Consider the following 57,466-nt stretch of genomic DNA (forward strand, 5'->3'; position numbering starts at 1 on the left):
GTACAGGCTTTTCAATAATTCCTACTGCACGATGACCGTCAGTCTCGACTACACCATAAGGAACTTGATAATCAAATTCTCTAACGCAAATTGTAGCTATTCCACCCTCCCTTTCATGAAACTCTAATAAAGACAGATAATTGAGATTAGTTAATAAATCTCCATTCATCATAAACATCGGTAGATCAATTTGACTATGCGGCAACAACCCGAGGGCTCCACCTGTTCCTAATGGATCTTCTTCATGAATATATTCAATGCTTGCATCCCATCGCTTACCGTCCTCAAAATAATTTCGAATCATTTCCGGCATATAGTGAGTAGAAATGAAAAAGCGATGAAAACCGGCTGCTGCAAATCCCTCTAAAATCAATTCTAAAATTGGTTTATTTCCTATCTTCAGCATTGGCTTAGGACAATTATTAGTTAAAGGATATAATCTAGTTCCAAATCCCCCTGCCATCAGAAAAACAGGGTTATCAAGCTTTGGTTTCTCCAAAAGCCCGTGTACGGTTTCTAAACCGAACACAATACCTTGCTGATCTATAATCGGTAAATGTAAAAGTTCGTATTTCTCCATTTCCAAAAGCATGCGCTCTTTGGTCCAGTTAATATAAGCAACTTTCGGCTTCGAGGTCATAACCTCAGTTACTAAAATGGAAAGTTTTTTGTTTTTTAACAAAGCACGCCGAATGTCACCGTCAGTTAACGTTCCTAAAAGCTTATTGCTATCGTCTACGATTAGGACAATACGCAGCGCGCCTTTGTCTAAAACATGAATCGCCTCTTGGAGATTTAAATTCGGATGAATAAGAACATTTTTCCAATTTTTCATATCAGATTTTTAATTTAAAAAGACCGCAAAATTGTAAAGAATAGGTTAACATATTTTTGTATGGAGAGACAATAAAGAAAACACTTTACGTTTTTTAAAGAGAGGTAGCCCATAAAATTAAAATAAAAGGATACGCACTTCTTTTATCCGCTGTGATTATAATTTCCCCGCTTCGCTACCTTCTCAAATATTCGCATTTTTTTATTTAATTATTTTTTAAATCAACTTGATCAATAACGCAAAATAAAATTAGAAATTCCTAATAAGAATATCTGTTGTCATTGCAACTTCAGAAAAAATCTAATCAATTAATGACTCTGATTATTTTAATTCCGAATACTTCGCGAATTTTCGGTGCGCAGATTTGAAAACTAACAAACCTCTATCATTTTTAGATTACATTGGAAGATCAAAGAATCTCTTTTTTAACATTCCTTCAACTTCCGCCGTTTCCAATATCTGAACGATCTTTTCACTTGCCCCACCCTCTCCGTACGGATTTACTGTTTTAGCCAGCTTATTTTGAAAATCAGTAGAATAAAGTTTTTCGAGCGCATTCAGAATACTATTTCTATCGGGGGCACAATCGATGATGCTACTTGCTTTTAATCTTCCTTTCTGTCTATCACCGATATTGATCGTTCCAATTTTAAAACTCGGTGCTTCGAGAATTCCACTGGAAGAATTTCCAACAACAGCATCCACAAATTGCAAACAAGATAAATAGCGTGTCTGCCCAAGGGAAGTAAAATAGCGCACATTCGGATGTGCTGTGGTAAATTCTTTAACCAATTCAAAAATTGCTCTACCATCTGTATCGGCATTTGGCATTGTAAATATCAGACCAGTATCCTTAGTTAAAACTTCTAAAGCCAAAAGCAACTCTCTCATCTGGCTACTTGCAATTGATTTTTCAAGGGTAACAGGATGGAATGTAATTAAAAGGTTCTTCTGATTTAGTTTAAAATCGAGAGACGATTCTAACTCTTTTTTATTTAAAAGATTCGATCTTTTAATTCCGTCAATCCCCAAGCCACCTACTAAAAAAACATGAGAAGGATCTTCGCCCAACTGAATCACTCGATTTCTATATTCTTTTGCTGCAACAAAGTGTAGATGTGACATTTTTGTAATTGAATGTCGAATACTTTCATCAAAAGCCCCTTCTGTTGTCTCTCCACCGTGTAGATGCGCTACCGGAATTTTAGAAATTAATGCAGATGAAACTGCTGAAAGAATTTCGAATCGATCGCCTAAGACCAATACAAGATCGGGTTTCAAATCAGCAAAGACTTCCGAAAAACTAATCAAACCCAAGCCCATGGATTTAGAAATTCCGATCGATGTATCCGAGCTTAAAAGAATTTCTATTTTTTTATCAATAATAAAGCCGTCATTCTCGATCTCTTTATATGTGAGGCCGAATTCAGGGGCAAGATGCATACCTGTCGCTATGATTTGTAACTCCAAGCTCGCCGACTCGGTAATCCCCCGCATCAACCATCGCAACAATCCGTAATCGGCACGAGTACCGGTCACTACGCAAATTTTTCTTTTCATAGTTCGATCAATTCGTCGGAGTTGAAATCTCTTTTAGCAACTTTACCGATCACTAAATTCCAACTCATGGGAGATAGACCATCACCAGGTCTCTTCGTTGTTAAATTCGATTCAGAGAAAATTTCGTCTTTTTTAATATTCCTAGATGCTACGATTGATTTTCTCGCGATTGGAATGTTCTTCTGCTCACTCTTACTCGGTCTTTTAATTCCGTCACCCATCGCTTGTTCGATATTTCGAATAGAGGACACCATGCGCTTTAATTCACTGGGTTCAAGAGAAGCTTTATGATCAGGGCCGGACATATTTCTATCAAGAGTAAAGTGCTTTTCAATTACGGTGGCGCCGAGCGCAACGGCAGCAATCGCAACCTCTATACCCGAAGTATGATCCGAATAGCCCACCTTTGTATGAAATGCAGAACGAATGGTATTCATTGCATTTAAATTCACGTCCTCAAAGGGCGTAGGGTATTCAGTATTGCAATGAAGAACGGTCATTTTTTCCCTCTTAGTTCCGTTCTTCTCCAAAGTATCAATGGCGTTTTCGATATCAGAAAGATTGGCCATTCCAGAAGACAGAATGATATCTTGATTAAAACTTCCTATTTTTTTTAAATATGGAAAATTTGTGATCTCTCCAGAAGGAATTTTCCAAAGAGATAACCCGAGAGATCTCAAAAATTCCAAACTCTCCAAGTCGAATGCTGTTGATAAAAATTGAATATTCTTTTTTTTTGAAATAGACATCAATTCTTCGTAGGAAACAGAACTCAACTCGAGTTTCTGGAGCATCGAAAGTTGAGAGTTTTCTTCTCCAATATTTACTTTTTGATACTCAGCCATCCTTGCTTTTTTCGAAACAAGAAGTTCGGATCGAAACGTTTGAAATTTAACAAAATCTGCTCCCGATTCGCTAGCTGCATAAATCAATTCTTTCGCAAGATTGAGATCTCCATTATGATTTACCCCGGCTTCGGCGATGATGATTGTTTTCATATTACAGCTACTGCTTAATCAACGTCTCATTATTTGAAAGATTTTTCAATACTTTCGAATTCATTCCGATAAAACATTCTTTACCGATATGAATACCTTCCCGAATAATACTTCCACTTCCCACAAAAGATTCGTCGCCAAGTTCAACTCCTCCATTTAAAACAGAAGCAGTGGCAACGTGACAATGATCTCCGACTTTGCAATCATGTTCTACGAGTGCTTTCGTATTTATAATTGAATTTACGCCTATCTTTACTCCGGAATTTACGATGGAGTGATGCATAAGAATTGTCCCTTCTCCGATACTTGCATGTTTTGAAAGATAAGCAAGTGGAGATTGAATAACGGGAAGATTATAATCTAATGATTTAAGAGTATTGTAAATTTCCTTTCGAATTTTAGAAGTTCTGATTTGACCCACAACTATCATAGCGTTTTCAACTATCTTTCGAATCTTAGACAGACGCGAATCGTCACCGAGAATTTCATAACCAAAAATAGACTTACCATTTTCTTCCAATGTACCAATGAGTCCTATAATGCGAAATTTATCCTCCAATTCAACTACATCGATACAAGCTTTCGAATGACCACCCGCTCCGATAAGAATGATATCCTTCTTATTCATTGTTAAGATTTGCGCTACTCGGAATATTGATGAGTCTTCTTTCCAACGATTCAGCTACAGGAAGTTCCATTCGAAAACAATCTTGATAAGGCTTCAGCTTATGAAGTAAAGTCCATGCTGGTCTTGTCATAAGACCGGAAGCATTCGTATCTGTAAGAACCGAGTCTTTCGCATCCATCACCGACGGATCCAATACCAGAGTCTGGAGCCAGTAGTTGCTTTTACAACCGCTCGGCTCAGATTGAATTTTCACTTCTTTCAAAATAGAAAAAGCATTTTTGTAACGATTATAAAGTCTTCTCTTGGAACTTAGAAACTCCGGAAGCAATTCCAGCTGCGCACAACCTAACGCAGCATTGATATTCGGTAGTCTAAAATTATAGCCGATCATATCGTGTGTGTATTCCCAAGGATGAGGAATTTTAGCCGTCGTCGTAATGTGTTTTGCCAGAGTCGCTAAATTCTTATCATTCGTGAGAATCGCGCCTCCCCCTCCGGTCGTAATCGTTTTATTTCCATTAAAACTGAGAGTCCCCAATAGGCCGAAAGTTCCGGTATGTTTTCCATGATAATAACTTCCGAGAGATTCTGCCGCATCTTCGATGACTATAAGATGAAAATCCTTCGCTACGCTTAATATTCCGTCCAAATCTACCGGATGTCCAAAAGTATGCATCGGAACGATAGCGCCGATTCTATTCCCCGTTTTTTTATTAATACAATTTCCAGATCTAATCTCAGCAATCGAATTTAGATGGTCTCGAAGAGCAAGAGGCGACATTCCCAAAGTATACTCTTCGCTATCCACAAAATGCGGAAGCGCTCCTAAATAGCTCACCGAATTAGCGGTAGCGATAAAAGTCAACGCAGGAATCAGAACTTCATCATTCGTTTTTATTCCCGCAAGCTTCAAGGCGATTTGTAAAGCGGCAGTTCCATTCACAACTGCGATCGCATATTCGGCTCCGGTAAATTGTGCAAGATCCTTTTCAAAACGATCTACAAACTTACCGACGGAAGATACAAAAGTCGTGTCCAAACAATCCTTTACATAGAGCCATTCATTTCCTCGAAAGATAGGCTCATGCAAAGGAACAAATTCTTTTTTGTCTGTAAGGACCGATTTTAAAACTGATACGATTTGTTCGCTTAACATTAAATGTTATATATATCTGATTTATAGAGGGAAAGATTGGCGGCATTACTAAACCAAACGATCGTCTCAGAAAGACCTTTTTTAAAACCTTCTTTTCCGCCGTATTCTGGAGACCAACCGACCAAATCTTTCGCTTTCTGATTGGAGGCCCATAATCTTTCGACTTCACTTCCTGCGGGGCGAATTCTTACGTCTTCGGATTCGATCGTTACTTCCGTCTTCATGATTTCAGCAATGAGCTGAACGGTCTCTCCGATCGACACTTCAAAATTACTTCCTATATTGATCACTTCTCCGATACTTTTTTCGGATTCCAAAACTTTTATAAATCCGTGGACGGTATCATCAACATAGTTAAAATCCCTCGTCGGATGTATGGAACCGAGTTTGATTTTTTTCATTCCCTTTGCAATCTGAGTGATGATGGTTGGAATGATCGCTCTCGCTGATTGTCTTGGACCATATGTATTGAACGGACGAATAATGGTTACCGGAGTTTTAAAGGATTGATAGAACGAAATCGCGAGCTGATCCGCTCCAATCTTACTCGCGGAATACGGAGACTGTCCTTGCAAAGGATGATCCTCTGTTATAGGAACAAATTTCGCAGTTCCATAAACCTCGCTCGTGGAAGTGACAACCACATGAGATATGTTTAATTCCTTAGCCGCTTGTAAGACATTCAGGGTTCCCTTGATATTTGTATCGATGTATGTGTCCGGTGAATGATAAGAATAAGGAATCGCAATCAATGCCGCAAGATGGAGAACTTCATTGCAGCCTTTCATCGCCGCACGAACTCCGTTCGGATCTCGAATGTCTCCGGAAAAAATTTCAAATTTACCTTTGACGTCTTCCGAGCATTGATCCAACCAACCCCAAGAATTAAAAGAATTATAAAGTACGAATGCTCTTACTTTTTTACCGTTCCTAACGAGAGCTTCTACAAGATGTGAACCGATAAAACCATCCGCGCCAGTCACTAAAATCATATTTATATTTTATCCAAAAGTAAAATCTCAGCTAATTTCCAATCCATCATATCATCAATATCCACTGAACTTTCTTTGCTCATAATAAAAGCGAGCGTGTCTTCGGTTATGAATTTTTTTCTCTCTCGAAAGTAGTCCACTTGGGATAAATACATCGAGCCGTTCAACGAATAAGTTTTGGGGCTATCCTGTCTACGGGATATGTCCTCTACGTTTAATAATTTGGACATTTTCAAAGAATCATCCAAGCGAAACATCCAGAATGGGTTCTCTTGAGATTCGCAAACCGAAACGACGCTATTCATTTTTTTTTGAATCGCAAATTCGATACAGTCGTCGATATCCAAGCTTGTTCGGAGCGGTGATGTAGGTTGCAAGAGCATTACATAATCGAATTCAGGTAAATTATCTAACGCGTGTAAGACGGGATCGATTCCGGAGGATTGATCCGTGGCGAGTTCCGGAGGCCTAAGAAATGGAACAGAAGCGCCTGCTTTTTTGGCAACTTCCGCGATCTCAGAATCATCCGTCGAGACGATAACCGAGGCCAAATACTTTGATTTCAAGGCGGCTTCGATCGTCCAAACGATTAAAGGTTTTCCCGCAATGGGTATTATATTCTTTCTAGGTATCCCTTTTGAGCCGCCGCGCGCCGGAATTAAGCCAAGGATTTTTTTGTCTGCGATCAAATTCAGTCGATAACGAATTGTATGAGCCAAATACAATTATTTCTTTTCAACTACACATCGAATCATCGGATCACGATCAGATTTCCAAAGAAACGTCTCTAATGTAACAATATTAAATCCCAAAAATGTCATCATCTTTTGAATTTTATTTTTAGAATAGCAATTTCTATGATACTGCCCCTCGCCATTTTGGCTGCCATAAATGGTTGCAATGATGTATCCCCAACGATTTTTATATTCGTAGGTATAAGTCCCAAACCAATGATTGTTTTTTATGTCCTTTTCAGAATCGCTGAAAAAATCCTTCCAATCGTCTTCCAGGCTCAACCAAATCTTACAAACTTCTTCAAAATCGGGAACGCTAAATTCAAAAATACCGCCCTTTTTCAATATTCTTTTAATTTCATATAAAAACCTAGGTTCATCCTTAAAAGAAAGATGCTCTAATAAGCCATCGGCCCTTACCTCATCAATGGAATTATCAGAATAAGGCAAATTAAATATATCGTGATTTTCAATAACCAAATTATCTTCAAAAATTTTATCGGGATATCTAAGCCGCATATCGTCCATCGAATCTTGGTCGATATTTATATAATCCTTTAATGGCCTACCCCCGCACCCTATATTGATTTTTTTCATCATTTACCTCTTAGAATTCCTTGAAATTTTAAAAACTTTTATAATTGAAATTCGTTTTGAGTTTCTACAAAATTAACATTCAATTTGAAAATAAGACAAATTAGATTCTTCAAAAAGAAAGATCCCAGATGCGTCCTACCTGGGATCTTTTTTAACCCATGCCCAAACTTTGAGATAAATTGAAAATAGAATTTGATCCCTTGTAATAAACATTCATATTGCATTCAGCAACTCCAACTCTGATTTGATACTTTGTTCTAAATCTTTAGCCAAAGGAATATTTATTTTGCTCAATACTTTTTGATTACTTACTTCATAACTCAACTGATTCATAATTGGATTATCTACGAATTCTACTTTCAATTTGGGGACATACTTCTGGATATTTTCGACTATTTGTCGAACGGTTGCATTGGTAGTAAGAACGTTATAAATCTCACCGTCAAAAATATCTTTCTTGATAAACTCTACGATCGTCCTACAAGCGTCATGGATTTCTAAATAAGGACGCATCTGATCATAAGCCGTTTTCCAAACGGTAATCGGCTTTCCAAAAGCCGCTTGCCAACAAAATTTATTTACCGCGGTATGAAAACGGATCCCCGGAGAAACTCCTACGATCGTTCCAAAACGAAACGTAACAACTTTTAGATTCTTCTCTAAAAACAAGGATCGAACCAACTTTTCTTCCTTTAGTTTTGTAGTTGCATAAGGACTTTGCGGTTTCAATTCAGACTCGGAACAATTCTCGTCCACTAAGTCGTTTTGAGTTCCATAAACGCTCGTTGAAGAAAGAGTCATCAACCTTGCGCCCGTTTTCAGACAAGCTTCCGCTACCTTTTGAGTCGAATTAAAATTATTGTTCTCAACGACGTCGGCTTTATCAAAACTTCCCGCCGCATCCGTGATAGCCGCAAGATGAATCACTACGTCAGCGCCGGAAAAAATTTCTTCCAAATTGATTTTTGTTATATCTCCTTCCACGAATTTATATCGAATATTCGAATTCAAATTAAAAAGAGAACAATATCTCTGTGTCATCAGATTATCGATCATTACAATTTCCGCATCCGGAAAGGAGTCGGGTAAACTTCTGACAACTAAGGAGCCGATATGCCCCAACGCACCGGTAACAACTATTTTCATTTTTGATTCTTCACCCATTCTAAGAATTTATCATAATTACGAATATAATCTTCCGCTTCATATCCTCTATCGCATAACACAAGCAAAACGGAATTAATGTTTAAATATTGTTGTGTGGACCAAATACCCGGCGGGATTAGAAGACCATCGCTCATATCTTCAAGTAAGTGTTCAGTAATTGCAGTTCCATTATCACAAGTAACCTTAATCTTTCCGTGTACACAAACTAACAATTGAGAACATTGCCGATGTGAATGTTCACCACGAATATCATTCACATTTGCGGTGACGGAAAATACCCTTTGGATTAAAAAAGGAACCTGTTTATTGGATTCAAAAACACTTAGAGAACCGTTATCATCTGTAAAAAAAGGAAATCGAATAAAATTAGGTTCGATCATGTATTTGTCTCTCTTTTGATATGTAAGAATGACGAAGACCCGATTCTAATGAAAATCGAGGGCACCACATTGCCGCGCTCTTAAAAGAACTTACGTCGTAAATGACACTTCTGTTATCGATCGGTGGACTATTTTTCGGAGGATCAACGTATTCGATATTCGATCGGATTCCGCCCATTTCGAAAGCAATGTTCACAGCGGTCTCAAAGGCTTCTTTGATGGAATGAGATTTTCCAGTACCGATCAGGAAGTGTTTGCCATTTGTTTTATCTATACGATCCGCTGCATTCACGAAGGCGGAAACCACATCGTCAATATGGATATAGTCTCTTAGAAACGAACCATCGCCGTAAATTTGGATCGTCTCCCCTCTTAACGCTCGATGAAAAACTTTATCTAAAATTCCGCGATCCTGTTCCTGACCGGGTTTAGTTCCGCCGTATACATTTGCTAAACGTAATATGCAACCAGAAACCCAACCTTCACGAACACATTGCTTTAGATAAAATTCTGCGGAAAGCTTGCTAATGTCGTAAAAAGTCAGCGGTTCGTCTCGGAAAGTCTCATCAATGAGGGCTGTATCGTGCAATCCAGTTTGAGTGGTAGTACCTGCTAAAATTACAACCGGTCTTTTTTTTTGTTTTTTTAAACATAGAAGTAGATTTAAAAAACCAAGCAAATTGATTTGGAGATCCGATATAGGATCTGATTTAGCGCGCGGAACACTTGTTTGTCCGGCCAAATGATAAACGACATCGAATTCAGGTAAATCCAGATTTGATAAACCAGGATTATTCAAATCAAATTGAATCCAATTTACTTGTTTATCTTTTTCTGCTTTATCACGACTTTGACAATAAACACTCACCTTCTCTCCGAGTAATTGTTCTTTTAGAGAATTACCGATAAAACCTTTAGCTCCCGTAATTAGTACATTCATAAAATATCCGTATTTACATTCTTATAGATAACATGATGGTAATAAGAAAAAATATCCATAGGACAATCGTGTAGAACAACAAAAAATTTCGAAGGTTTAAAGGATTCTATATGCTGCTTGCGAGCTTGTCTAAGTTCTCTTTCATTGAAAATATCAATTAACTGTGTGGACAAACCGAGTGAAAAAACCTCCGGCATTGGTTTCGAAATATCTGACTTAAGACCAATACTTTCCGGAGAATATTTACCAATCGGATTTTTAGAGTAAAAATATTTCGCCTTAGATACTATTTGTTCCATGTAACATTCAATCGTTTTCCTTGGCATTTCTTGAAAGGAATCAATATTAATCACTAGATCCTTATTTTTTATTGAGCCAATATTTTCTGCCGAAATAAATTCTACTTTTTTAAACTCTTCATCGGATAAAACTTTTTTTAAATAAGCGGAACTTAAATTCAACATTTCAGGCAAATCAATGATAGTATAAGATTTTATAGAGTTAGATAATTTAATTAAACCCTGACAAGTTCTTCCGAAACCAGCCCCTATTTCAAGAATATTTTGACAGGATTCTAAAGGTAGACTGGCCTCAAGAAATTCAAATTCTCCAACAGAAAAAAAATGATCCATATTTATTTCTGATACTACACCGAGATCCTCTCTCTCTATAGTAATAAAAATGGGACTACCCAAATTCACATCGCCTAATTTATTGTACTTTATGAAAAAGGAATTCGATTTGCTATTACATCCATTTAATAATAGAAATTTAAAAAATCGCATTGTTGGATCAAACGGATCCCAAACTGCTAAACAATTATTTGCGCTACCGGGCATCCTAAACGAATCTAAGAAATCATTATTGATATTCTGAAATTTTGACTCCACTAAGTTTTTCCAGAGATTTGAAATTTCCATAAATGGGTTTCCTTATTAGCAATTTGTATTTTTAGAAAAATAATAAACCTGATACAAATCCAATGAACGAGATCGCTTGTATCACACAGTAGATAATAGTAAAGATTAAGAAAGTAAACTTTTGAAATTATCTCTCAAAGTATTTACACTATTAAAGACGTTGATAAAATGAAAATCATTTGACTTCATTCCAGCTAAAAGGTGATCCGATAAAGTCGGAAGATTCTGTTCTTAAAATAAACATAGAAATAATTTAAACGAAATCTTTTAAATAAGGAAGGTTCTGATCTTTTTTGGAAACAATAGGATTTTGAATTGGCCAGGAAATTCCAACGATCGGATCGGCATAATTCAAACCTGCGTCGTCGCTAGGATCGTATTTTTCGCTAACTTTATAGTGTAGATCGACAAAATCCGACAGTGTACAAAATCCGTGAGCTAATCCAGGTGACATGTACACTTGGCGAATTCCATCATCGCTTAATTCTATGCCGAACCATTTTCCAAAGGTTGAAGAGTTTTTTCGAATATCAACAACAACGTCAAAAATTTTTCCGCTCATTACTGTCAAAATCTGCGCCTGGGGGGTTTTCTTTGTAAAGTGCATTCCTCGAATTACATTCTTAACTGAATGTGAATGATTGTCCTGTACGAATTCTTCCTTAATTCCAATCGATTTATATCGTTTCGTTTCATATGTTTCTAAAAAGAATCCTCTTTCGTCTTTGTGGATGCTTGGATAAAGAATTAACAGACCTTCTAAAGGAGTCTTTTCAAATTTCATTGATTACATGTAACCTAAGATAGAACTAATTTATTTTTTGAAAAACAACAGATAGAGAATATCTCAATCTATATTCTTTCGGAAAATGATCCATCGGTTTGGGCTGATACTGACCTAAAATAGGAGTATTGAAAGGCTGTTTCAAAATTAAGCGATATCCTTTTTTACTAACTTCCTTTCTAAACTTTTCAAAATTTAGAAATCGATGTGGAATTCTTTTTTCATAGCGAATTTGATTGGAAAAAAATTCTTCGTTGTTTCCAGCGTATAAATCATCTACCAAAATAAATTTCGGCTTAACTTGTCCTATTATTTCCAGAAGATATTCATTCGTGGGAAAGTATTGAATGACACTGTTCGTATAGAACAAATCACACGAACGAATTTTTTTATAATTTGTAAAGTATTGAACCTTACCTGAATGACCAAATCGTTTTGATCTGGATACAATATCAGGAACTTCTAAAATAGAATATTTCTTAATCTTACTAAAAAGAGTAATGGAATTCAAATAATCATAAATCCAGCCCGAAGAGCCGCCCAGGTCCACAATGGATTTCGAATTTGTCAAAGAAATAACCGTCGGTAAATTTGTCGGCCTTGGTGGAACCGCAATTCCGAATTCTTTGATTTCGGATCGAAATGAGTTCAATTGATCCAGGATTCTTTCGAACCATCTTTCGTTTGAGAAACCTTTTTCTCCATCTGTACCGCCCGCAGAACGAACGGCTTCTTCCCAAGATAAAAAAACACCATCCCAGATTAAGAGCGGTTTTGAAGTTTGAGACATTTTTTTATAAAGAACAATTCTTAAATTATTTAGGAAAGAAAAGTAGAGATCGAGGAAATGACTTTCTCCACGTCTTCCAGCGGTAATTCCGGATACATTGGAAGGGAAAGTACAGTTCTCGATAATTCCTCCGTCACTTTCATCGAAGACGCCGTTTTAATCTTTCCGACATAAGCGGGCTGCAAATGAATTGGGCTCGGATAATGCACTCCGGGAAAAATATTCTCCGATTTTAGACGAGCGATCAGCGCTTCCCTACTTTTCACTTGAAGAACGTAAAGATGATATACGTGCTCAGCATTCGGATTCTTCGCCGGAATTCGAACCGCACTCCCTTGCAGAGCTTGATCGTATTTCTTAGCAATGATTCTACGTTTTCCATTATCAGAATCTAAATTACGAAGTTTTACTCTCAAAATGGCCGCTTGCAATTCGTCCAACCTGGAATTACGGCCTGCAAATTCGCTAATATATCGATCTTTCCATCCGTATTCTCGAAGCATCTTCATCTTAGAGGCAAAGTGAAGATCATTGGTTGTTATAAGACCTGCGTCTCCAATGGCTCCTAAATTCTTAGTCGGATAACAACTAAAACAAGCGATGTCGCCTATACTACCCAATCGTTTTCCCTTCCACTTCGCCCCATGAGCTTGAGAAGTATCTTCAATTAAATAGATTCCTTTTTGCTTACAGAAAACTTGTATCGCATCCAAATCAATGGACTGACCGTAGAGATGAACGGCAATCAGAGCTTTCGTATTTTTCGTAAAAACCTCTTCCAATTGGGAAGGGTCCAATGTAAAAAAATTAGGATCAACATCGACTAAGACTACCTTTGCGCCTACCGCTTCGATTGCAGCTACTGTCGCGACCGCAGTATGGGAAACCGTAATTACCTCGGAACCCGGCCCAATTTCCAAAGCACGTAACGCAATTTCCAAAGCGTCTGTGCCATTGGCGACCCCAACAGAATGTTTTGTGCCTATGTAGGATGCAAACTCCGCTTCCAAAGCTTCCACTTCCGGTCCTAGGATATATCGATTGCTATCTAAAACGGATGAAATCGCCTTTTGGATTTCATCTTTATAAGAATTATTTTGAGCTAGGGGATTTGCGCAAAGAATCATTTTACCACTACTCTTACAGAAGGAACATGAGTGATCCACTTACCGCCGGATTGCATGAACGCCTGCTCGTTCGTCATAATTTCTTCCGAATGATTCCAAGCTAAAAGAAATGCATATTCCGGATAAGCGGATTTAAATTCAGAATATGCTTTTACCGGAATATGAACCCCTGGCGAATACTTTCCTTGTTTGATCGGAGTCGTATCAGATATGAAATCTATCAAATCGGGACCGATTCCACAATAATTGAATATAGTCGTGCTCTTCGAAGTTGCAGCATAACCGACGACTCGTTTCCCTTGCGATTTGATTTCCTTTAAAAGAGAAACCAGATCGGTTTTCGATTTTTCTACGTTCTTTCGAAATTGAGTGAATGTTTCCAGTTTATCAAGTCCTTGCTGCTTTTCTTTTTCTAAAATTCTATGAACCGCTTCATTAATCGGATAAACACCTTTGTGAGCCAAAACATATCTCATCGAACCGCCGTGCGTTTTTTGAGGCAATAAATCGATCAACTCGAGGCCATAAAGATTGAACAGATATTGAATGGAAAGGGCGGAAAATAAAAATACGTGCTCGTCATAAATCTGATCATAGGAAATTTTTTCAACGACGTCTCCTAAATAAGGGTCTTCAAACATCACTACGCCGGTCGGTTTTATAAGGGTCGCAATTCCTTTCACTACACTTTTAATATCGGGGATATGACACATAACGTTTGCAGCCAAAAACGCGTCCGCTTGCCCGTGTTTGTCTACAATTTTTTTCGCTACGTCAGCATCAAAGAATTCCGAAATCGTTCTTACTCCGTTCTGATTTGCGATCGCGGCCACATTTCGGGAAGGTTCTATGCCTAAGTGATCGATGTTCTTTTGTGCGAAATTCTTAAGCATGATTCCGTCATTACAACCCAATTCGACGACAAAGGGTTTCTCTTTTGATAGAAACTTTGATCCGAGTATCAAATCGGCGAATTCTTTAAAATGTTTTTCCATGTATTTTGAGGTACTGGAGAAGAAAGCGTATTCTTGATGAAACATCTTCTCTGGTTCCGGTTGCTCAAGCAATTGCAGCATTTTGCTTGTTTCCGAAAATCCTACTTCCATTTGAAAAAAGTATTCATTTTTAAATTTATCTTCCGATAAAAAGCCGTTTCCCAGGGGCTGACGACCCAAATCTAATATCTTTTGCAACGGTTCATTGCAAACTCTACAGTTTTTTTCTTTCATCTATAAACTCTTTAATTTTAAAGTTATTTAGTTTTCCATAATATTCATCTAATTGAATTCTAAAAATGCTTTCATTCTTAATAAAAAATCAGAAGTTATCTTACCTCGAATTTCTACTTTTTCTATAGAAATTGAAACAAAATTACTCCATTAAAAATTTTCAAATTTAACTTTAGCAAAACTTAAAACGATCATTTAACAAAAGCAAAGTTAGTCGTACTCTTTGAAGAGCAAAATATTTGCGTACAAATTCGAATGTTTTAAAGTTTGACGAACTTCATTTAATTCAGCCTTTACCCGCTCTATCTCTAAGTAATTTAAGCCTTTTGAAGTTAAAGTATTTAAAAGTTTTTTTTGCTTATATGTTCCGAACAAACGGCGAACGATAGAAAAATTTTTCGCCTTCATAATGATTCTTTTTAACCAAGAAGGCCGAGAAATACTTGTCATTGTTAGATAATTTTGAATAATATTTGGCATTGCGTCTACGTAAAGTTGCCGGAGCATTTTATTCAAATCAGAAGCAACCGGAGAAGTAGAAACTTTCTCAGCGCGACGTATTATTGCAGAAACCATAGATTGAAAGTCATTCATCCAGTCGGAAAAGAAAAGCCGATTGATCCAAGGAGAGACAAGCGCGTGAGCCTCTGAACTCCCCAATTGACGTAGATAAGATGGTTGAGGGGAAAATATAATTTTACCTTTGATAATAAGAGATAAGTAAATAAATCTTTCCCAAACATCAAAATTTTTAAAATTTATCTCTTTGACTTCTTTAAAAATATCAATCCAAGCCTCGGTACGAGTAACTGAGTAAAGAAAATAATATGACCGATTTAGAAATTGTTTGACTCGCGTCATCGTATCAATCGCATCGTAATTAATCCCGTATTGATAAGAAAAATTATACATATCTCCCATAATGGAATCGAAATCAGCACTTTTATCTCTAAGAGCAAAATTTAAAGAAGTAGAACAAACACTAATACAATCTGAATGAGTTTCAAAAAGCTTTTCCGCAGTATGTACGGCAGCAGGAAGTACAAAATCATCATTATCGGAAAACATCACATACGGGGTATCTATTTTTGTAATTATATCCGCCAACTTAAACCAATAGTCTTCTAATAAATTATCCTGATAACGAAAGTATTTATAGTTTAAATTTGGAAAGTTCTTAGGTTCAGAGAGTAAACGTTCAACTTTTAGATCAGTCCCTCCATCGGCAATTACTATCTTAAAAGGCAATCGAATCCGATTGTGATGCCACATCCAACGGAAGGTATGCAATGGCCTTCCCTTTAAAGTAAGTAAAATTGTAATATTCATACAGTTAAATTTTCTTTGATATACATAGGATTTGATAACAATTATAAAATAAAATAATTAATCATTTTTTTCAATGTCTTTCGAAGGGTTTTGTGTATTCAACATAGTATTTAGTAAGCCGCCAGCTTTGCGACTCAACGTTTTAAATGAGCCTTCTTCCACTAAATTTCCTTTTTGGAGAACATAAACTTGATCAGCCTTCGCAATTGTAGATAACCTATGCGCGATAACTACAATAGTCGTCTGATGAGCGACTCTTTCAATGGATTGTTGAATTAACTTTTCGGATTCCGAATCTAAAGCACTCGTTGCTTCATCCAAAATCAGTAACTCAGGCTTTCGCAACAACGCTCGCGCCAACGCAATCCTCTGCCTTTGTCCACCGGAAAGTTTTACACCACGATCCCCGACTATTGTTTCAAGTCCAAGCGGAAGTTCTTTAACAAAATTTTCGGCATTGGCAAGAGAGAGAATATCCCAAAGATCTTTATCCTTAGCATTTTCAAATGACCATAGCAAATTTTCTCGAATTGTAGCATTAAATAAAAACGGATCCTGCGGAACATAGCCGATTTTTTCTCGAAAGCTGTTTTGTTTCCATTGATCTAATGGCATACCATCCAACAAAACTTGCCCCTGATCAGGAATCTGTAGACCCAAAATGAGATCTATCACAGTAGACTTACCTGCGCCTGATTCACCGACGAAAGCTGTCATTTTACTTTTACTTACAAAAAGGTTAATATCGTTAAGGGTATCAATACGACCGGGATAAGAAAAACTGACATTCTTGAATTCTATCCCATTTTGTAATATACTAAAATACTTGTTTCCTTCTTTTTCTTCAAATTTAGCCGCTCTATTTTTTAATAGAATAAGCTGTTCGTAACTTGGAAGAAAATTGCTAATAGTAATATTACTTTGCAGTAAAGAAGAAAGAATGGGAAGTGAAGAGAGAAGACTCCACATAACAGCTGCCAGTTCTGATATTAAAACGCCTTTAGATAAAGCCAAGCCCATCGCAACAACCGCAGAAAGCATCGCAAAAGGTTGGTACAATTTCGGAATCGCCGTAGTAAGAATCTGGGAACGTAAGGTGGTGCTAACGTGTTCATCAAATCTATTTAGATAGAGGTCACGAGCGTGATTCTGTTTTCCAAAACCTAAGATTAACCTTGCTGCGCCTAAAATTTCACTTAAAGTACCCATAACTACATTGGCTGTTTCCGTATTTTGTTTTCCTAAGCTATAACTCAACCTATGAAAAAGCAAGAAAGGTAAACCAAAAAGAACGGATAAACCAATTGCGGAGACCGTTAGTTGAGCATTCAACCATAAAGGCACACTCAAATAAATAGCAAGTTGAATTATCTGAGCAAGCAAAGAAGCTAAATGACCTAAAGAATCTCCGATAGTATTTAACTCTTTATTCATAGTGTTAAGCAATAAGCCGTTCTCGGAGCTACTAAAAAACTCCCACCTGGCTCTAAAAAAAATATGTAAGGTTTCACTTATTAAACTACGAACGACGGAATATTTAATACGCAAGATTGCGTATCTGAGAACAACATCTAATATACCTTTAATTAGATTTGAAGAAAAGAATAGTAACCCGAAAGACCAAAATCCAATAGGAAGATTAGAATATCCGAATATAGAAGTGACAATTTTGGTAATTTGACTCGGTTTTTGCAAGGATTGATCTAATAAAAAATCCGCTAAGGGGACCAACGAAAATACTGACGCCGCCGCCATCGAACCTTCAATAATCAGAACGAAGAATAGCCATAAAAATTGTTTAAAATTTTTAATGATAAAGTCAGAGAAAATAAATATAATAGATTTTTTTTTCATTTTTCAATATAGTTTAATCAGATTAGGCGTCGGAAAAAGGCTTTTGAAGAATTTCATATTTCGTAAATATTTTCTTTTAAATTAAACATTATAATATCTTTTAGAAACCTCTGTAAATTGAATTTTAAAGAGTATTAACTGAACCGTTTCGTGATTAAAAATTTGGTATTCAATAGTGATTCTTTAATCAAAAAAAGCATCTCCCATTTTTCTTAAAAAATGAGCGCCTACTCTTGCTTCAGGATGTATCCAATTATGATAAGTAGAAAATTCTGGAAATGTTTTCAATATCTCCCAAAAACGTCTTTGCCTGTTTCGATCATCTTCAGTATCTATCCAAGATCCTGAAAGTCTCTGCTCTTGTTCCCAAGTAGCGTCTAAAATGTCCTGAGAAGTCAAATCTACAACTTGTATTCCTGCGTCTTCGTAAAATTGTGTTTCTAAATGATGATTGGATAAATGTTCTCTTAAAGTTAAATACTTTCCGGTGGATTTCCAGATCAAATATTTTGGAACCCAAGTCATATGATGTGAAGAGGACAAGTTAATCAAAGGTAATGCGTTTAAATAAAGTGAAACAGGTGTTTTATATACATTTGGTAATACATCAATTCCAGTCCCTGTACTTATAAAAAGTTTAGCGTTGAGAGACAACCAAATATCCATAAGATCTTCTTGATCATCTAAAAAAGGATAATCAATGAATTTTGAATTACGAATAGGGACAGGTTTTGCACAAATCTTTCCCATTCGAATCACCCAATAACCGCGCGCCAAAAAATATTCAATCCCTTCAATATAAGTTTCCACATCCGAATCTCGATAACTATGATAAGTCCAATTTTCCCTTGACTCGGCAAAACCTCTATTATTTGGGTCAGAAATAAGATATTCGGAGTCTCTCACTAATAAACAGACAAACGGCTCGTTATCAGTCCAACCGAACTTCCGCATCCAAGATTTTGCCGAATCATTTTCATACTTAGAAATAGAAAACCTTTCTATTTCTCCTTGAAATAATCCATCTTTATCTCTTGATGCAGATAACGAAGGAACAATATGAGATTCCCCACCCGGAAGTTTATTATTTATATAATCTAAATACTTTACCCAAGGACGAACAAATAGACTCCTTTGAACTAAAGAACTCCAATAAAAATTAGAAATACCTGGGCTGAACCAAAACCAATGATATATTTTAGGAAATCCCGAAGATTTTGGTAAAGTCGCTAAGTAAAAACTTGAATCAATCGTAAAATGGCCGATTCTAGAAGTTAGTATAGTAGTAAACTTAACCAAAATCAGTGGTTTTAAAATTCGTAAAATTAATAAAAAAGGAAAAGCCCAAATAAGATTAATACAAGTTATAAAAATTTGAAATGCTCGTTTTAAAATTTGAATCAATTTAACAACCAAATAAAAGGCTAAATACTCGCTCAAAATTGTTTGGCACAAATACATTCTTTAGCGAGAATCGTTCTTTATACAAAACCCAAAAAATATGTAAAAAAGAAAGCGATTCACAATTTTCAGTCAATTTTCATAAGACTTAAATATTGTTGTCCCCTTCCCCACCAATAAGGAAAATTAAGTAACGGCTTATCTACATCTCCTTCTTTTAACCATATGATAATCTCATTCAGTGCTTTCGCAGTTTCGGGCGCAGGTTCTAAAAGTAAGTTAAGAATGTCGGAAAGATTTGTATATAACCTACCCCAATCTCCATCTTCGTTCCTTTCTATTTCACACATAATATTCCATGTATCATTACACAATTCCTCTAACTTCATACCAAATTCCTTAGAATGCTCAACGAACGTGAAACGATAATCTAAGAAATTCAGATTTTTTCTAAAATAAGAATCCAATGCAATTTGGTTGTAACCTTTTACTTTAGAATTTATATCTTTATACCATCTCCAATCATCAATAAATTTCGGAGATGAAGAGAGAACCTCAAATCTGCCATCAACATGATTAATTACTTCTGGAATTGATAATAATCGAACCTCTTGCAAAGGTTGAATAATGCTGTCAAGTATCCAATCCTCAATCGGTCTACTCATATTAATCAAAGTTTTTAAATGCGATTCATAAATGGGCATTAATAGCCTTAACTGTTTTTCTGTAGGTTCATTTGTGGATAAAAATTTATCCCTAATTAATCTGCGAAGTGTTTCAGTCAGATATGAAATGCCATTTGCAGTTGTGATCAACAAAAGACCTCCTTCATCAACAGCATTACATATATGATCTAGCAAAAATAAAGGTTCTTTTTGATGAGGGAGGCATCCTTCAGCTATTACTAAATCATACTTTATTTCAGAATGAAAATCCTGAAATAAAGTATGAACAACTTCAATCTTATCTTGATGAATGAATCTTTGCTTAGTCGCCTCAAAGCCAACCTTGCTGCCATCTACAAGAGTATATATCTTTGGATTCAGACTCGCAGTATAGACTGCATTATGCCCGCTACCTGGTCCAAACTCTATAACTTTTCTATTAGCTATATATCCGGGTAAAATTCCTAAAGAAATATATAAGGATTCTCGTCTATAATAATGCATTTCCAAATCCGCTATGTTCTGACGAACTGGAGATATATTATTTTTATTATAAAAATCAACGAACGGTATTTCCATAAATTATTGATTTAATGAAGTTAATCTTCGCGCCAAAGATTCTTGACCTTCCAAAAATCGCCCTCCGTCTATATAGATTGATTGCCCTGTGATATAGCGTGACTTTTCACTAGAAAAAAAATCAACGGCATTTACAACGTCAGATGTCTCTCCTAATATTTGAAGCGGCGTAATTTGCTTTAATAAATTAACCACTTCTTCATTAGTCTGATAAAATTCCTTATTCGATTCCTTGATAATAGTACCTGGCATAATACAATTAAATGTTATACTTAATTTTCCAAAATTTACCGCATAATATTTTGTTAATTGTTCTAATGCTGCCTTACTTAAATGATATGAGAGTGGTTGCTCTTTTACAACAAATCTGCCGGCAGGCGAACCGATAAAAACAAAGCTTCCACTTTTCATCAAAGGAACAATCCCTTCTACAAGAATCTTAACCGACTTTAGCTGAATCATAAATTCGTAATCTAAGTCTATTGGATTAGATCTATTCTTTTGAGAAAACACTATATATTTAAACTGAATTTTTTTTTCCTGAATTAAACGAATCACTTTATTCAGATTTTCTTCATTCGACAAATCTGCTTCAATGTGTTTGCCGTCCCAGGCGCCTTTATTGCGAGATAAAACATAGGTATCGTCTCCGCGTTTAGCAAATGATCTAGCGATTTCTAAGCCGATTCCCTTTGAACCACCTACGATTAAAGACGAATCACTCATTATTTTGAACTTTGCTTTTTAAACTCTGGAAGTGGACATATCAAGGTTAGTTTATGATTTTTTAATTTAGATTGAATCAAATCAAAGTAGCGCCAAGCCAAGACAACCAAAATCGCATCCTCCTCGAAATTAAGAGCCTCCGGATGTTTTACCGGAATGTGCAGACCTGGACTATAAGTATCAATTTTTCCCGGGTTGTCATCAACGAGATAATCCAAATATTTATCCAATTCAAAATGATAGATCAATGTAGTCGAGGTAGCGGACGCGCCGTATCCGATGATCCTCTTTTTTCCCTTTGATCTTTCGAGTTCTTGTATCAACTCAGCTTTAACCTTGTCGATCCTATCTGCGTATTCTTTGAAATACAACTCGGTCATGTTCTTTTCTTTTTCAATCTCTATAAACTTAGAAACTTCCTCGGATACCGAGTGTATTGAATTTTTTCGCGCCCAATAATATCGAAACGATCCCCCTTTTGTATCCACGTGCTGCAAGTGAATCAACCTTAGACCAAAGGAATCGAAAAATCTTATCAGAGGTAATATTGAAAAATAAGACAAATGTTCGTGATAGATAAAATCAAAAACCATATTGTCCACCATATCACCTAGATAAGAAGATTCGATCACAACTACGCCGTTCGGCGATAAAAGATATTCCAAACCTTCGGTGAATGAATGCAGATCATCGATATTCGCATACAAATTATTAATGGTAATCAAATCTGCGGATCCGGCTTTCTCTTTTATCTTTCTTGCAAGATCGGGATCGAAAAATTCGGGCAGAGTTTCGATTCCGCGACTTGTTGCGTCTGCAGCAGTCTTCGTAGAAGGTTCAACTCCGAGTACTTTTGCGTTTCTTGCCTTAAAGTGACTCAACAAAGTGCCATCGTTACTCCCTATATCCACCACAAAACTGCCGGCAGCTAAATTCAGTTTTTCTAAAACGTCTTTCGCGTAATTTCCAAAGTGATTGCTCAGTCCAGAAGAACTAGTCGTCACATAGATATAATCCCTATATATAATTTCCGGATCAACCACACATTCGATTTGCACAAAAGCGCAGTTTTTACATTGAAAAAGATCCAGCGGATAGACTTCCTGATCTTTTTTCTCTTTTAAATACGCATCGCATAACGCAGTAGGAGTTAACGGTAAGACCTTGACCAAATCGGTGGATTTACAAAGTCTACAATCTTTTCTTAAGTAAAAATTATTCATTTTTTAATCTCTGATCTATCTTATTCATAAATTCTCGGACACTTTCCGTATCGTGATCTTCGGGACTCCAAGGGGCAAAGATCGTATCCTCTTTTCTAAACGGTCCTTTCGTTATTTCCAAAAAAACCAGCCATTCGGATCGAATCAGTAAAGTATGATAAGCGGAAGAACGCATACTGTCATAAAAAATTTTACCGGTATGATATGCTCCCATACTCATCCTATCTCCCACATTCCCATTTTCGTCGAACGTTATCAAATCGACTTCACCCTCTAGAATCATCATAGATTCAGGCTTATCGATATGTTTATGAGGTCTTACATATGTGCCTCTAGGATGAACGATAAACATCTCCTGAAGAAGTTCGCTACTATTCAAATGCGAACAAATTCTTGCTCTCTGACGTTTTGTTCCTTTTGCTATCTCGATTAAGTTATCAATGTCTTTTTTTTGAATTCCCAAAAGTCGATGTATAGAGTGAAATACTTCTTCGGAAACTTTGGTTTGTTGATTGTAGTCAATCATAGATCATTCGCTTCCAAAATTCCGGCAATAATTTACTAGGTGGCAGGATAGAGTGGAAGGTTAATGAACTTTTATCTAAACACTTTTTTCTGAGAACCTTAAACTCATTTTCAGTATTCACGCCGAGAAGAATATGTTTAGCTTTCTCAAAGAGATTTTCCGAGTTTAAAATTTCTAATTCGCAGCCCGGTACAAATGCATCCTGTTTTTCTCTTTGATCATCAATAAAAAATTTAATATTATTCTTTATCCCGAGGAAATTTACGAAGTTACAAGATCTGGCACCACAACCATAAATTGCTATATCTTGATAGGAATTTAAATATTTTTGTAGAGAGGATTTAAATTTTGGATAAATTTTACCGTAATTTATTATTTTATAATTATAAGAATTTTTTACTTTCATCACATTTCCAACGGATTTCTCGCAATACACAATAAGAGCTTTTCCCGAAAATAAAGTAGTTTCGCTATGTATGATTTGAAATCCATTCAAAGCTAATAAATTCTTAAGCGATTCAATCGTAAAATAATTCACATGTTCTTCCCAAAGAGCATAATCGAGATAATCGAGATTCCATTCGCTGTCAGGTATTTCAATGATGAGCCCTCCATCGTCTTTTAATGAAAAATGAATTGCCTGCATGAAGTCTTCTAAATCAGAAATATGCTCCAACACCTGACGAGTTACTATTATATCAAACTTTCCTTCCGCAGATGTAAAATCTTTAGCATATTCATGATTCCAAAATTTATGAAATACTTTGTGTCCCTTTTCCTTAGCAATCTTCGAAGAATCAAGTGTGGGCTCGATTCCTGTAAGATTTAAATATCCCTTCCCCTTTAAATAATCTAAAAAACTACCATCATTACAGCCGATTTCCAGAATTTTATCCGATTCATTTAAGTTAAAAATCGAACTCATGACTTCTACCAATCTAGGGACGTGCGGCTGGCTTTTCCAACCACTAACTGTGAAATAGTTTTCATACAGCACATTTGGATCAATCGGATTCTCAATTTGAACAAATCCACAATCAACACAATGAATCAAATGAAATGGATATAGATCATGCTCCTTTTTCTGGTCTCGAATCAGATTATGAACAATTGGTTGATTCCCGAAATCTATAAGAGAAAGCAAATCTTTACTTTTACAAAGTCGACATTGCATTTAAGCACCTCATCATTGATATCATTTGTTATTTTGTTTTACTGGCATCAATTTAATAAGAAACCAGTTTATTGAATAATCTTTATTGAATACTTCTATTTCTAATAAAAATAATTATAGATTAGATCTATATATCAGCGCAACATTAGGAATTACAATATATTCCTATCTACGTTATCAATACTAACACTTAGCACTTCCATTGCATTGGCTCATTCGACATGTTTAGAAAGATAAATATTCAATTTAGGAAAAATTTTTCTGATAAAAAACTCAGTGCCGACTTGGGTCAAATGTCCATGATCGAACGCGATCAAACTATCGGTCGTATCGCCAACACGGGTGATACAACCTTCCACATTGCAAAGATAGTCGATCGGAGAAATATAAACAATATCTAATTCTTTTGATAACTTTCTAAATTCTTTGTCAAGTTCCACTACTTTCTCGAATTTCTGAGGAATCATCCTTTCCGGAATGTCCGACTTTTTATCAAATACAATTCTTTTGATTAAAACATTCGGCAATCCACCTTCCCATTCCGGCAATGGTCCGATCAAAACAAGGTTTTCGGCCTGATCCCGTTTCAAAGAGATTATGGATTCTTTAAATCGACTTAAGTCCTTGGCAAAGGTAACCTCTCGCGGAAAAAAATACGCCGGCCAATAAGCTGAAAGAACGATCAAAGAAGGATTTAATTTCGGAATTAACTCCTTCCCAATATACTGATTTGTCGATCTGCAAAGCGGATGTCTGCTCGTCTCGAATTCGAAAATCGGAGGACAGGCTGCACTCGAATACTGTGCGATTCTAAATTTCTTTTCAGTTTTTAGAATTTTAAGCCCATGAATCAGTTGAGCAGCATAAGAGTCGCCCCATACAAAAAGAATCGAAGAATTTTGTTCTTCAGGATCCAAACAATCCTTAGAAAAAGAATTCTTATCCTGATCTTGAAGCAAACATGTCCCCGATCTAAATATCTCTTTAGTCTCATAGTGCTTATATTGATCCAACTCGAATACGATTTTCGGATAATTGTCGATGAACCCATTTTTATAATATATGAAGGTAGATATGGATAAAAACGAGATCATCAGCAGAACCAAAGATCGCACGATTAAGACGTTCTTTTCTTTTAGTCTTACGTTTCGGATTGGAATTTCAATCCATCTATACGTTATGAAAGAAAATATAAAACTGATTAGCACGGCAGAGACGCGGATCAGTTTTGCCTCATTAGAATTCTCATAATCCATCAAACCGGCTATAGTGAGCAAAGGCCAATGCCATAAATACAATGGATAGCTGATTAGTCCCATAATTACAAACAAGCGATTGCTCAATAAATATTTATTAACAATAGCCTGTTTTCCGGCTGAAATCAGCAAAAAGGAACCTGTAGTTGGCAACAAGGCCCACCAGCCCGGGAAGGACTGGTCCTGGTTGATCCAATAGAAGGCCAAACCGATCAAGACAAGACCAACGAAAGAATTTATATGATTCAACAAGCTGCTGAACTTATAATTTAAATATTCCTTTTTGAAGACGGTGACATAAGCGAGAATGCTGCCCGTCATCAACTCCCAAAACCTTCCTTGAGGAAGAAAAAACGCAGAGGTTAAGTCCTTGCCTGTCAATAGAAGATTCGTCAAAAAGGAAAACACCCAAAGAACACAAAGGACAGTTAGAGAGTTTATTCTATACTTATAGATAACAAATAGAATGACGGGCCATAAAATGTAAAACTGCTCCTCAATGCCCAAAGACCACAGATGCAGTAAATATTTAATTCCTGAATTGAAATATCCGGTTTCAGACCAATAAATAATATTCGATAAAAATAATACACCAGCAATGATGTGTTTACTTAAGGTTTTTAGATCGTTTGCTAAAAGATAGAAGTAACCGTAAGTCAAAATAAAAGCGAATAAAACGAGCAAAGCCGGAAAAATTCTTTTGATTCTTTTTAAATAAAAGTCCTTAAAACTAAAAGTATCCGATTCGAGACTCTTAAAAACAATATTCGAAATGAGATAACCCGAGATGACGAAAAATATATCAACTCCGATAAAACCTCCTTTAAACTTATAAGGGACTGTGTGGTAGGCTACAACCAGCAATATTGCGACTGCACGCAATCCGTCGATATCCGGTCGATACTCTTTGTTAGTCGGAATTTTAAAAAGGTTTTGTAAAAACTGGTTCATGAATTCAACGTTCACTCAAAAAAGATAAACTCATAATCTCCGCTATATCCAAATTCTTTATACAACCAAATCCATTCTGAAACTTCCAAAAGAGATTCTGCCGTTAGAGCCCAACATTCCAAATTGAAAAATTCTTGTTCATTTCTATAACTTTCAAGCATAAGATATCCGCTCTTTCCGACTCTTTCCATTTCTTTCAAGGCGGACTTCAACTCGAACAATTTCAAATTATGAAATGTAGTAAGCGATATCACTAAATCGAATTCTTTATCGCCGAACGGATAAGGATCCTGGGCTTTGTAGTTGAATAGATAAGGTTTTACTTCCTCTTTCGCGTTCTCAAGTCCGTAAACAGAAGAATCAAATCCCACGACATTCAATCCGGGTTCTATGAGTAACATTTCATGCAGTAGATAGCCTTTACCACAACCGATATCCAATACCTTCGATCCGGATTTTAAATTGTAGTCTTGAATCAATGCTTCCGCAACCGGCTTCCATCTACCTGGAATATATTTGTACCCACCATATCCGAATCGACGATCTCCGTCCCAATAATCAAAGCCGTATTCCTTTGCCTTGATCATACATCCGATTTTGTTATCCTGCATGCGTGCAAGATAGTCCCTCTGCGTGGCTTGGTGCAGAGGAGTTACTATATTTTTTAATTTTCCCATACTTTACTTTCTGATAAAAAAGGCTTTATCTAAAAATTCTTTAATTTGATTGAGATTAGCGACAACACCCGGTACCAAAGGAAGCCTTTCATGCAATTCTTCCAATAAAAACCAATTCATGGCCAGACCTTCATTTAGAACGAGAACGTCTTCCTTTACTTCTAGAAATACCGGCAAACAATGATTGCAAGTCGGAGATTCTCCCTTCCATTCCCATTGAAATAATTCCTCTCCAATGCTGCCCGGAACACATCCGAGTTCTTCTTGCAACTCGCGCGTTAACGCTTCTTTTAAATTTTCACCGGATTCCACCTGTCCGCCAAAAAAAGTCCAATAGCCTTGAAAGATAATTCCCGGAGTAAAATCGCGTTGTTGTAATAAAATACGACCGTCGTTTCTATATATTAAAGCCTTAACGGCATGACCGATCGAGTTGTCCATATTCTAATAATGTAAACAATAAGGTAAGATCAATTTGATTTTCCAGAGATCCTCAATACGCTCTGCGTCTTCTCTATCGTTTAGTTTCAGACCTTCCACCGCGAAATAACAGGTTTTCCGAGAGGAAAGAATCCGATCGTAAAAACGATTCCTACTTTCAAAATCCATCGGCAACTGAAATAAGCTGTATAAAATCATTCCATCTAGGTTAGCCAATTCATCCAAGACTTGTTGTAAAATCAAATGACAGTCTTCCATTGCGTATTCAGTCGCGCTGAGTAAATAGTGAAGACCGTTTTTCTGACAATAATCTCTGATTACAATATTCTGAACGTGCTGCGGCACCCTTTCACCGAGAAAGGGTCTGCTAAAGATATAACCTCTTACACCCTTCATTTCACTTTTGGAAACTGATATTCCATCCCAACTTTCGAAGTTGCGCGAAGTGTGATCGGCTCGAAAAATTCTCCAAGCTTCTTATCGCCATAGGGAGTAAAAACGGATTTAAATCTACAGTTCATGGACCACCTTGTATCGGATTCTTCATTTACGCGGTTTCCATGCGGATAACCTTGATCAAACAAAAGAACTTCTCCGTATTTAATTTCCAACCATTGAACTTCTTTAGAAATCGATTGAAATAAATCTTCGCTGCTCACTCCGGATTGATTTTTAAAATCTGTAATCAGCTTTTTGGAAGAATCGGGCGGAAGTAAATACATGGATTTTGTTTTATAACAATCCACGATCGGTAGCCAAACTACGATCTCATACGGAGAATCTCCCGACCACGTATCCGAATGAACCGGAAGAAGTGAACTGTAGTCGTTCGGAAATTGAATGCTAAGATTTACCCTTAGCTGCATGGACAACTCGTTTCCGACTAACGTTTCCAAATAAGGCTTGGCTACTTTATAATAATGATATCTAAAATCTTTTAGAGAATTCATGGATTGAATTACTTTCAAACGAAAAGAATTCAATTCGTTAATGGAGACTTTTTTATGAACTTGGTTCAAAAGAATATCGGAAGGTTCCTCTTTCGTAAGGCTCAAAATCTCCCTGACGATATTTGCGATGCTTTCTCTGATCCAATGTAAAGAATCAATGTCAGCCGCCTTTTGAATGGTATATCCGTTCTCAATATACTCATCTGTCATTTGTTTTTCATATTCAGATAAATACATATTCTTCTAGACTATTCTAATACTATTTTCGGGGCCTTGAGTCAAACATATGCAATATTTATAAAACTCTAAATATCATTTCACTTGTTTGATTTGATTCGGCCATGAATCGGTAGAGCAGGACCCATCTCACTTCTTTCAATTAAAAATCTAATTTTCCTTGGAAGTGGGACATCTTTGATTTTGAATATAAAGCTTCTATTTTACTTTCTTGTTTGAATAACTTCTTTCATTGTTTTCACCAAAGATTCTTGAGTGATTCCAAAATGATTCAACAAGGATTCTTGACTTCCGTATTTATCCGAGAAACGGTCCGGTAATCCGATCCTTCTAATTTTTCCGGACTCGTTCGGAATCTCTTCGTTACAAAATTCAAGCACGGCGCTGCCGAGGCCGCCAATTCGAGTGTGTTCTTCTACCGTAACAATCCCCGCAACTTTCGGGATCCATTTTTTTAGAATCTCTCCGTCCAGAGGTTTTATCGTATGCATGTGAATTACCCCACAACTTGTTCCTTCCGATTCCAGTTGTTGAACGGCCTCTAAAGCAAGCTGCGTCATAACTCCCGTAGTAATAAACATACCGTCTTTACCTTCTTTCAAAACGATCGCTTTTCCGATTTCAAAACCAAGCTCGGACTTACTGACTACCTTATCTCCACCTTTTGCGAGTCGGATGTAAATTGGATGAGGCCAGTCCACCGTGAGAGGCATCAGTCTTTTCATTTCTTCCGCATCACAGGGAGCGATGATCGTCATATTCGGTAGAGCGCGAAGAATAGCGATGTCTTCAACCGCTAAGTGAGTAGGACCGAGAGGCGCATAGACAACTCCCCCGCCGCTCGCAATCAATCGAACCGGAAGATTGTGCAAACATAAATCCAAAGCAACTTGTTCGTAACATCTTCTCGTAAGAAAAGTAGCGATGGTATTTATATAGGGAATGTATCCTTCCATCGCCATTCCAGCAGCCATTCCGATGATATGCTGTTCGCTTACCCCTTCCATAAAGAAACGATCGGGAAAGTTTTGTTTCATTTCTTCCAATACGCCCGGACCAAGATCGGATCCGATGAAAACAACTCTTTCGTCTTTCTCTGCTAATTGATTTACGATTTTTAAACTAGTATTGCGCATTTTGTTACCTATTATTGTAAGCAAGCATACATTGCTTCGATTTCTTCTTTTGAAAGTTTTGATTTATGATGCCAATGAGCATTCCCTTCCGCAAAAGGAAATCCCTTGCCTTTGATCGTATGACAAATGATTGCAGAAGGTTTATCCGGATGAAACGGAAGCTTATTTAAAACCGTTTTAATTTCTTCTATATTATGACCGTCGATTTCCACGGTTGCAAATCCGAAACTTTTCCATTTATCAACAAGAGGTTCTAAGTCCAAAACTTCTTTAGTCAGACCGTAAGATTGGAGTTTATTATAGTCAACCATCACGGTTAAATTGGAAAGTTTATGTTTGGCTGCGGACATCGCAGCTTCCCAAACGGAACCTTCATTGATTTCGCCGTCTCCGGTTAGAACTACAACTTTGTAATTTTTCTTTCTGATTTTTCCAGCGACTGCCATTCCTACTCCAATGGGAAGTCCATGGCCCAACGCTCCGGTCGAAGCTTCAACTCCCGGAATTTTTCCTCGTTCCGGATGTCCTCCTAAACGAGAATCGGACTTACAAAAAGTTTTTAATTCCTCGGTTGGAATAAAACCTTTATCGGCGAGGACCGCATACAGTGCAAGACAGCCGTGTCCTTTGCTCAAAATAAATCTGTCTCTATCGGGAGAAGAATAGTTATCTTTAGAAATATTTAAATAACCGTCATACAAGACGTGTAAAATTTCGATCATGGACATAGAAGAACCCAAATGACCTCGTCCTCCCCCCTCCAATGCTTCTACTACAAGCTTTCTCAAACGTTTCGAAACTAGTTCCATGAATATTTTCCTTTACGCGATCAATTTAATTTTATCTAACAATACTTTAGATTTTTCTAATTGAGTATTTTGTATGGAAGAAAGCCGCCCTCTTCTTTCCGGATTCGCATTGACTCTATTTTCTAATTTTATTTTAAGAAATTCGTTTAGAAGAATCAAACACCACCGAATGCCATATAAAGGGTGATAAAAGGAAAATCTCTTTTCGATTCCCTTGTCCTGATCAAAAATTTTTATGGATTTGTCGAGCCAGAGCGCCTTTTGTTTTTCGGTCAAATTCATGCCTGGATGCCAGAGAAAATCCGAAATCAATTTCACCGGATCGTCCCAACCAAAATATTCCAAATCGTAAACGTATAAGTTTCCGTTCTGATCCAGTTTAGAATTGTGAAATCCAAAGTCGGAAGGACTTAGGATCCTAAATTGGCCTTCCAATTCTTTAAAATAGTTTTCTTGATAGAATGACTTCGCCTTATCTAAAAAAGCGACGAACGCAGGTGCGAGATCGTTCGACAAAAATCGATTCAATTCAAAATTGTTTAAGGATTGCAGAGAGTCCAAACGCCTTCTGATCTGAGCCTCTAATTCCACACCCGAAAGGCAGGCTTCCGACGCCAAATCGAAATCTTCTTCCGAAAAACGAGGTTGGATTTCTTTTAATTTAGAAACGAATCGTAGAAGTTGAAGAATTAAATCTTCATTGTATTCTTTGATTTCATTTCCGTCGATCCAGCTATACAACCCCCAGTTCAAGTCATCGTCTTTTCGAACGGGTTTGGGAACCAAGAGTTTATATTCGAATAACTGAAAACAACTGTCATATTCCGTTTTCAACCTTTCTCTGGGATCCAACTGTAAATCGGGATAGACCTTTAGAATATAGGATTTTTTGTCCGAGTCGACCCTATAAACCCTACTGTTGCCGTTTGCTTTTATCGTTTGTATATTAAAAAAGCTTAAATCCTTCCATTTTTTGTTTAAAATAAAAAATATATTTTCGGACGTAAATTCGGGAAGAATGAAATCTGAGATTTTTTTCCAACTATTAAAACAAATTAACTTTTCGATCGTGTGATCCGAAAGCTCCGAATTTCCAAACAAAACCTTCTGCGTGTTTGAGGAAAAATCCTTCTCTTCAAATACTTCGATCAAATCATCTATAAAAAAAGAAAGTTTGAGTTCGTTTATTTTTTTTACTTTTTCAGCTCTAGTCTCTGCGAAAAAAACGTTCTCGGAAGGAATATTAAATTCTTCTAAATCAAAAAATCTCTTTTCATCCATCCAATCCAAGGCGGCGGACCTAAGATTTATTTTTTCTTCGTCAAAATGACCGTAAGACGTCTTATGACTTACAATGAAAACTTCCGCCTCATTGAATTTGCACTTCCATAAGAATTCTGCCACACCGGGAAAAAGCGTAGCCTGCCTCATGAACTTACCGTAGACTTTTCCTTGGATTTTTTGCCAAATCAGCTCTCCGTCATTTAAAGTTCGAATATAGTCTCTTAACTCTTTTTTGGAACCCGCCCAGTCTTCCGATATGAGCTTTTGCGCCTTTGCGGCCGAGGCAAAAACCTTATCATAACAAGCAAGAGTATTATCGAAATCTAATCCGATTCTCAGAGTCATTTCAAGCTTACGGACTGCATACGCTTTATATTAAAATATTTTTCATCGGTTAGAGAATCCGGAAGAAGTCCGGAATCAAAAGCTTTCTTTAGATCTTCTGCCGCCAACTTAATAGAGCGATTGGCTCTAAATCCCAGCTTATTGAATATTTTATCGGAAGAGATATGATAGGATCGATTGTCATTGGTCGGAGTTGTAACCAACTTTACGTCTTCTCCGATTACTTCCTTTACCATGTTTGCGATTTCAGAAACCGTAAAATTGAGATAGCCCGCGTTAAAAACGTCTCCTGCGATCTTTTCTTTCGGAGCGCGTAAAAGAACCAAATACGCGTCCACCATATCGTCGATATGGATGTTCGGACGAAGTTGCCCTCCTCCGAACACACTGATCTCTCGCTTATGATAAGCCAGATTGGTCAAAATATTTACTACGACATCCAGCCTTTGCCTAGGTGAATATCCGCAAACGGTAGCCGGACGAATCGTAACCGTTGTATAATCGTCAGACAAATATTGATTTAATATTTTCTCACAATCGGCTTTGAATTTAGAATAATCGGTAAGGGGCTCTAAAGTAAAATCTTCCGTAACATTCGGTTCTTCCTTAATTCCGTAAACGGAAGAAGAGGAAGCGTAAATGAATCGTTTCACTCCGTTCTTTTTGCTAATCTCTACGAGAGGTCTGAACGCGTCTAAGTTGATGGATTTTCCCAAATTAGGATTCAGCTCAAAGCTAGGATCGTTCGAGATACAAGCGAGGTGAATTACGGAGTCGTGACCCGGAATCGTTTTGTTCAATACATCCTGATCTCTGATATCTCCTTTAATCTTTGTTAGGTTATGATGATCCTTGAGTACGTCTTCTCCGTAAATCATAAGGTCCAGAACCGTAACCTTATATCCTTCTTCTAAAAGACGAGGAACGAGCATAGCTCCGACGTACCCGGCTCCTCCCGTTATATAAATACTTTTAATATTTTGAGCCATTCTTTACTCCAAATTTCTAATATAATTTTCTAATTTTTGATGAGAGATGGGTATATTGCCAACAGTTTGTACCGCCAATGCCGCCATACAAGTACCAATTACCGACGCTTCCATTAAGGTGGCTCCGGAGCACATGCTTGTGGCGATGGCTGCTAAGAGAGAATCTCCGGCGCCCGCAACGTCGACTGGATTCGAAACCAACGCAGGAAAATGTTCCTTCTTATTAAAACCGCCAGGAGTTTCGTTAGAGTATGCAATAAATCCGTCTGCACCTAACTTGACTAGAAGATTTTTTGAACGTGTTTTCTCCAAAAGAGTATTCGCAATCCACTCTACTCCATCTTCGTGATTGCTCAACGCAATCCTTGCTTCTCGTTCTGTCGGACATAACAAATCAAAATCTTCGAACTTTGCAACATTACCGACCTGACTGCTGCATTGCAAATCGCCGAAAAGTAGAATATCATTCTCCCGAGCTATCGATTGGATCTCCGTAAGAATCCTCTGAGTAATAACTCCATACACAAAATCACAAATGAGAATCCCGTCATAGTCTTTTGCAATCTTTCTCAGTTTCTCAATGAATTGATCTTCAATCCCTTTCGAAAGCGAATGTTCCTTCAAACGACTGACTCGAAAAAGTTTTTGATTCTCAACCATATAACGAATTTTGAAAGTAGTTGGACGACTGCTGTCGCCGATCAACTGCACGTCGATCCCTTGTTCTTGTAAGTTTTTTCTTATTAAATTCGCGTTCTCATCCTCGCCGACTACGGATAAGAACGTGCAGTCTGCTCCCAAGGCTTTGACGTGAGCCGCAACAACGCCGGCGCCGCCTACAAATTCTTTGGTTTCCAATTCTCGAACCACAAGTACAGGAGCTTCCGCGCTCATTCCGATCGCATCGCAGGCAACGTATTGATCCACGATAGTATCGCCTATCACGAGAATTTTAGAATCTGAAAATTTACCGATGCGATCTAAAAGTTTTGGAAGATCAATTCCTTGTCGTTTACAAGTTTGAAGAAATAAATGTTTTCTTTCGGATTCAAGATCCTGCTGACTGCCATGAAGCAAATCCGCGCTTGCATAATGAACTTCACCGGCGTGAAAAACCACCTTTCCATTCTGTTTTTCAATGGCAGAGATCGCTTCTTTGATGTTTTCACGATCTGTATTCTCAAATTCTTTTCCTAAAACTAAAACAGAGGGTTTAATTCGAATCGATAAATCCTCCAGAGAAATTTTATCCAAAACGTAAACCAAATCCACAAAATGTAAAGACGCGACACCTTCCGCTCTCTCCATCTGATGAAAGTATTTATTTCTTTGAAGTTCCGGAATACTTTGATCCCCGAGAACGGCTACTTTTAGTTTTTTTCCAAGACTTTTAGCATATTGTAAAAATCGAATATGTCCCGGATGAATCACATTAAAATGTCCGTAACAAAGTATAAGCGAATCCTCAGATTGAGTTCCGTTTAACTGAGATACGTCCGTTATGGAAATAATTTTATGTGAATTTGGAATCATAGGATGGAATGAATCGATTGATGAATCGGGTTTTTTAAAAATTCAACTTGCCACTCGTCCAAATCGGACTCAACGGAAAACAAAACTTCTCTCTGAGCTTTTGCTAAAGAATCTGCATTTCCAATATCACGCATAATATCTTTGTTTTCCCAAGTTGCAATTTTTCCGAGAAACTCGGGTAGAACCTGATTGCTAAAGTCGTCGATATCTTTTCTCTCTTGAATCCAATCCAGCACTTCAGGTTCGATCAAGTAAATCGCCGCATTCGCAAGATTTCCAGGCGGGTTTTCCACTTTCTCATGGAATTTCTGAACGACTCCACTTTTGTCTAACTCCACAATTCCACAGGTTTTAGGAGAATCAGTTTGAAATGTCATCATCGTTATAAGAGAAAATTTCGGTCTTGTCGAAAAATGAAATTCGACGAAAGACTTAAAATCGCAAAGACAAAGATTATCGCCATGAATCAGAAGAGTGGTTTTACCTTTAAAAAAATCATAATTTTTCCGAAAAGTTCCCGCCGTGCCCAATAACTCAGACTCGTAAACGGATTCTACCCAATCCTTATATTTCGGTCTTTTTAAAAAGGAAACGACTACGTCGCTTAGGTAATGGAGGTTAACCAATACTTTAGAAATTTCTAATTTAGAAATCTGTTCCAGCCAAATTTCAAGCAAAGGTTTCCCTCCGATCGGCATAAGGCATTTTGGCCAGACATCCGTAAGAGGTTTCAGCCTAGTTCCAAGTCCCGCCGCAAGAATTAAGACGTTGATTTCGTTTTTAAGAATTGGATCCGCCAAGATACTTAAACCAATCGGAAGTCGCAGTTGCAATTTTGTCGGGCGTCCATACCGGAGCGTCTTTCCAATAATCTATGTTCTTTAACAATTCACCGATCCCGGTTTCGATGGAAATCTTAGGAGACCAGCCCAGGTCTTTTTTGATCTTTGCAATATCTGCAAAGGTACAGTCCGGTTCTCCGGGGCGTTTCGGAATGTAAGTGACTTCTCCTTTTAAAAGTTCTACGATTCGATTGACTGAAATTGTCGCACCGCTTCCTACGTTATAAATTTCTCCGACCTTCTCACTCTTAGCCGCCGCAAATATTGCTTCTGCAACGTCTCTCACATACGTGAAATCTCTGGTTTGTTTTCCGTCACCGACGACCGTATACGGTTTACTTGCTAATTTTTGCGCGAGGAAAACTCCAAAGACCGCTCCATAAGTTCCGGAAGTTCTCGATCTCGGTCCGTAAACATTAAAAAATCGTAATGATAGAGCGGGAAATTTATAAACCTGAGCCCAGTGCAGCACCAGCTCTTCTCCCATTCTTTTCGTAAGAGCGTAAGGATATTGAGGGAGAATCGGAGAAGTTTCGGGAGTTGGATAAACTTCCGGAATTCCGTAACAGGAAGAAGAGGCAGCGTAAACAAATCGTTTTACGTTCTGATGTCTGCTTGCTTGTAGAACGTTCAAAGTTCCGGTCACATTCGATTGAAAATATCCTTCCGGGTTCTGAATACTCGGAACAATATCCGCGAGCGCAGCAAGATGAAACACGTAATCGACGGATTTGAATTTTTGAATCCAATCTCCTTGAACTGACAAATCACATTCAACTAAATTGATTTTGCTTTTTACGTGATCTAAATTTAAAGCCCTGCCTGTACTGAAATTGTCCAATACGACGACTTCGAATTGATTCTCTAATAGAACGTCAACAAGGTGACTTCCGATAAATCCGGCGCCGCCGGTAACCAATGCTTTCATTTGATTTACTTAGCCTCGCACAACCATTGCATACACATATGACCGACGATCACTTGTAAATCTTCCGATATCTGCATATCATTGATCGGAAAGTGAATCGGATGTTTTGCCAACTCTTTACATTTACCGCCGGAAAATCCTAAAATCGCATAGGTAATCATACCGATACGATTTCCGACTTCGAGAGCCTTTACTACGTTAGGCGAATTACCGCTTCCGGAAAGAACGATCAATACGTCGCCCGGATTCGCTTTTACTTCCAACTGCTGAGAATAAATAGAGTCATATCCTTCGTCGTTCGCAAGACAAGTGATTACCGCCGCATTTGCGGGCAAGGCTTCGATCCTGAGTCCAAGTCCGTTTTTTTTATCGATACCATAATTGAAATCGTTGGCCAAGTGAATCGCATTTCCGGCGCTTCCGCCATTGCCACAGATAAAAACTTGTTTTTTATTTTCCCAAGCATCCTTTAAGGAAAGCGCAAGACGTTCAATCTCCGGTGCTCTCTCCGGAACAAGCGCCGATTGAAGACGAGCAATGTAAGCGTTATAATGATCCAGCATTTTTGATTCTCCTTTCAATAATAAAAACGAATCGGTGCAAATCCAATTAAATTAGAGATTGAACCAAACGAGAAACTTCTTCTCCAATGGACGGGGAAGAAGTAAGCCCCGGACTTTCGATTCCGAGTAAATGAATCCACGGCTTGTCTTCAGGATACTTTTTTATAACGAAATCCGTAACGGGATTATTATCAAAAAACAATCTCGGCCTCAGTCCCACGTAACCTTGTGTCAAATCGTCTTCCGTATAATAATTTGTAATATTTTTTAAGGAGTTAAAAAATACGTTTTTTGAAGTTTGAAACGTATAATCCGATTTGGAACTCGCCCAATTGGAATTCGGGCCGGCATAGGATTCCCCATTGAGATGAAATGTATAATGAACTCCTAACGCAGTACTCGAGTAAGAAGGAAGTGGATATACCAATTTTTTAAACGGAAGTTCTCTTTTCAAACGATAGTATTCGCCTTTATTGGGACGAATCTCGTATTTCAATTCCCCCAGTTGTTGAATCAGCTCGTCTGAATGGAGACCAGCCGCATTGACGATACAATCAGCATCGATTTTTTCCATAACACCGGTTTGAATATCACAAAGAAAAGAAACTTCCTCTTGAAAAACGAAACGTTTTCCTTTGATAAAAGTAACGCCGGAATTCTCGCATTCTCTCCAGAGCGTTTTTAGATAAAGTGGAACATCCACAACACCCGTTTTTCCGAGATGAATCGCATTTTCTCCCAAAAGAAAAGGATACTCTGAAGAAAGATTTTTTACAAAACTCGTATCCGTGATTCCGTATTTTACGGATTTATTATAGAGCTCTTCTAATTTTTCCTTCTTCTTCAATTCAAGGGAAACATCTTCCTTTATTCCGGTAGTGATGATCTTTCCGCAAATGCTATGAGGAACGTTGAATTGATCGAAAAACTCTAAAGATAATTCATAACCTCTGAGACAATGTTTTAATTTTTGAGAACCTTCCGAGTAATAAATTCCGGAATGCAAAACACCCGAGTTTCTTCCGCTGATACCGTCTCCTCGATTTTCCGAGGAATCGCACAGATAAATATCCGAACGAGTATTTTTGGAAAGTTGATAAGCGACCCAACTTCCAACGACACCTGAACCTATTACTAAAATCAAATGTTTACTTGATCCTTCGTAATATGATTTTTAAAATCCCCATACGCCAACCGAATCCCTTCCTTCAATTCCACCTGATGTTTCCAACCCATCTTGTGAAGTTTGGAAACGTCCAAAAGTTTGCGAGGGGTTCCGTCGGGTTTCGTAAGGTCGAAAGTCAAAAGCCCTTGGTAGCCGACGACTTCTTTCACGGTTTCGGCAAGTTCTCGAATGCTCACCTCGATCCCGCTTCCGACGTTGACGTGTTCTCCGCCTTTCGCATCTCCGGAAGCGTCGTAGTTTTTCATTAAAAAAACGCAGGCACGAGCCATATCGTCGGAATATAAGAATTCTCTTAAGGGCTTTCCGGTTCCCCAGACGACCACCTCGGGAAAGTTTTTCATTTTGGCTTCGTGAAAACGACGAATCAAAGCCGGAAGGACGTGGGAGTTTTCCGGATGGTAGTTATCTCCGGGACCGTAAAGATTCGTGGGCATCACGGAAATAAAATTCGTGCCGTACTGACGATTGTAACTCTGACACATTACAATTCCTGCAATCTTTGCGACCGCATAAGGTTCGTTCGTCGGTTCGAGTTTACCGTCCAACAACTGGCCTTCATCCATAGGTTGTTGCGCGAACTTCGGATAAATGCAAGAAGAACCCAAAAAGACGAGTTTCTTAACTTTAAAACGATAACAAGCATCTATGATATTATTTTGAATCTGTAAATTAGAAAAAATGAATTCAGCCGGATAGGTATTGTTCGCGTGAATTCCGCCGACTTTGGCCGCAGCCAGGAAAACATACTCGGGACGATTTGCCTCGAAGAACTGGTTCACTTTCGTTTGTTCCGTGAGATCCAATTCGGCGTGGGACTTTCCCAAAATATTATCGTAACCTTCCTTTCTTAGAACGCGCTCGATAGCGGAACCGACGAGACCTTTGTGACCGGCGATATAAATCTTAGCGTTCGTTTCCATCGCCTTACTTATTCTTCCCCGACTTCTTTCTTCAACTCTTCGATCTCTTTCCGAATCTGTTCGTATTCCTGCATTTTGATCTTCAGATAACGAACCGTAATGAGAGCCTTCTCTTCGATTCCCATAGGAGTTAAAAAATACGCGTATGCGAGTTTGTTCTTACTATTTTTAAAGTTCTTGGCTTTGATCCAGCCCTTGTCCATCAAAGCCTTTAAACAATAGTTCACCTTGCCTAAACTAATCCCTAAAATCTCGGAGAGTTCTCTCTGATTCACTTCCGGGTTCTCTTCCAAAATTCTCAGAAGTTTATGTCTTAAAGCGTCATCCATGGGTTTTAGGTTTTAAATGTCAGGGTTTTAAGAATCAGGAATCAGAGGCAAGATTACGATTCATACCAGGACCCAGCAAAGAAGGAAATTCAAAGAAAAACGGAATCGGACCGAAGTTTTGGCATAGCTTCGCCGGGTCAGTCCCAGAGTTGGAAAATCTGGATTCATAAAAAAATCGCAAAGATATCCTGTCAATAAAATTTGTTCAATCGTTGAACAGACATAGGACTTTTGAATCTTTACGGACATTGGAACAAACCTAGAGGGAATCTCTTTTAAAAAAAATGTCGGAGGAACAGGAGCCACTTTAGTTACTCGGGTCCGTTCGATTCACTAAAGCGCAGAGTTTTTCGGAACTCGAGTGCAACGACTCCTAAGAGGCGCGTTGTGGATCACAAATAACAATCGCTTTCGCATTGGTTACGCCGAACTTACGTTAGTTAACGTGAGTTCGACGGTTGAAATCTTGGGCGAATAAGAAACTCGAGTGCAACGACTCCGTAAACTCAATCTCACTCCCTCCTATGGGTCGTTCGATGGGGCGCGTTTCAAGGAGTTAGGAGTTAGTGTAGCGTCTAAACAAAACTGTGTCTTTAGTGAATAGAAAGTTTGTATGGAAAGAACTTCGATGAAACTCGAAGGCGAACGAAAAAATTCATCCTTGAAAATAAAAGACGGATATTATTGATCTCTATAAAATCGAGTGCCGTTGATTTTTATCGCAAAATACTATTTTACTGCAAAATATTGGTACTTTATTATATAGTTATGGAGTAAGATCCATTGTTGTTAGAGACCGAAAATAACGGGGAACCGCTTTACGGATATTGAAAGGTTTTAGTTGTAAATCTGAATATTTGAAAAATTTCCGAAACAAAATTCGAATCGGATCCAAGAGAAAAGTTCCAGGAACGAGATGATTGCAAAACGGAAATTTCCAATAAACCCGCGGACAAAAACATAAAGAGCGAAGTTGTCGAATTGTGAATGTGTTGGAACGAATTCGAAATGAAAACTTGTTTTAAAAATTTTCACCGAGTTTATCTCAAAATCGGACCTTCCTTTTTACGGGAACCGGTTTTACACCAAATCGGTGTTTTACGAAACTCGCTCGATTCGTATACGCGTTCCGTTCTTTATAAAAATGCGTCGAATTAAAAATCCGATCTTGAAGATCCCGTCTAAAACCTTCGCTTAAGGGATGAAACTATCTAAAACCTGGATCCGGGTTTTTTTAGTTTTTTCTTGCAGAAAGACTTCTTCCGGCAAACTATATCCAATTTCTGTCACATAATTTCAGGAGATTCTAACAATATGGCCGACTCTGTCATTGTCCAAAAATTGGACACAAGGCTTATCGAAGAAGGTGTTCTCGATAATACTTTCGAAAAAGATTATTCTTTAGTTCACCAAATGCTTAACGAAGAGATTCGTAAAACGGGAAAATTCACCAATTTCGAACTCGGAGAAAAGATTCTCAGAGATTGGTTAAACGGACTCGCCCGTCAAGGAGCCTCTCAAGACAAGCTAACGAATTATCTGCGTTGCGGGCTGGCCCATCTTTCTTACGAGTACATCGAGTCCGATAACGAGGGAACCGACGTAGAGACTCTGATCTTACGTGCTCTCGTTTCTTTTAGGGAACGCGATTTTGAAAAATCAATCTTTCGTTCGAATGACGGAGACAAAGCAGTTGCTCAAAAAGCCGTAGCGAAAGAGAAGGTTGCCGTTAAGAAAGCTGCGAAAAAAGCTGCAAAGAAAAAGGCTGCTAAAAAGAAAGTAGCAAAGAAGAAATCGGCTCCTAAGAAGAAAAAGGCCGCCAAAAAGAAAGTAGCAAAGAAAAAAACACCTAAGAAAACCGCAAAAAAGAAAACGACTAAAAAGAAAACTTCCAAGAAAAAAACGAAAAAAAGATAATTCTTTCACCGAAAACTCGATCCCAATTTCAAAAATCTTGGAGCCTGCAATTGTAATGTAGCTCCAAGATCGTAACTCCGATTTCGCCTTTCCTCTTAAAATGTAAGTCTCTTTTCCATCCTTTTTATCTTTCGGATGTATAAAACCCTCTCGGAAATTTTGATCGTAAAAATCTCCGTTAGATAGTACAGGGCCCATCTTAAGAAGTGTTTTTCTTTCTCATTCCTCTCTTCTTTCCTATAGGCTGAAACACCCTATCCTTACAAAAATTTCTATCTCTACAATTCCGAATGTTTTGAGTCGGATGTATCAGGAAAAAAATACGATGAATCGCTTCTACATTTTTCTTTTTATTTTCTTTCCGGTTTGTACCCCGGCGAAGATACTCAACGTGGCCGGTCCGGGGGCAAACGACTTTTGGATTCAATTTTTACTTCGAGGTAAATTCGAAACGATCGAGCCCGTCTTCCCCGAAACCGTTCGTGAAGATACAAAATCCTTGGAATTAGAATGGACTTTGTTAATCGGAGCGCCTAACGCCAATACTACGGGTAAAAATCTCGCAGTAGACAGGAACGGTTTTATCTATGTCGCCGGAGATACCAACCGCGGCGTTTACAGGGCGGCGGAGATCGGAACCAGGGATCTCATCCTAGGAAAGTATGATTCCTTGAAAAATACGATCTGGACGAAACAAGTCGGAGTCGCGGGCGTACGTTTGCAGGTTGCGGATATCGCAGTCGATCCGGACGGAAACGTGTATGTAACCGGTCAAACAAACGGTAATTATGCAAACCCTCTTGTCGGCGCAGACGATATGTTCTTAATCAAATTTAACTCCGCCGACGGAACCGAAGCCTGGGTCAGACAGATAGGTGTACCCGGAGTCAGGATTGGAGGCGGTGGATTTTCAATTTTACCCGAAAAAATCTCCGTGGATACATTCGGAAATTCTTATATTGTTGGAAACTCGACCGGTCCCTTCGGAGGCCCCGAAGCGGGAGCCAACGGATTTATGATTAAGTTTGATACAAACGGAAACCAGGAATGGGTTACACAACTTTCGATCCCAAGGGGTCAAAGTTTCCCAAAAGGAGTCGCTTTTGACAGGATTACGGGTGATATTTATATGACCGGCTCGGGAAACGCAAACTTTGAGACCGATACGACTCCCAGTATAGGCAACTCCGATCTTTTTATCCTTAGATACGACGGCAACAACGGCAATAAACAATTTTTCGCCCAACTCGGTTCCGCCTTAAGATCGTCCGAGGGCCGTTCCTTATCCGTGGATCCGTCCGGAAACGTCTTTGTGGGCGGAAACAGTAACGGTGATTTCGGATCGGGCGCCGACGGAACGAGTTGGCTCGGAACCTTAGTCAAATACGATTCGTTCGGCAATCAACAATGGATCCGACAATTCGGTCCGATCAGCGGTCGTCGAAAACAGACAGCCATCGAGGCAATCGTAACCGATGCGGATGGAAACGTTTTTACGACGGGCCATAGCAACGGAAATGTTCCGGATGGAACCGGTATTTCTATAGGTACGCTGGATGTTTTTCTGACAAAACACGATTCATCCGGACAAAACCGATGGATCCGACAAGTCGGAACTCCCGGAGCCACAATTTCCGGAAGCGGAATCGGGCGCGACCGAAATGGAAATCTTTATGGTATCGGAAATACAAACCACACCGTGAATGGGATTCCCATTCGAGGATTAAACGAGATATTCATCGTAAAATACAAATAACGCCTCGCCACTGGAAACGTGGGAACTCCCGCAGATTCGTAGGAATCAAGGGATTCGGACGTTACGTAGGTCCCTCAAATCCGCCCTGGCACTCTTAAAAAAAGACTGCTAATTTTTTAAAAAAATGCTGGAACTTTTTTAACATTTTGGCACTCTAAACTTTAGATTGCTAAAAAGGAAATAAGAACCATGAATGAATTTAGAATCTTTGAAGATCTTTATAAACTCCAGAATCAGTTTTCGGGCCTTTGGGACCCGTTTTCACTCAATGGCGGGAGCGCTTATCCGGCCTTGAACATCCATAAAGGAACCGATGTCGTGACGATCACGGCTCTGATTCCGGGAATCGGACCGGAAAATCTGGAAATCACCGTAAGCGGAAATCAGCTTCATCTGAGCGGGGAAACACCGGCAAACGTTCCCAAGCCGAACCAAGGAACCAATCGTGTGGAAAGATTTCATGGAAAGTTCCACAGAGCTTTGGAACTTCCCACGGAAGTGGACCCGGATAAAACCGTAGCGGAATTTAAAAACGGAGTTTTGGTTCTGACTCTCCCCATCCGGGAAAGTGTAAAACCGCGTAAGATCCAAATTCAAACCCATTAATATACTTTTAGGAGAAAAACCATGACAAGCGCAGTTCTGAACAAAGAAAATCATACCGCCGAAGACAAACAGACTTCTCGGGAAACAAAAAGGGAAAGAGTGAGAATTCTCACTCCCAGAGTCGATGTCTACTCCGACGAGGAAAATATCTATCTTCTTGCGGATCTTCCGGGTGTGGAAGAAAAGGACGTTCAAGTAAAATTAGAAAAGGATCAACTGACTATCTCCGGTAAAACTTCAGAGAAAGATATTTCCGGAGAACTCAGATATTCCGAGTTCCGCACCGGCGAATACAAAAGGGCGTTCACACTCGTCGAGTCCATAGAAGAGGATCGTATCTCTGCGGTTTATAAGAACGGGGTTTTGAATCTCACTCTCCCCAAAAGAAAACCTCTCACGAAAAAAATCGAGGTTCGTTCCGAATAATCGTTTCCTCCGTCGGCTCCGGATCATCAGGCTCTTAAACGATCGTTTGAGAGCCTGAAGGCAACTTCGCCGCTCTTGGGTTCGCCGACGGAAATTTCTCATCGAACCGAAGTAAACGAACGTTGATTTCTCGGTTGCATTGGAATTCCAACTCGAAAGATCCTATTCTAATGAAAACATTTCTCCTTCTCGTTTGTTCCAATCTCTTCATGACATTCGCTTGGTACGGTCATTTGAAATTCTTTCACGGTTGGAGTCTTCCGTTGACGATTTTCCTCAGTTGGGGAATCGCACTTTTTGAATATAGTCTGATGGTACCCGCAAATCGAATCGGTTACGGAGAAGAAGGTTACAGCGCGTTTCAACTCAAAATTTTGCAAGAGGTCATCACGATCGGTATTTTTATCGTATTCGCATCTTTTGTTTTAAAGGAAAAAATCAAGTGGAATCACGCGGTAAGTTTTGTTCTGATCTTAGCCGCGGTCGGTTTTGCATTTTACGATAAAACGAATTCATAATAAAACTTTGGACGCGTCTTGCACAATTTTTCACTGCAAGTACGTTGTTCCGGTAACCGTGAAAAATCGGTTCTAAAAAAGCAAAACCGCGCTCGAACTCAGTATTTCTCCCCAAGGGTCGAAATACAGTGCTTCCGTCAAGTTATTGTATTTTACTCTTAAAAAGATTCTGGATCGTATTTCCAATAACTTGACTCCGCATCGCTCGCGGATCGTTTTACAAAAAAAAATTTAGATAAGAAGGAAATTGCAGATCAAAGGAACTTCTTAATCTCTTTTGCAAGAGTTTTACCGTCGGTTCCACCCGGAAAGGTCGCAAGAATTCGGCTCCGATCATCCAGGACATACAGAAAAACCGTATGATCGACCGTGTAACCGCCTTCCAACTGCGGGGCGCTTACTTTTTTAGAAACGGCCCCGAACGCATTCTGAAGAGATTTCAATGTAGCATGGTCGCCTGTTAAAGCGACTAGTTTCCTCTCCGGAAACTGCTTTACATATTTTGCAAGTAGTTCCGGAGAATCCCTTTCCGGATCCACGCTGATAAAAACGGGAGTCAAATCCTTACCGTCGTTTCCGAGTTCCTTGACCGCGGCGGACATATCTAAGAGCGCCCTCGGGCACATATCCGGACAATGAGAAAATCCGAAATAGACGAGTTTCAGTTTTCCGGAAATCCGACTCAAAGGAATTTCCAGATTCTCCGTATTCTTAAGCGAAGAGGAAGACCATTCCCGAACCAAAACGGGTTCGAAACCGGATTGCAATTTGGATTTCCAAACTTTCCAACCGAAAAAACCGAGTCCGATCCCGATAAACAAAACGGTTATAAATAAAATTCTTTCCTTCAAAACGTTCTTCTCCCCACGGTTTACGACTTTCGCACGTTAGACGTCACACGGCGACGATCCAACCCATAGCCCCGTTCTCCGCCATCTTTGTCTGATGCGGATGAAACATATATCTTCCTCGTTTCGGAAGAGTAAATTCGACGATCGCCCTTTCGGTTTGTCCGAGAGTAATCACGTCCGTATGATCGTCGGGAACCAATCTCGTTCCGGTTCGAAACACGTCGAAGGTTTGAGCGTGTAAGTGAAACGAAGCCACCGGTTCGTACTCGCATAGATTTGCGATATACAACCTTACCTTTTGTCCGACCGGAACCTTGATCGGATATCGATCGTAAAAACCGGCCATCCCGTTCCAAGAAAAGATATCGTTCTTTCCCTTATCTTCCAAATCCCATCCGGAAAGGATCAACATAAACTCGTGCGCCGTCGGTCTTCCACCCGGAGGATCTACGATCAATCCGCCGTAAAGTCCCTTTGCCATGTGACTTGCAAGAGGAGGAACGTGACAGTGATACGGATGAAATCCGATCGGGCCCGCGGTGAGTTTATACGTTTTTTCGCCGCCGATAACGACGGGTTCCCAACCGTCTTCGTTCGGATCGTGACTTCCGTGAAAATGAATCGAGTGGGGATGTTCGGAATCGTTTCTTAAAGTGATTTCCATCTTCTGTCCGAGTGTGGCTCGAACCACCGGACCGGGAACCATACCGTTGAAAGTCCAGGCTTTGACGACCGTGTTATGCGCGACCGTCAGAGGCATTTCTACAATGCTCAAATGTTGTTTTAAAATCGGCCCGGAAGCAACTTCTACATTCTTCAATTCCATCCGAGCGAGCCAAGCCGGATCGGTTTGAAAGGGAGGATGCACCATACTCCCGTACGAATTGTTTCCGGGGTTTCCGGGAATCGTAACTTCCTGATTGGCTCCTACGATTCCGGGTCGGACTTTACAAAGTAAACCTCCATTGTCCTTTCCGTCTCCGATCGAACTGATCCCGGCGCCTGCGGCCAAACCGGCGCCTCCGATCCCGATCCATTTGAGAAATTGTTTACGGTTCACTCCTTTAGAATTTGGCGACCGATGTGATGATGATAATCAGCGCCAAAACCCCCACTCCCCCGTATACGAGAACGTTTTTCAACCAAGCAGGAACCTTAGATCCGCCCGCGATTAGATACGCGCCCGCTCCCACAATCGGAACGAGAAGAATCGTTCCCGTCCAAATCGATCCGATCTTGGAATCCACGTCCTCTCTTTTAACGAGATCCGCCAACGCCAAAGGAGCAAGAAGAGTATAGAGTATAAACGGAAAGTAATATCCGTAAAAGTTGAATAGTAAGGCTAAGAATCCGGGTCCGCCGACGACAGTTTGTTCCATAATTTTTCTCCTATGAGTTTTTTTGAATATTCTAAATTGATTAACTTACCGTTTTGGTTCCGACGCCGTTCATCAAAGAAATACCGGTATAGACCAACAACAGAAAGAATGCGATCAGTCCGCCCCAAACCAAGGTTCTTTTGAACCAAGTCGGGAATTTGTTTCCTCCTCCGAGGAGATAAACGGCCGGACTTAGGATCGGGATCAGGCCGATCGCCGCGATCCAAAACAACTTTCGACTTTGGTCCAGATCCGTTCTGTCTTTCAGATCGAACAGGGACAGGGAAGTCCAACAGATATAAATCGCAAACGGAAGTAAAAATCCCAACCAGTGATAGAAAAACGGGAAAAGGCTGATCGGTTTTACGAGAGTGAACGCGCCCGTAGTAGGAGCCGGTTTTCTCGGAACCGACTTTAAAACCTCTTCGGTTTCTTTCGGAAGTGTGATCCGGTTCAGATCCAGATGAAAGTCTTCAAAAGCGGTTAACGCAGGTCTCACCGGAGCCGAACTTCCTTGGGGGATGTTGATCTGGGGTTTCGGAATCGGTTGTTCTTTATAATTTCCGGAAGGGAACTTTCCACCGGAAGCCTGCACCATCAAACCGAGAGCGCCGAGCATCATGGAAAGATCTCCGCCCATCGGAAGTCGAATCCAAGAATTACAACCGTTCCCTATTTCCAAAAACGCGGGAAGTTCCGTTCTATATTCGTTTCCGGAAAAACAATTGCCCGTGCTCATCGGCCCGGCGAGGGCGATGTCCGCCCTCCCCGAATTATAGACGATGTTGTCTTGAACCACGTTGTTATGCGAAATCCAAAACTTCTCGTCCAAGTTGGGAAGAATTACGATTCCGTTATTTACGTGATCGATCACTACGTTCTTACGGATGACGTTGGAAAGACCGCCCGCAATCAGAATTCCGTTTCCAAACGAAGGATATTCCAGAGCGGCGATCGGAGCCTTGGGATTATTGTTGTTGTAGACCAAGTTCCCGATGATCGTCGTTTCCCTTTCGGGAGGAAGAAGTTCCCGATCGAGCGTGTTCGGCGCGAGACCCACGATGTTATTTTTCCAAACGGAACCGATCAGATAGAGCTCACCGCCCGAGTTCGTACCCGAATAACCGAGAGCGTTGTGTTCCGACACAACATCGTAAAGGATCGCCTTACAAGGATAACACTGACCGATATAAATTCCGGAGTCCGGAGAACCGGAAGCGTAGGAATGTTCGATCACACCGTTCATAGAATCGAACGCATAGATGCCGTAATCCCCGTTGTTATACGAGGTCAAATAAGAACCTCGGAAACCTTTGACTCCGGTCCAATAAAAGCCGTTTAACGTGGCGTTTCTTGCGGTTATGTTTTCAATCGCAACTCCGTCCGCGGCGACGACCATAATCCCGTTTCCTCTTTGAAACTGACCGTCGATGATAACCTGGTTCCGATCCACGCCTCGAATCGTAATCGAAGGAGTTGTAACGGTCACTTCTTCCAAATAAACACCTTTGTCGATCAAAACGAGATCGCCGGGACTCGCCGCATCCACAGCGTTTTGAATCGTAGGATAAGAAGAAGGAACCTTGCGAGTGGTTCCGGAAAATTGAGAAACGTTCTTCCAGGATTTACCGGATTTTGCGGCGGGATTGTAAGGAACATTTCCGACGACAACGTCTCCGACCATTCCGTTCAACCCGTCGGGAGTCGCGTGAAAAGAACAAAAGTAAGGGAACACACCTTCTTTGGAAAAGGTAACTTTGGTTTTGGTACCGCGAGGCATAACGATATTCCCGAAGGATTTTTCGGTGGACCAATTTTTATCCACAGAGATCGCGTTATGCGGATTGTTTCCCGAGTTGACAAACTCAACGATTCCACCCACGGGAATTCTCTGCATCGGAGGAGAAAAAGAGTTATCGATCATCAATACGTGAGCGAAACCTTCGATCTCATCCTTCTTTTCCCCGGAACAAGCGGAAACGAAAACTCCTAAACAAACTCCGACAAAAAGTAAAAGAAACAAATAAGCGGCTTTTTTAATTTTGAAACTCGGACTTTTCATTTTTGATGAACCTCCGGACTTTCCGGGATTTTATTGTATACTGAATCTGAGGATTGTTCTAAATGGGACTCATCTGCATTCAATCTGTGGAGTTGAATGCCGTAAAAAGAAACCTTCTTGATCTATAAACGACTCTAAATCTCTTCCATTCAGAATAATGAGCATCTGCTCACATATTTCAAAAAACTCAAGACAAAAATAAGATGAGAAAGATTTTTCCCGAATTGAAATGTTTGTTATTTTGTGATCGGAAGAATACATAGGTTCGAAAAAGATACGGAACAATCATGAGTTTTGTTTCCCATTTAAAAGACGTATTCAAAATTCCCTCTCACCATTCCGCACATCCTAACGTTTGGAAAAGATATATCATCCAAGTTCTTTTGGTTCTCACTTCTTGTTTCGGATTTTTGATTTATATCCCGAGCGTCTATTTAGCCTGGGAACAAGGACTCGGAGAAGTGGTGATACTGAACACCCTCGCGCTTCTTCTCGTATGGTTTCTTTTATTACTGCCGAACCGATTCTACAAACCTAAATCCTACTTTTTATTGTCCTTAATTTTCATCATGGGCTGTTTACTTTATACGAAGATAGGATTGGGAGGCGCGGGAATTCTTTGGTTTTTTTTAGTTCCGGTTTTGTGCGGAATCTTTTTAAGCCGGACTTTTGCGTTTTGGGGATGGGTCGTCGCATCGGTTTGCGTTTTTTCGGGAGCGGTTCTTGCTCATTATAAAATCTGGAAAGGAGGAGAAATTCCCTTTCAGATTCTAGTCATAGGAGCCAACTTCACTTTCTTATGCGGGATTCTAACGTTTTCGGTGATGTCCATTTTAAAAGGACTTGTAGACGGAATTAAAAAACAAAAACGACTTTTACTTCTCCAAAAAAAAACCAACAAAGAACTTCAAAACGAACTCTCGATCCGAGCGGTTACCGAAGCGAAACTCACGGAGTCTTTGCAGGATAAGGAAACTTTATTTCGAGAAATTCAACATAGAGTAAAAAATAATATCCTGTTGATTCTGGGAATGATGACCTTGGAACAGGAACAGGCCAAGTCGGATTCGGCTAAAAAAGCGATCGAGTCCGCAATCAATCGGATTCAATCCATGGGGATGGTTCAGGATTATTTATTTCTGAAAAATTCTTATACGATCGTCGATGCGAAAGATTATCTCGGTACGTTAGTGGATCATCTTTTTCTTTCTTACGGTCCGAGCGACGGAAGAATCAGATCCGATTGTAATATAGAAGAGATCGTTCTTCCCGTCGACAAAGCGATCCACTGCGGATTGCTCCTAAACGAAATCCTGTCCAATTCCTTCAAACACGCCTTTCCGGAAAATCGAGAAGGTAGGATTACGATCTTATTTCGAAAATCCGCCTCGGGTTATTTGATCTTGGAAATTGCGGATGACGGAGTCGGCGGAAAATCCGAAAAAAGCGAATCGTCGGAAGACGGTTCCCTCGGAATGAGCCTCGTCAAAGCGCTTAGTTTTCAATTGCGGGGGGAACTGGAAGTCGAACAAGGAAACGGTTTTCTGGTCCGAGTGCGTTTTTTTCCATAAAACTTATTTTTTGAATATTCAAAAAATAAGTTTTATCATGGGACAGACTACTACTACTACTACTACTACTACTACTACTACTACTACTACTACTACTACTACTACTACTACTACTCTTCCGGAAAGGATTCAAAACAAAGAGTACGTTCTTTCATAAAAGAATGAAACTGTTTATGAGAGGCGCAGTCCTCTTCCGTACTCACAAAGTAATCGAACCCTCCTCCCCTCATTTTGATCCTGCAACATCCTTGAGCGGTCGGCTTCGAAGTTTCCGCATTTCTCTCCGGTTCTTTTTTTTCCCTTTCCTTTGCAAACGAAGTTCCGTAAAGAAACAAAACGATCAGAAACGCGATCGATCTTTTAAACCCAACTCTTCTTTTCATCGTAATAATACCCGCGTGATGTAATTTCAAACGGCTTCCGTTTTTTTAAGACGACGTAACGCGTTCGAACGTGTACGAATCATTTTAGGATCCTATATTTTTGAGCAAATAAAATAGAAAGAATTCGGAAATAAATTGCAATTCTGAATTTCTTACTAATACTGAAATATTAATTTAAATCCACAGGAACCCTATTCTTATGAATTTTTTTACCCAAATTTTACGAAACTCCGCGCGATCCAAAGTTCGTTTTTTATTTTTTATACTTCTTTTACCCAACTGGATTTTTGCGGAAACGATCCTTTTTAAAACCGGAGAAAGGGCCTACGCGACCGTAATCGACCAAGACGCGGAAACGGTAACCGTCATTCGAGACGGAAAAAGGGGAAAATTAGCAAAATCTAAAATTCTTAAAATCATCTTTAAGGAAATCAAAGACGAACAGGAAATCAATAAAATCATCGAAGCCGAAAAAAAGAAACTGAACAAAGAAGGCAAAAAGAGCGATAAGGACGATCAACTCGATACGATCTATCTCGAACAGATGATTAAAGAGAACAGTTATAAGATCGTTCAGAAACGTCTATCTTTGGTGGAAAAATATTTGGAAGAAAGGGACGGAGATTGGGAAAGTTATATCACTTCCAAAAGAAATCCGTGGGAACCCGTATGGAAATCCGCGATTCTTCCCGGTTGGGGCCATAGTACGATGAGGCAGAGCGGATGGAGCACGACGTATTCCGCTTTGTTTTTTGTTTCTTTTCTTTCCTACTTCGGACTGGACGCGTCGGAAAAAGAAAGAGCCAAGGCTTACGATAAAAAAATCGAAAAAATCATCGAACAACAATTTACGATCGATGAACTTTTCGGTTCCGACGCCTCTTCTTCTACTTCGAATTTAAATCCGATTCTTCAGTTCAACACATTACGAAACTTGAATTCACTCAACTCGATCCGTACGGACGAATCGGATTACAAAAACGCAAAACATACGGCGGCCGGAGTCGCAATCGGAATCTATCTCATTCAGTTAAGCCACGCTTATTTTGCCGGAAAGACCTGGGCGCAAAACAACGTGATCCAAACTCCGGCGGGCGAAACCGTTTCGGAAGGTTTTGGAATCCGAGGAAACCCTTTGGTTTCTAAGGAAATTGCAGGCGGAGTAAGAAGTATCGACGTCGGCGGCCAAGTCCTATATACTCTCTTCTACTAAGAGTTCTTCCCAAAACCTGTCGAGTGCCAATAATAGCAGGAGGCTTTAGTTTCACAAAACGCGGGAGTTCCCGCATTTTCAGGTTTTGGGACAGCTTTTAAATTGTTTAGGGAAATTCATGCCCGCTTGTTTTTTAAGGATCGTTCGGAGGAAACTCGAACCTCCGCACTCCCTAAGAATGTTTAGGGCGGTTTTCGCAGAAAAAACGTTTCAGAATTTCATGATTTTCGTATATTCAACAAATATTAAAAAAGCCGCAATTCAAAACTTTGGAACGGAATGGCCTTTCGAAACCAACCATTCCGGATTGAAAATCCTAGATTGATACCTGGCTCCGGAATCGCATAACACGGTAACTACGGTATGACCGGGTCCGAGTTCTTTGGCGAGTTGTACGGCGGCGGCAACGTTGATTCCCGTGGAACCTCCTAGAAAAAGCCCGTCCTTATACAGAAGTTGATAAACGACCTTTAAACATTCCTCATCCGTAATTCGAATCGCGTCGTCCATCGGCGCGCCTTTCATGTTCTCTGTGATCCTTCCGTTTCCGATCCCTTCCGTAAACGAACTCCCTTCGGCGGAGATCTCTCCCTTCTTAACGAAATTATAAATCCCGGAACCGTACGGATCGGCGATCACGGTTTTGATCTTGGAATTTTTTTCCTTTAAAAAAAGGGAAACTCCCGCGTAGGTTCCTCCGGTTCCGAGAGAAGTGATCCAAGCGTCTACTTTGCCGTCGGTTTGTTCCCAGATTTCGGGCGCGGTCGTTTTGTAGTGTGCGTCCCGATTGGCGAGGTTATCGAATTGATTGGCCCAGATCGTATTGTCCATCTCTTGGGCGATTCTTCCGGACACCTTAACGTAGTGATTCGGATCCTTATAAGGAACCGCGGGAACGGTTCTCACTTCCGCGCCTAAGGTACGTAAGAGGTCGATTTTTTCCCGGGACTGCGTATCCGGAATGATAATCAGAGTTTTATAACCCTTAGAATTACAGATATGCGTGAGTCCGATCCCCGTGTTTCCGGCGGTACCTTCCACGACCGTTCCGCCTGTTTTCAGAAGTCCTTTTCTTTCCGCGTCTTCTACGATGTAAAGAGCGGCCCGATCCTTAACGGAACCTCCCGGATTTAAGAACTCGGCTTTTCCGTAGATATTACAACCGGTTTCCTCGCTAAAACTGCGGAGCAAAATGAGCGGGGTATTTCCCACCGCATCGGAAAAATCTTTTTTAACGTTCATAACACTTTCATCGATTCCGGTAGAATAAAAACGACTCGTCTCGTAATTCGAACTTAAAACGAAATACTCCGCAAAGACGCGGAGTATTTTTTCTATATTCTATTTTTGGAATAGTATCCAAAAGGAATATTCCACAATAGCGGAGCGTCGAACGGCGCGAGGTTCCGATTGAACAACGGCCGTTTCGAAACACGTTAGGCGACGGTGACGTCTTTGGAAAGATAAACGTCCTGAATCGCGTTCAAAAGAGCGACTCCGTCCTTCATCGATTTTTGGAACGCCTTTCTTCCGGAGATGAGTCCCATCCCGCCCGCTCTTTTGTTTACGACCGCCGCTTTTACCGCGTCGGAAAGATCGTTCTCGCCGGAGGCTCCACCCGAGTTGATCAGGCCGATTTTTCCCATATAACAATTCGCCACTTGGTATCTCGCCATGTCGATCGGGTTATCGGCGGTCAACTGAGTGTACATTCGATCGTCTTTTTTGCCGAATTTTAAATCCTTAAAGCCGCCCGCAAAAACTTCGGGAAGTTTTTGTTTTACGATGTCCGCTTGGATCGTCGCACCCAAGTGATTCGCCTGACCCGTAAGGTCGGTGGCGAGATGATAGTCGATTTTATCCGGTTTGAAGGAATCGTTTCTCAAATACGCCCAAAGAATGGTGACAAGTCCAAGCTCGTGCGCCCGATGAAACGCTTCGGAAATTTCTTGAATTTGACGGGAAGATTCATCCGACCCGAAATAAATCGTGGCTCCGACCGCAACCGCGCCCATATCGAACGCCTGTTCCACATTTGCGAACAAAATCTGGTCGAACTTGTTCGGATACGAAAGAAGTTCGTTGTGGTTGATCTTAACGATAAACGGAATTTTGTGAGCGTATTTTCTAGAAACGAGTCCTAAAACTCCGAGGGTGGAAGCGACGGCGTTGCAACCTCCTTCGATCGCGAGTTTTACGATATTTTCCGGATCAAAATAAGCCGGATTTTTCGCAAACGAAGCGCCCGCGCTGTGTTCGATTCCCTGATCTACGGGGAGAATGGAAGTATAACCGGTTCCGCCCAGTCTTCCTGTGTTCAGAATCGTTTGGTAATTTCTGAGAACGCTGTTGTTTCGATCGCTTTGGGAGAGAACTTCGCCAACGTAATTGGCTCCGGGAAGGCTTAAAGATTCTTTGGGAATCGTTTTACAAGTATGGTTTAAAAGAGAGTCCGCTTCTGCACCCAGGGCGGCTTTGATTTTATCAATCATTCCTAAGTTCCTTGCTCGATTTAAATGTTGGATACAGGTTTTTTCACTCCACCTGGTTTTTCCATCGATTTTCGTAGGCAAGTCAACGACAAAAGTTTCTCGAAATCCTAGTGGCCGTCGTATCCTCCCGCGGTCACAACGCGGGACCGAAGTCGTTAGGCGGAGCCGCGAAAAACTCGGATACTGGTTCCTATAAAATTAAGTGCCGTTTATTTTTATCGTAGAATCGGAAGCGATGCACTTTTTCGGATTCATTGTTAAACGGGAATTTGAATGATAAAATCCCAACCCGATTCCGATTTTTTGAGTAGAAGTTGTCCTCGGTTGGCTTGCAAAATTCCATAACAGACCGAAAGTCCCATCCCGATCCGAGCGTCGTTCGAGCGAAAATTTTCAAAGGGTTCAAATCTACTTTCTTCGCTCAAATTCAAGTTCAACTTTCCGGAAATTAAAATCTTCAAATAAGAAATGTCTCCGGAATCCAAAGCGGCCTTCAGATGGATCTGGGTTTTTTTCTGATTTTCGGAATAATAGTACAAAATGTTGTAAAGCACTTCTCGAATCTGATTCGGGCGAATGGAAACTTCCAAGTCTTCGGGGATTTGTTTTATCAAATGAATCTCTTGCGACTTCAACATCTCGGAGATCATATCTTCTACGGAGTTTACGAGTTGTTTAATGTTGCTTTGTACCGGTTGTTCCGGATCTTTTTTGGAAAATAAAACCAAATTGCGTATGATGGCTGCGATCCTTTCTCCCTGTTCGATGATGAGACGCGCGTAATTTTTCACGTCGGCGTCTCCCCCTTTGTGGTTTCGAATGATATGTCCGTAATTGATGATTCCCATCAAAGGATTGTTGATCTCGTGCGCGAGACCCGCCGAAAGTTTTTGAATCGAGTCCAATCTTCTTTCGGATTGGATCACTCTTTCCATTTCGGATTTTTCTTTTTCGGACACGGAAAGAGAGGTCAGTTCCGAAAGGATGATGATGGAACCTACGATATTTCCGTCTTCGTCTCTGACGGGAGAAACACGAAACGCAACTTGAATGCGGCTTCCGTCTTTACGAGTTAATAAAGCCGGAATGTATTTCAAGTGATCGGATTTTACACTTTCGATTTTTGCGCGAATATTTTCACCGTTGTCTGTGGAAAGCCTCAGAACTTTTTCCCCCTGTTCGCCCTGAACCTCGGACGGAACCCAACCGGTCAGATACTCCGCGGTTCGGTTCATAAATAAGATTTTTCCTTCCCGATCCAGAGAGATCGCACCCTCACCGATATTTTGGATGACGTCTCTGAATTCATTTCCTTCTTCTTTCGCCTTTCCGAATCTCTTTTGTTGTTTGAGCGCGATCTCGATGGAATTTTTCAACGCAGTCGGTTGAAACGGTTTTGAGATGTATCCGAACAGCGATGCTTTGTTCACGGCCCGATTGAAAGTTTCCTCGTCCGCAAACGCGGTCATAAAAATGACGGGAACGTCCATTTTCTTTTGGATTCTTTCCGCGGCTTGAATCCCATCCAATTCCCCCTCGATACGAATATCCATGAGGATCAAATCCGGCTTTGTCCGTTCCGCAAGTTCCATGGCCTCGTCCGCGGTCCTTGCAATTCCTGAAATCCGATACCCTAACTTTTGGAGAGAAACTTGAAGATTAAAAGCGATCAGCCATTCGTCGTCCACAATCAGAATCGAAGGAAAAAAATCGGTTTCGGAGGAGTTCATCTTGAGCTATTATGACCTTGGCAAAAAAGACGGATTCTACTTAAATTGAAAACCATTTTTCAATCTCAATTCGAGAATTCTACCCGGAACGAGACTTAAATTCAAAAGATATTAATCAATCCGTGGAAAAATTCTTGAACCTTATACCAAAGCTCTTAGGATATATTGAGCGAATGAAATAGCCCATAAATGATATCGATAACAACCGAAACGGAGAAGGGAATGTACATAAAACAGATTTTGGCAAAAAAAGATCGAAAACTTCTATCGGTGGAACCGGAGACCTCGGTGATGGAGGCGGTCAAGTTTATGACCAAATACGATATCGGATCGGTAATCATTTTGGCGGAAGGCAAACTAAAAGGAATTTTTACCGAAAGGGACGTGTTACATCTTTCCGCCGAATTGGGTCTGGACTTCTTTAAAAAATCGGTTTCGGAAGTGATGTCGACCTCTTTGACCACGATGACTCCGGAGGACGACGTGGACGAACTCCTTTCCATTATGCTCAAAAAAAGGATCCGTCACATGCCGATTTTAGAAGAAGGGCTGTTGATCGGAATCATCTCGATAGGAGACGCGGTCAAAGCGAAGATCGAAAAAACGGAAGAAGAAAACAAAAACCTCAAGCAGTACATGTACAACGAGAACGGATTTATCTAAAGTTCCGATTTTACCCAAACTCGGGAAAAAAATTTCCTTTTTTTCAGATTGCAAGAAACGAGAGCCGGGTCAAATTAGAAACGGTTCGAGCCGAAAGTTTACAGACTTTTTCTTTCAAAAAAAATTCGGCCGATAAAAATCGCAAACGTTATGAAACTGATTCTTTTCATTCTGATAACCTACTTGGTTTATCGTTTCCTTTCCCGTTT

General features: G+C 39.6%; 57 protein-coding genes and 1 pseudogene (2 of these 58 cut by a window edge). 9 read left to right on the forward strand and 49 right to left on the reverse strand.

The window, feature by feature from the left end; translation table 11 throughout:
• From LEP1GSC060_RS17050 to LEP1GSC060_RS17250, 40 genes are all read right to left on the reverse strand, one after another.
• Positions 1–835, reverse strand: the 5' portion of a protein-coding gene (locus LEP1GSC060_RS17050; protein ID WP_003009576.1) for a nucleotidyltransferase family protein. Its footprint begins 221 nt before the window's first position; the window shows 835 of its 1,056 coding nt (coding positions 1–835); the start codon lies at positions 833–835; the stop codon falls past the left edge of the window.
• A 396-nt stretch (positions 836–1,231) separates the two neighbouring features.
• Entirely contained in the window at positions 1,232–2,395 is a 1,164-nt protein-coding gene (gene neuC, locus LEP1GSC060_RS17055; RefSeq protein WP_003009776.1) for a UDP-N-acetylglucosamine 2-epimerase, read from the reverse strand.
• Positions 2,392–3,393 carry an N-acetylneuraminate synthase gene (neuB, locus tag LEP1GSC060_RS17060; protein WP_003009812.1) on the reverse strand — a complete coding sequence of 334 codons (1,002 nt, stop codon included), beginning with the start codon at positions 3,391–3,393 and terminating at the stop codon, positions 2,392–2,394. The genes neuC and neuB overlap by 4 nt, the downstream gene beginning before the upstream one ends.
• A gap of 7 nt (positions 3,394–3,400) precedes the next feature.
• Positions 3,401–4,021 carry an acetyltransferase gene (locus LEP1GSC060_RS17065; protein WP_003009589.1) on the reverse strand — a complete coding sequence of 207 codons (621 nt, stop codon included), beginning with the start codon at positions 4,019–4,021 and terminating at the stop codon, positions 3,401–3,403.
• Positions 4,014–5,177 carry a LegC family aminotransferase gene (locus tag LEP1GSC060_RS17070; protein WP_003009662.1) on the reverse strand — a complete coding sequence of 388 codons (1,164 nt, stop codon included), beginning with the start codon at positions 5,175–5,177 and terminating at the stop codon, positions 4,014–4,016. The genes LEP1GSC060_RS17065 and LEP1GSC060_RS17070 overlap by 8 nt, the downstream gene beginning before the upstream one ends.
• A complete protein-coding gene (locus LEP1GSC060_RS17075) occupies positions 5,177–6,169 on the reverse strand; it encodes an NAD-dependent 4,6-dehydratase LegB (protein ID WP_003009573.1) in 993 nt (330 codons plus the stop codon). Before LEP1GSC060_RS17075 ends, LEP1GSC060_RS17070 begins: the two co-directional genes overlap by 1 nt.
• Positions 6,170–6,171: 2 nt before the next feature.
• Positions 6,172–6,855 (reverse strand): acylneuraminate cytidylyltransferase family protein, encoded by a 684-nt coding sequence (locus tag LEP1GSC060_RS17080; RefSeq protein ID WP_036097006.1) that lies wholly within the window; start codon positions 6,853–6,855, stop codon positions 6,172–6,174.
• A 39-nt stretch (positions 6,856–6,894) separates the two neighbouring features.
• On the reverse strand, positions 6,895–7,503 hold the full coding sequence (locus LEP1GSC060_RS17085) for a class I SAM-dependent methyltransferase (RefSeq protein WP_003009741.1): 609 nt from the start codon (positions 7,501–7,503) through the stop codon (positions 6,895–6,897).
• Between the two features lie 210 nt (positions 7,504–7,713).
• The gene (locus tag LEP1GSC060_RS17095) at positions 7,714–8,646 is read right to left on the reverse strand and encodes an SDR family oxidoreductase (RefSeq protein WP_003009398.1); all 933 of its coding nucleotides are present in this window, start codon (positions 8,644–8,646) and stop codon (positions 7,714–7,716) included.
• Positions 8,643–9,047 (reverse strand): sugar 3,4-ketoisomerase, encoded by a 405-nt coding sequence (locus LEP1GSC060_RS17100; protein ID WP_036096962.1) that lies wholly within the window; start codon positions 9,045–9,047, stop codon positions 8,643–8,645. Before LEP1GSC060_RS17100 ends, LEP1GSC060_RS17095 begins: the two co-directional genes overlap by 4 nt.
• Positions 9,034–9,987 (reverse strand): NAD-dependent epimerase/dehydratase family protein, encoded by a 954-nt coding sequence (locus LEP1GSC060_RS17105; RefSeq protein WP_003009665.1) that lies wholly within the window; start codon positions 9,985–9,987, stop codon positions 9,034–9,036. The genes LEP1GSC060_RS17100 and LEP1GSC060_RS17105 overlap by 14 nt, the downstream gene beginning before the upstream one ends.
• The gene (locus LEP1GSC060_RS17110) at positions 9,984–10,907 is read right to left on the reverse strand and encodes a putative sugar O-methyltransferase (protein ID WP_003009939.1); all 924 of its coding nucleotides are present in this window, start codon (positions 10,905–10,907) and stop codon (positions 9,984–9,986) included. Before LEP1GSC060_RS17110 ends, LEP1GSC060_RS17105 begins: the two co-directional genes overlap by 4 nt.
• A 253-nt stretch (positions 10,908–11,160) precedes the next feature.
• On the reverse strand, positions 11,161–11,691 hold the full coding sequence (gene rfbC, locus LEP1GSC060_RS17115; protein WP_003009729.1) for a dTDP-4-dehydrorhamnose 3,5-epimerase: 531 nt from the start codon (positions 11,689–11,691) through the stop codon (positions 11,161–11,163).
• Positions 11,692–11,716: 25 nt separating this feature from the next.
• Positions 11,717–12,481: a methyltransferase, TIGR04325 family gene (locus LEP1GSC060_RS17120; protein WP_003009790.1), complete on the reverse strand. Its 765-nt coding sequence runs from the start codon at positions 12,479–12,481 to the stop codon at positions 11,717–11,719.
• 29 nt (positions 12,482–12,510) lie between these two features.
• Entirely contained in the window at positions 12,511–13,608 is a 1,098-nt protein-coding gene (locus LEP1GSC060_RS17125; protein WP_003009401.1) for a DegT/DnrJ/EryC1/StrS family aminotransferase, read from the reverse strand.
• Positions 13,605–14,837: a class I SAM-dependent methyltransferase gene (locus LEP1GSC060_RS17130; RefSeq protein WP_003009636.1), complete on the reverse strand. Its 1,233-nt coding sequence runs from the start codon at positions 14,835–14,837 to the stop codon at positions 13,605–13,607. Before LEP1GSC060_RS17130 ends, LEP1GSC060_RS17125 begins: the two co-directional genes overlap by 4 nt.
• A gap of 210 nt (positions 14,838–15,047) precedes the next feature.
• Positions 15,048–16,166, reverse strand: a complete 1,119-nt coding sequence (locus tag LEP1GSC060_RS17135) for a TIGR00180 family glycosyltransferase (protein ID WP_003009356.1) — start codon at positions 16,164–16,166, stop codon at positions 15,048–15,050.
• A gap of 57 nt (positions 16,167–16,223) precedes the next feature.
• Positions 16,224–18,020: an ABC transporter ATP-binding protein gene (locus LEP1GSC060_RS17140; protein ID WP_003009503.1), complete on the reverse strand. Its 1,797-nt coding sequence runs from the start codon at positions 18,018–18,020 to the stop codon at positions 16,224–16,226.
• 183 nt (positions 18,021–18,203) lie between these two features.
• The gene (locus tag LEP1GSC060_RS17145) at positions 18,204–19,460 is read right to left on the reverse strand and encodes a TIGR04372 family glycosyltransferase (protein WP_230458349.1); all 1,257 of its coding nucleotides are present in this window, start codon (positions 19,458–19,460) and stop codon (positions 18,204–18,206) included.
• A gap of 89 nt (positions 19,461–19,549) precedes the next feature.
• Complete coding sequence (locus LEP1GSC060_RS17150; RefSeq protein ID WP_036096970.1) at positions 19,550–20,665, reverse strand: class I SAM-dependent methyltransferase; 1,116 nt, start codon at positions 20,663–20,665, stop codon at positions 19,550–19,552.
• A 3-nt stretch (positions 20,666–20,668) separates the two neighbouring features.
• Complete coding sequence (locus LEP1GSC060_RS17155) at positions 20,669–21,391, reverse strand: SDR family NAD(P)-dependent oxidoreductase (protein ID WP_003009874.1); 723 nt, start codon at positions 21,389–21,391, stop codon at positions 20,669–20,671.
• The gene (locus tag LEP1GSC060_RS17160) at positions 21,391–22,614 is read right to left on the reverse strand and encodes a class I SAM-dependent methyltransferase (RefSeq protein WP_003009592.1); all 1,224 of its coding nucleotides are present in this window, start codon (positions 22,612–22,614) and stop codon (positions 21,391–21,393) included. Before LEP1GSC060_RS17160 ends, LEP1GSC060_RS17155 begins: the two co-directional genes overlap by 1 nt.
• Positions 22,607–23,140, reverse strand: coding sequence for a WbuC family cupin fold metalloprotein (locus LEP1GSC060_RS17165; RefSeq protein ID WP_003009953.1), 534 nt, complete (start codon positions 23,138–23,140; stop codon positions 22,607–22,609). Before LEP1GSC060_RS17165 ends, LEP1GSC060_RS17160 begins: the two co-directional genes overlap by 8 nt.
• Positions 23,133–24,314, reverse strand: coding sequence for a class I SAM-dependent methyltransferase (locus LEP1GSC060_RS17170; RefSeq protein ID WP_003009848.1), 1,182 nt, complete (start codon positions 24,312–24,314; stop codon positions 23,133–23,135). The genes LEP1GSC060_RS17165 and LEP1GSC060_RS17170 overlap by 8 nt, the downstream gene beginning before the upstream one ends.
• Positions 24,315–24,526: 212 nt before the next feature.
• Positions 24,527–26,521, reverse strand: a complete 1,995-nt coding sequence (locus LEP1GSC060_RS17175; protein ID WP_003009428.1) for an acyltransferase family protein — start codon at positions 26,519–26,521, stop codon at positions 24,527–24,529.
• Positions 26,522–26,532: 11 nt separating this feature from the next.
• Positions 26,533–27,198 (reverse strand): class I SAM-dependent methyltransferase, encoded by a 666-nt coding sequence (locus tag LEP1GSC060_RS17180; RefSeq protein ID WP_036096974.1) that lies wholly within the window; start codon positions 27,196–27,198, stop codon positions 26,533–26,535.
• Between the two features lie 3 nt (positions 27,199–27,201).
• Positions 27,202–27,639 (reverse strand): NUDIX hydrolase, encoded by a 438-nt coding sequence (locus LEP1GSC060_RS17185; protein WP_003009905.1) that lies wholly within the window; start codon positions 27,637–27,639, stop codon positions 27,202–27,204.
• A gap of 3 nt (positions 27,640–27,642) precedes the next feature.
• Positions 27,643–28,035, reverse strand: coding sequence for an LIC12192 family sporadic carbohydrate cluster protein (locus tag LEP1GSC060_RS17190; RefSeq protein ID WP_036096976.1), 393 nt, complete (start codon positions 28,033–28,035; stop codon positions 27,643–27,645).
• The gene (locus LEP1GSC060_RS17195; protein ID WP_003009745.1) at positions 28,032–28,826 is read right to left on the reverse strand and encodes a sporadic carbohydrate cluster 2OG-Fe(II) oxygenase; all 795 of its coding nucleotides are present in this window, start codon (positions 28,824–28,826) and stop codon (positions 28,032–28,034) included. The genes LEP1GSC060_RS17190 and LEP1GSC060_RS17195 overlap by 4 nt, the downstream gene beginning before the upstream one ends.
• Before the next feature lie 203 nt (positions 28,827–29,029).
• The gene (locus LEP1GSC060_RS17200) at positions 29,030–29,962 is read right to left on the reverse strand and encodes a transketolase family protein (protein WP_003009459.1); all 933 of its coding nucleotides are present in this window, start codon (positions 29,960–29,962) and stop codon (positions 29,030–29,032) included.
• Positions 29,963–29,973: 11 nt separating this feature from the next.
• Entirely contained in the window at positions 29,974–30,771 is a 798-nt protein-coding gene (locus LEP1GSC060_RS17205; protein WP_003009317.1) for a transketolase, read from the reverse strand.
• A gap of 12 nt (positions 30,772–30,783) precedes the next feature.
• Positions 30,784–32,400, reverse strand: a complete 1,617-nt coding sequence (locus tag LEP1GSC060_RS17210) for a phosphotransferase (RefSeq protein ID WP_003009804.1) — start codon at positions 32,398–32,400, stop codon at positions 30,784–30,786.
• Complete coding sequence (locus LEP1GSC060_RS17215; RefSeq protein WP_003009505.1) at positions 32,397–33,389, reverse strand: NAD-dependent epimerase/dehydratase family protein; 993 nt, start codon at positions 33,387–33,389, stop codon at positions 32,397–32,399. The genes LEP1GSC060_RS17210 and LEP1GSC060_RS17215 overlap by 4 nt, the downstream gene beginning before the upstream one ends.
• A 3-nt stretch (positions 33,390–33,392) precedes the next feature.
• The gene (locus LEP1GSC060_RS17220) at positions 33,393–34,922 is read right to left on the reverse strand and encodes a PfkB family carbohydrate kinase (RefSeq protein ID WP_003009515.1); all 1,530 of its coding nucleotides are present in this window, start codon (positions 34,920–34,922) and stop codon (positions 33,393–33,395) included.
• The gene (locus LEP1GSC060_RS17225; protein WP_003009795.1) at positions 34,919–35,722 is read right to left on the reverse strand and encodes a nucleotidyltransferase family protein; all 804 of its coding nucleotides are present in this window, start codon (positions 35,720–35,722) and stop codon (positions 34,919–34,921) included. Before LEP1GSC060_RS17225 ends, LEP1GSC060_RS17220 begins: the two co-directional genes overlap by 4 nt.
• Positions 35,703–36,692 (reverse strand): SDR family oxidoreductase, encoded by a 990-nt coding sequence (locus LEP1GSC060_RS17230; RefSeq protein WP_003009535.1) that lies wholly within the window; start codon positions 36,690–36,692, stop codon positions 35,703–35,705. The genes LEP1GSC060_RS17225 and LEP1GSC060_RS17230 overlap by 20 nt, the downstream gene beginning before the upstream one ends.
• A gap of 5 nt (positions 36,693–36,697) precedes the next feature.
• Complete coding sequence (locus tag LEP1GSC060_RS17235) at positions 36,698–37,255, reverse strand: SIS domain-containing protein (RefSeq protein WP_003009869.1); 558 nt, start codon at positions 37,253–37,255, stop codon at positions 36,698–36,700.
• A gap of 46 nt (positions 37,256–37,301) precedes the next feature.
• A complete protein-coding gene (locus LEP1GSC060_RS17240) occupies positions 37,302–38,399 on the reverse strand; it encodes an NAD(P)/FAD-dependent oxidoreductase (RefSeq protein WP_003009854.1) in 1,098 nt (365 codons plus the stop codon).
• Entirely contained in the window at positions 38,396–39,361 is a 966-nt protein-coding gene (gene fcl / locus LEP1GSC060_RS17245; protein ID WP_003009527.1) for a GDP-L-fucose synthase, read from the reverse strand. The genes LEP1GSC060_RS17240 and fcl overlap by 4 nt, the downstream gene beginning before the upstream one ends.
• Before the next feature lie 8 nt (positions 39,362–39,369).
• A complete protein-coding gene (locus LEP1GSC060_RS17250) occupies positions 39,370–39,690 on the reverse strand; it encodes a MarR family EPS-associated transcriptional regulator (RefSeq protein ID WP_003009553.1) in 321 nt (106 codons plus the stop codon).
• A 1,314-nt stretch (positions 39,691–41,004) separates the two neighbouring features.
• Between LEP1GSC060_RS17250 and LEP1GSC060_RS17255 the strand changes: the two genes are divergently transcribed.
• The 5 genes from LEP1GSC060_RS17255 (at position 41,005) to LEP1GSC060_RS17275 (ending at position 44,913) form a co-directional block, all read left to right on the forward strand.
• Complete coding sequence (locus LEP1GSC060_RS17255) at positions 41,005–41,607, forward strand: hypothetical protein (protein ID WP_003009733.1); 603 nt, start codon at positions 41,005–41,007, stop codon at positions 41,605–41,607.
• Positions 41,608–41,932: 325 nt separating this feature from the next.
• Positions 41,933–43,363: an SBBP repeat beta-propeller lipoprotein, LipL53 family gene (locus LEP1GSC060_RS17260; protein WP_036097009.1), complete on the forward strand. Its 1,431-nt coding sequence runs from the start codon at positions 41,933–41,935 to the stop codon at positions 43,361–43,363.
• A 189-nt stretch (positions 43,364–43,552) separates the two neighbouring features.
• Positions 43,553–43,969 (forward strand): Hsp20/alpha crystallin family protein, encoded by a 417-nt coding sequence (locus tag LEP1GSC060_RS17265; RefSeq protein WP_003009350.1) that lies wholly within the window; start codon positions 43,553–43,555, stop codon positions 43,967–43,969.
• A 21-nt stretch (positions 43,970–43,990) separates the two neighbouring features.
• The gene (locus LEP1GSC060_RS17270) at positions 43,991–44,395 is read left to right on the forward strand and encodes an Hsp20/alpha crystallin family protein (RefSeq protein ID WP_003009363.1); all 405 of its coding nucleotides are present in this window, start codon (positions 43,991–43,993) and stop codon (positions 44,393–44,395) included.
• A 170-nt stretch (positions 44,396–44,565) separates the two neighbouring features.
• Positions 44,566–44,913: a DMT family protein gene (locus LEP1GSC060_RS17275; RefSeq protein ID WP_003009941.1), complete on the forward strand. Its 348-nt coding sequence runs from the start codon at positions 44,566–44,568 to the stop codon at positions 44,911–44,913.
• A 254-nt stretch (positions 44,914–45,167) separates the two neighbouring features.
• On the opposite strand, the gene LEP1GSC060_RS17280 is transcribed toward LEP1GSC060_RS17275, so the two are convergent.
• From LEP1GSC060_RS17280 to LEP1GSC060_RS20410, 5 genes and pseudogenes are all read right to left on the reverse strand, one after another.
• Positions 45,168–45,764 carry an SCO family protein gene (locus LEP1GSC060_RS17280; RefSeq protein WP_003009560.1) on the reverse strand — a complete coding sequence of 199 codons (597 nt, stop codon included), beginning with the start codon at positions 45,762–45,764 and terminating at the stop codon, positions 45,168–45,170.
• Between the two features lie 43 nt (positions 45,765–45,807).
• A complete protein-coding gene (locus tag LEP1GSC060_RS17285; RefSeq protein WP_003009307.1) occupies positions 45,808–46,824 on the reverse strand; it encodes a multicopper oxidase domain-containing protein in 1,017 nt (338 codons plus the stop codon).
• 4 nt (positions 46,825–46,828) lie between these two features.
• Entirely contained in the window at positions 46,829–47,143 is a 315-nt protein-coding gene (locus tag LEP1GSC060_RS17290) for a PLDc N-terminal domain-containing protein (protein ID WP_003009647.1), read from the reverse strand.
• A gap of 40 nt (positions 47,144–47,183) precedes the next feature.
• Positions 47,184–49,205, reverse strand: a complete 2,022-nt coding sequence (locus LEP1GSC060_RS17295) for a plastocyanin/azurin family copper-binding protein (protein WP_003009841.1) — start codon at positions 49,203–49,205, stop codon at positions 47,184–47,186.
• A gap of 79 nt (positions 49,206–49,284) precedes the next feature.
• Positions 49,285–49,494 (reverse strand): annotated as a pseudogene (locus LEP1GSC060_RS20410) (hypothetical protein).
• Between LEP1GSC060_RS20410 and LEP1GSC060_RS17300 the strand changes: the two are divergent.
• Positions 49,493–50,776, forward strand: a complete 1,284-nt coding sequence (locus LEP1GSC060_RS17300) for a sensor histidine kinase (RefSeq protein WP_003009909.1) — start codon at positions 49,493–49,495, stop codon at positions 50,774–50,776. The pseudogene LEP1GSC060_RS20410 and the gene LEP1GSC060_RS17300 sit on opposite strands and share 2 nt — an antisense overlap.
• Positions 50,777–50,886: 110 nt before the next feature.
• Here LEP1GSC060_RS17300 and LEP1GSC060_RS17305 read toward each other — a convergent pair whose 3' ends face one another.
• Positions 50,887–51,159: an LIC_11321 family protein gene (locus tag LEP1GSC060_RS17305; protein ID WP_036097010.1), complete on the reverse strand. Its 273-nt coding sequence runs from the start codon at positions 51,157–51,159 to the stop codon at positions 50,887–50,889.
• 199 nt (positions 51,160–51,358) lie between these two features.
• Here LEP1GSC060_RS17305 and LEP1GSC060_RS17310 point away from each other — a divergent pair, with 199 nt between their 5' ends.
• Complete coding sequence (locus LEP1GSC060_RS17310; RefSeq protein WP_003009360.1) at positions 51,359–52,372, forward strand: LA_0442/LA_0875 N-terminal domain-containing protein; 1,014 nt, start codon at positions 51,359–51,361, stop codon at positions 52,370–52,372.
• 261 nt (positions 52,373–52,633) lie between these two features.
• Here the strand turns inward: LEP1GSC060_RS17310 and LEP1GSC060_RS17315 are convergent, their stop codons facing one another.
• The 3 genes from LEP1GSC060_RS17315 to LEP1GSC060_RS17325 form a co-directional block, all read right to left on the reverse strand.
• Positions 52,634–53,614, reverse strand: coding sequence for a cysteine synthase A (locus tag LEP1GSC060_RS17315; RefSeq protein WP_003009315.1), 981 nt, complete (start codon positions 53,612–53,614; stop codon positions 52,634–52,636).
• A gap of 194 nt (positions 53,615–53,808) precedes the next feature.
• Complete coding sequence (locus tag LEP1GSC060_RS17320; protein ID WP_003009564.1) at positions 53,809–54,864, reverse strand: class I fructose-bisphosphate aldolase; 1,056 nt, start codon at positions 54,862–54,864, stop codon at positions 53,809–53,811.
• A 257-nt stretch (positions 54,865–55,121) separates the two neighbouring features.
• Entirely contained in the window at positions 55,122–56,594 is a 1,473-nt protein-coding gene (locus LEP1GSC060_RS17325; protein WP_003009441.1) for an ATP-binding response regulator, read from the reverse strand.
• A 222-nt stretch (positions 56,595–56,816) separates the two neighbouring features.
• On the opposite strand from LEP1GSC060_RS17325, the gene LEP1GSC060_RS17330 reads away from it, so the two are divergent.
• Together LEP1GSC060_RS17330 and LEP1GSC060_RS17335 are read left to right on the forward strand one after the other, a co-directional pair.
• Positions 56,817–57,257, forward strand: a complete 441-nt coding sequence (locus tag LEP1GSC060_RS17330; protein ID WP_003009769.1) for a CBS domain-containing protein — start codon at positions 56,817–56,819, stop codon at positions 57,255–57,257.
• Positions 57,258–57,407: 150 nt separating this feature from the next.
• Positions 57,408–57,466, forward strand: the 5' portion of a protein-coding gene (locus LEP1GSC060_RS17335) for a hypothetical protein (RefSeq protein ID WP_003009404.1). The gene runs 130 nt beyond the window's last position; 59 of the gene's 189 nt are visible here — the first part of the coding sequence; it begins with the start codon at positions 57,408–57,410; its stop codon lies beyond the right edge, outside the window.

Origin of the sequence: Leptospira weilii serovar Ranarum str. ICFT (genome assembly GCF_000332415.1) — a bacterium.
Lineage (GTDB): Bacteria > Spirochaetota > Leptospiria > Leptospirales > Leptospiraceae > Leptospira > Leptospira weilii_A.

What these genes read in the sequence shown, in the direction of transcription:
- neuC (WP_003009776.1), bottom strand. Translation starts at nt 2,395, where the DNA reads ATGAAAAGAAAAATTTGCGTAGTGACCGGTACTCGTGCCGATTACGGA.
- neuB (WP_003009812.1), bottom strand. Translation starts at nt 3,393, where the DNA reads ATGAAAACAATCATCATCGCCGAAGCCGGGGTAAATCATAATGGAGAT.
- LEP1GSC060_RS17065 (WP_003009589.1), bottom strand. Translation starts at nt 4,021, where the DNA reads ATGAATAAGAAGGATATCATTCTTATCGGAGCGGGTGGTCATTCGAAA.
- LEP1GSC060_RS17070 (WP_003009662.1), bottom strand. Translation starts at nt 5,177, where the DNA reads ATGTTAAGCGAACAAATCGTATCAGTTTTAAAATCGGTCCTTACAGAC.
- LEP1GSC060_RS17075 (WP_003009573.1), bottom strand. Translation starts at nt 6,169, where the DNA reads ATGATTTTAGTGACTGGCGCGGATGGTTTTATCGGTTCACATCTTGTA.
- LEP1GSC060_RS17085 (WP_003009741.1), bottom strand. Translation starts at nt 7,503, where the DNA reads ATGATGAAAAAAATCAATATAGGGTGCGGGGGTAGGCCATTAAAGGAT.
- LEP1GSC060_RS17095 (WP_003009398.1), bottom strand. Translation starts at nt 8,646, where the DNA reads ATGAAAATAGTTGTTACCGGTGCGTTGGGGCATATCGGCTCCTTAGTT.
- LEP1GSC060_RS17100 (WP_036096962.1), bottom strand. Translation starts at nt 9,047, where the DNA reads ATGATCGAACCTAATTTTATTCGATTTCCTTTTTTTACAGATGATAAC.
- LEP1GSC060_RS17105 (WP_003009665.1), bottom strand. Translation starts at nt 9,987, where the DNA reads ATGAATGTACTAATTACGGGAGCTAAAGGTTTTATCGGTAATTCTCTA.
- LEP1GSC060_RS17110 (WP_003009939.1), bottom strand. Translation starts at nt 10,907, where the DNA reads ATGGAAATTTCAAATCTCTGGAAAAACTTAGTGGAGTCAAAATTTCAG.
- rfbC (WP_003009729.1), bottom strand. Translation starts at nt 11,691, where the DNA reads ATGAAATTTGAAAAGACTCCTTTAGAAGGTCTGTTAATTCTTTATCCA.
- LEP1GSC060_RS17120 (WP_003009790.1), bottom strand. Translation starts at nt 12,481, where the DNA reads ATGTCTCAAACTTCAAAACCGCTCTTAATCTGGGATGGTGTTTTTTTA.
- LEP1GSC060_RS17125 (WP_003009401.1), bottom strand. Translation starts at nt 13,608, where the DNA reads ATGATTCTTTGCGCAAATCCCCTAGCTCAAAATAATTCTTATAAAGAT.
- LEP1GSC060_RS17130 (WP_003009636.1), bottom strand. Translation starts at nt 14,837, where the DNA reads ATGAAAGAAAAAAACTGTAGAGTTTGCAATGAACCGTTGCAAAAGATA.
- LEP1GSC060_RS17135 (WP_003009356.1), bottom strand. Translation starts at nt 16,166, where the DNA reads ATGAATATTACAATTTTACTTACTTTAAAGGGAAGGCCATTGCATACC.
- LEP1GSC060_RS17140 (WP_003009503.1), bottom strand. Translation starts at nt 18,020, where the DNA reads ATGAAAAAAAAATCTATTATATTTATTTTCTCTGACTTTATCATTAAA.
- LEP1GSC060_RS17150 (WP_036096970.1), bottom strand. Translation starts at nt 20,665, where the DNA reads ATGGAAATACCGTTCGTTGATTTTTATAATAAAAATAATATATCTCCA.
- LEP1GSC060_RS17155 (WP_003009874.1), bottom strand. Translation starts at nt 21,391, where the DNA reads ATGAGTGATTCGTCTTTAATCGTAGGTGGTTCAAAGGGAATCGGCTTA.
- LEP1GSC060_RS17160 (WP_003009592.1), bottom strand. Translation starts at nt 22,614, where the DNA reads ATGAATAATTTTTACTTAAGAAAAGATTGTAGACTTTGTAAATCCACC.
- LEP1GSC060_RS17165 (WP_003009953.1), bottom strand. Translation starts at nt 23,140, where the DNA reads ATGATTGACTACAATCAACAAACCAAAGTTTCCGAAGAAGTATTTCAC.
- LEP1GSC060_RS17170 (WP_003009848.1), bottom strand. Translation starts at nt 24,314, where the DNA reads ATGCAATGTCGACTTTGTAAAAGTAAAGATTTGCTTTCTCTTATAGAT.
- LEP1GSC060_RS17175 (WP_003009428.1), bottom strand. Translation starts at nt 26,521, where the DNA reads ATGAACCAGTTTTTACAAAACCTTTTTAAAATTCCGACTAACAAAGAG.
- LEP1GSC060_RS17180 (WP_036096974.1), bottom strand. Translation starts at nt 27,198, where the DNA reads ATGGGAAAATTAAAAAATATAGTAACTCCTCTGCACCAAGCCACGCAG.
- LEP1GSC060_RS17185 (WP_003009905.1), bottom strand. Translation starts at nt 27,639, where the DNA reads ATGGACAACTCGATCGGTCATGCCGTTAAGGCTTTAATATATAGAAAC.
- LEP1GSC060_RS17190 (WP_036096976.1), bottom strand. Translation starts at nt 28,035, where the DNA reads ATGAAGGGTGTAAGAGGTTATATCTTTAGCAGACCCTTTCTCGGTGAA.
- LEP1GSC060_RS17195 (WP_003009745.1), bottom strand. Translation starts at nt 28,826, where the DNA reads ATGTATTTATCTGAATATGAAAAACAAATGACAGATGAGTATATTGAG.
- LEP1GSC060_RS17200 (WP_003009459.1), bottom strand. Translation starts at nt 29,962, where the DNA reads ATGCGCAATACTAGTTTAAAAATCGTAAATCAATTAGCAGAGAAAGAC.
- LEP1GSC060_RS17205 (WP_003009317.1), bottom strand. Translation starts at nt 30,771, where the DNA reads ATGGAACTAGTTTCGAAACGTTTGAGAAAGCTTGTAGTAGAAGCATTG.
- LEP1GSC060_RS17210 (WP_003009804.1), bottom strand. Translation starts at nt 32,400, where the DNA reads ATGACTCTGAGAATCGGATTAGATTTCGATAATACTCTTGCTTGTTAT.
- LEP1GSC060_RS17215 (WP_003009505.1), bottom strand. Translation starts at nt 33,389, where the DNA reads ATGGCTCAAAATATTAAAAGTATTTATATAACGGGAGGAGCCGGGTAC.
- LEP1GSC060_RS17220 (WP_003009515.1), bottom strand. Translation starts at nt 34,922, where the DNA reads ATGATTCCAAATTCACATAAAATTATTTCCATAACGGACGTATCTCAG.
- LEP1GSC060_RS17230 (WP_003009535.1), bottom strand. Translation starts at nt 36,692, where the DNA reads ATGAAAGCATTGGTTACCGGCGGCGCCGGATTTATCGGAAGTCACCTT.
- LEP1GSC060_RS17235 (WP_003009869.1), bottom strand. Translation starts at nt 37,255, where the DNA reads ATGCTGGATCATTATAACGCTTACATTGCTCGTCTTCAATCGGCGCTT.
- fcl (WP_003009527.1), bottom strand. Translation starts at nt 39,361, where the DNA reads ATGGAAACGAACGCTAAGATTTATATCGCCGGTCACAAAGGTCTCGTC.
- LEP1GSC060_RS17250 (WP_003009553.1), bottom strand. Translation starts at nt 39,690, where the DNA reads ATGGATGACGCTTTAAGACATAAACTTCTGAGAATTTTGGAAGAGAAC.
- LEP1GSC060_RS17255 (WP_003009733.1), top strand. Translation starts at nt 41,005, where the DNA reads ATGGCCGACTCTGTCATTGTCCAAAAATTGGACACAAGGCTTATCGAA.
- LEP1GSC060_RS17260 (WP_036097009.1), top strand. Translation starts at nt 41,933, where the DNA reads ATGAATCGCTTCTACATTTTTCTTTTTATTTTCTTTCCGGTTTGTACC.
- LEP1GSC060_RS17265 (WP_003009350.1), top strand. Translation starts at nt 43,553, where the DNA reads ATGAATGAATTTAGAATCTTTGAAGATCTTTATAAACTCCAGAATCAG.
- LEP1GSC060_RS17270 (WP_003009363.1), top strand. Translation starts at nt 43,991, where the DNA reads ATGACAAGCGCAGTTCTGAACAAAGAAAATCATACCGCCGAAGACAAA.
- LEP1GSC060_RS17275 (WP_003009941.1), top strand. Translation starts at nt 44,566, where the DNA reads ATGAAAACATTTCTCCTTCTCGTTTGTTCCAATCTCTTCATGACATTC.
- LEP1GSC060_RS17290 (WP_003009647.1), bottom strand. Translation starts at nt 47,143, where the DNA reads ATGGAACAAACTGTCGTCGGCGGACCCGGATTCTTAGCCTTACTATTC.
- LEP1GSC060_RS17295 (WP_003009841.1), bottom strand. Translation starts at nt 49,205, where the DNA reads ATGAAAAGTCCGAGTTTCAAAATTAAAAAAGCCGCTTATTTGTTTCTT.
- LEP1GSC060_RS17300 (WP_003009909.1), top strand. Translation starts at nt 49,493, where the DNA reads ATGAGTTTTGTTTCCCATTTAAAAGACGTATTCAAAATTCCCTCTCAC.
- LEP1GSC060_RS17305 (WP_036097010.1), bottom strand. Translation starts at nt 51,159, where the DNA reads ATGAAAAGAAGAGTTGGGTTTAAAAGATCGATCGCGTTTCTGATCGTT.
- LEP1GSC060_RS17310 (WP_003009360.1), top strand. Translation starts at nt 51,359, where the DNA reads ATGAATTTTTTTACCCAAATTTTACGAAACTCCGCGCGATCCAAAGTT.
- LEP1GSC060_RS17315 (WP_003009315.1), bottom strand. Translation starts at nt 53,614, where the DNA reads ATGAACGTTAAAAAAGATTTTTCCGATGCGGTGGGAAATACCCCGCTC.
- LEP1GSC060_RS17320 (WP_003009564.1), bottom strand. Translation starts at nt 54,864, where the DNA reads ATGATTGATAAAATCAAAGCCGCCCTGGGTGCAGAAGCGGACTCTCTT.
- LEP1GSC060_RS17325 (WP_003009441.1), bottom strand. Translation starts at nt 56,594, where the DNA reads ATGAACTCCTCCGAAACCGATTTTTTTCCTTCGATTCTGATTGTGGAC.
- LEP1GSC060_RS17330 (WP_003009769.1), top strand. Translation starts at nt 56,817, where the DNA reads ATGTACATAAAACAGATTTTGGCAAAAAAAGATCGAAAACTTCTATCG.